Annotated in this window: 41 protein-coding genes; 24 read left to right on the top strand and 17 right to left on the bottom strand. The window is 71.0% G+C overall.

Annotation, left to right across the window (positions count from 1 at the left end; genetic code table 11):
• Window positions 1-757: 757 nt before the first annotated feature.
• The 5 genes from ISU10_RS19510 to ISU10_RS19490 all read right to left on the bottom strand — a co-directional run bounded on the left by ISU10_RS19510 (window position 758) and on the right by ISU10_RS19490 (window position 6,395).
• Window positions 758-2,818: a HelD family protein gene (locus tag ISU10_RS19510; protein ID WP_228501372.1), complete on the bottom strand. Its 2,061-nt coding sequence runs from the start codon at window positions 2,816-2,818 to the stop codon at window positions 758-760.
• Window positions 2,819-2,910: 92 nt separating this feature from the next.
• Window positions 2,911-3,594: a Pr6Pr family membrane protein gene (locus ISU10_RS19505; RefSeq protein WP_194698109.1), complete on the bottom strand. Its 684-nt coding sequence runs from the start codon at window positions 3,592-3,594 to the stop codon at window positions 2,911-2,913.
• Between the two features lie 10 nt (window positions 3,595-3,604).
• Window positions 3,605-4,555: a phosphotransferase enzyme family protein gene (locus tag ISU10_RS19500; RefSeq protein ID WP_194698108.1), complete on the bottom strand. Its 951-nt coding sequence runs from the start codon at window positions 4,553-4,555 to the stop codon at window positions 3,605-3,607.
• Window positions 4,556-4,644: 89 nt separating this feature from the next.
• Complete coding sequence (locus tag ISU10_RS19495) at window positions 4,645-4,968, bottom strand: hypothetical protein (protein WP_194698107.1); 324 nt, start codon at window positions 4,966-4,968, stop codon at window positions 4,645-4,647.
• Window positions 4,969-5,189: 221 nt separating this feature from the next.
• A complete protein-coding gene (locus tag ISU10_RS19490) occupies window positions 5,190-6,395 on the bottom strand; it encodes an MFS transporter (RefSeq protein ID WP_194698106.1) in 1,206 nt (401 codons plus the stop codon).
• A gap of 119 nt (window positions 6,396-6,514) precedes the next feature.
• Between ISU10_RS19490 and ISU10_RS19485 the strand changes: the two genes are divergently transcribed.
• Window positions 6,515-7,480, top strand: a complete 966-nt coding sequence (locus ISU10_RS19485) for an ArsR/SmtB family transcription factor (protein WP_228501385.1) — start codon at window positions 6,515-6,517, stop codon at window positions 7,478-7,480.
• Here the strand turns inward: ISU10_RS19485 and ISU10_RS19480 are convergent.
• From ISU10_RS19480 to ISU10_RS19465, 4 genes are all read right to left on the bottom strand, one after another.
• Window positions 7,432-8,328: an oxygenase MpaB family protein gene (locus ISU10_RS19480; RefSeq protein ID WP_194698104.1), complete on the bottom strand. Its 897-nt coding sequence runs from the start codon at window positions 8,326-8,328 to the stop codon at window positions 7,432-7,434. The two genes, ISU10_RS19485 and ISU10_RS19480, sit on opposite strands and share 49 nt — an antisense overlap.
• Before the next feature lie 36 nt (window positions 8,329-8,364).
• Complete coding sequence (locus tag ISU10_RS19475) at window positions 8,365-10,008, bottom strand: DNA repair helicase XPB (RefSeq protein ID WP_194698103.1); 1,644 nt, start codon at window positions 10,006-10,008, stop codon at window positions 8,365-8,367.
• Window positions 10,009-10,099: 91 nt separating this feature from the next.
• On the bottom strand, window positions 10,100-10,876 hold the full coding sequence (locus ISU10_RS19470) for an LLM class flavin-dependent oxidoreductase (RefSeq protein WP_194698102.1): 777 nt from the start codon (window positions 10,874-10,876) through the stop codon (window positions 10,100-10,102).
• A 74-nt stretch (window positions 10,877-10,950) separates the two neighbouring features.
• Window positions 10,951-13,266, bottom strand: coding sequence for a helicase C-terminal domain-containing protein (locus ISU10_RS19465; RefSeq protein ID WP_194698101.1), 2,316 nt, complete (start codon window positions 13,264-13,266; stop codon window positions 10,951-10,953).
• Window positions 13,267-13,299: 33 nt separating this feature from the next.
• Between ISU10_RS19465 and ISU10_RS19460 the strand changes: the two genes are divergently transcribed.
• From ISU10_RS19460 to ISU10_RS19445, 4 genes are all read left to right on the top strand, one after another.
• A complete protein-coding gene (locus tag ISU10_RS19460) occupies window positions 13,300-14,091 on the top strand; it encodes a PP2C family protein-serine/threonine phosphatase (protein WP_194698100.1) in 792 nt (263 codons plus the stop codon).
• Window positions 14,088-15,110: an FHA domain-containing protein gene (locus ISU10_RS19455; RefSeq protein WP_194698099.1), complete on the top strand. Its 1,023-nt coding sequence runs from the start codon at window positions 14,088-14,090 to the stop codon at window positions 15,108-15,110. Before ISU10_RS19460 ends, ISU10_RS19455 begins: the two co-directional genes overlap by 4 nt.
• Window positions 15,111-15,139: 29 nt before the next feature.
• Entirely contained in the window at window positions 15,140-16,759 is a 1,620-nt protein-coding gene (locus ISU10_RS19450; protein ID WP_194698098.1) for an AMP-binding protein, read from the top strand.
• Window positions 16,760-16,850: 91 nt separating this feature from the next.
• Window positions 16,851-17,720 carry a patatin-like phospholipase family protein gene (locus ISU10_RS19445; RefSeq protein WP_194698097.1) on the top strand — a complete coding sequence of 290 codons (870 nt, stop codon included), beginning with the start codon at window positions 16,851-16,853 and terminating at the stop codon, window positions 17,718-17,720.
• On the opposite strand, the gene ISU10_RS19440 is transcribed toward ISU10_RS19445, so the two are convergent.
• Window positions 17,707-19,905 carry a S8 family serine peptidase gene (locus tag ISU10_RS19440; RefSeq protein ID WP_194698096.1) on the bottom strand — a complete coding sequence of 733 codons (2,199 nt, stop codon included), beginning with the start codon at window positions 19,903-19,905 and terminating at the stop codon, window positions 17,707-17,709. The two genes, ISU10_RS19445 and ISU10_RS19440, sit on opposite strands and share 14 nt — an antisense overlap.
• 75 nt (window positions 19,906-19,980) lie before the next feature.
• On the opposite strand from ISU10_RS19440, the gene ISU10_RS19435 reads away from it, so the two are divergent.
• The gene (locus tag ISU10_RS19435; protein ID WP_194698095.1) at window positions 19,981-20,616 is read left to right on the top strand and encodes an HAD family hydrolase; all 636 of its coding nucleotides are present in this window, start codon (window positions 19,981-19,983) and stop codon (window positions 20,614-20,616) included.
• A gap of 61 nt (window positions 20,617-20,677) precedes the next feature.
• Complete coding sequence (locus ISU10_RS23910; RefSeq protein WP_194698113.1) at window positions 20,678-21,085, top strand: cold-shock protein; 408 nt, start codon at window positions 20,678-20,680, stop codon at window positions 21,083-21,085.
• Here ISU10_RS23910 and ISU10_RS19425 read toward each other — a convergent pair.
• Entirely contained in the window at window positions 21,082-22,587 is a 1,506-nt protein-coding gene (locus ISU10_RS19425) for an MFS transporter (protein ID WP_194698094.1), read from the bottom strand. The genes ISU10_RS23910 and ISU10_RS19425 overlap by 4 nt on opposite strands.
• A 94-nt stretch (window positions 22,588-22,681) precedes the next feature.
• On the opposite strand from ISU10_RS19425, the gene ISU10_RS19420 reads away from it, so the two are divergent.
• From ISU10_RS19420 to tuf, 8 genes are all read left to right on the top strand, one after another.
• Window positions 22,682-23,476 (top strand): DUF3027 domain-containing protein, encoded by a 795-nt coding sequence (locus ISU10_RS19420; RefSeq protein ID WP_194698093.1) that lies wholly within the window; start codon window positions 22,682-22,684, stop codon window positions 23,474-23,476.
• Window positions 23,477-23,481: 5 nt separating this feature from the next.
• On the top strand, window positions 23,482-23,769 hold the full coding sequence (locus ISU10_RS19415; protein ID WP_228501370.1) for a DUF2530 domain-containing protein: 288 nt from the start codon (window positions 23,482-23,484) through the stop codon (window positions 23,767-23,769).
• A gap of 180 nt (window positions 23,770-23,949) precedes the next feature.
• Window positions 23,950-24,399 (top strand): MarR family winged helix-turn-helix transcriptional regulator, encoded by a 450-nt coding sequence (locus tag ISU10_RS19410; RefSeq protein WP_228501369.1) that lies wholly within the window; start codon window positions 23,950-23,952, stop codon window positions 24,397-24,399.
• A gap of 27 nt (window positions 24,400-24,426) precedes the next feature.
• Entirely contained in the window at window positions 24,427-25,659 is a 1,233-nt protein-coding gene (locus tag ISU10_RS19405; protein ID WP_194698111.1) for an MFS transporter, read from the top strand.
• 184 nt (window positions 25,660-25,843) lie between these two features.
• Window positions 25,844-26,218: a 30S ribosomal protein S12 gene (gene rpsL / locus ISU10_RS19400; protein WP_194698091.1), complete on the top strand. Its 375-nt coding sequence runs from the start codon at window positions 25,844-25,846 to the stop codon at window positions 26,216-26,218.
• A gap of 1 nt (window position 26,219) precedes the next feature.
• Window positions 26,220-26,690 carry a 30S ribosomal protein S7 gene (gene rpsG / locus ISU10_RS19395; protein WP_194698090.1) on the top strand — a complete coding sequence of 157 codons (471 nt, stop codon included), beginning with the start codon at window positions 26,220-26,222 and terminating at the stop codon, window positions 26,688-26,690.
• Window positions 26,691-26,786: 96 nt separating this feature from the next.
• A complete protein-coding gene (fusA, locus tag ISU10_RS19390) occupies window positions 26,787-28,898 on the top strand; it encodes an elongation factor G (protein ID WP_194698089.1) in 2,112 nt (703 codons plus the stop codon).
• Window positions 28,899-28,999: 101 nt separating this feature from the next.
• A complete protein-coding gene (gene tuf / locus ISU10_RS19385) occupies window positions 29,000-30,193 on the top strand; it encodes an elongation factor Tu (RefSeq protein WP_194698088.1) in 1,194 nt (397 codons plus the stop codon).
• Between the two features lie 88 nt (window positions 30,194-30,281).
• Here the strand turns inward: tuf and ISU10_RS19380 are convergent, their stop codons facing one another.
• A complete protein-coding gene (locus ISU10_RS19380) occupies window positions 30,282-30,707 on the bottom strand; it encodes a hypothetical protein (RefSeq protein WP_194698087.1) in 426 nt (141 codons plus the stop codon).
• Between the two features lie 48 nt (window positions 30,708-30,755).
• Here ISU10_RS19380 and ISU10_RS19375 point away from each other — a divergent pair, with 48 nt between their 5' ends.
• A complete protein-coding gene (locus ISU10_RS19375; protein ID WP_194698086.1) occupies window positions 30,756-31,322 on the top strand; it encodes a mismatch-specific DNA-glycosylase in 567 nt (188 codons plus the stop codon).
• Here ISU10_RS19375 and ISU10_RS19370 read toward each other — a convergent pair.
• Window positions 31,315-32,070, bottom strand: coding sequence for a VOC family protein (locus tag ISU10_RS19370; RefSeq protein WP_370865725.1), 756 nt, complete (start codon window positions 32,068-32,070; stop codon window positions 31,315-31,317). The genes ISU10_RS19375 and ISU10_RS19370 overlap by 8 nt on opposite strands.
• 39 nt (window positions 32,071-32,109) lie before the next feature.
• Here ISU10_RS19370 and ISU10_RS19365 point away from each other — a divergent pair, with 39 nt between their 5' ends.
• From ISU10_RS19365 to ISU10_RS19345, 5 genes are all read left to right on the top strand, one after another.
• On the top strand, window positions 32,110-32,511 hold the full coding sequence (locus ISU10_RS19365; protein ID WP_194698084.1) for a DUF3224 domain-containing protein: 402 nt from the start codon (window positions 32,110-32,112) through the stop codon (window positions 32,509-32,511).
• Window positions 32,504-33,229, top strand: a complete 726-nt coding sequence (trmB, locus tag ISU10_RS19360; RefSeq protein ID WP_194698083.1) for a tRNA (guanosine(46)-N7)-methyltransferase TrmB — start codon at window positions 32,504-32,506, stop codon at window positions 33,227-33,229. The genes ISU10_RS19365 and trmB overlap by 8 nt, the downstream gene beginning before the upstream one ends.
• Before the next feature lie 77 nt (window positions 33,230-33,306).
• Window positions 33,307-34,614, top strand: coding sequence for an MFS transporter (locus tag ISU10_RS19355; protein ID WP_194698082.1), 1,308 nt, complete (start codon window positions 33,307-33,309; stop codon window positions 34,612-34,614).
• A gap of 37 nt (window positions 34,615-34,651) precedes the next feature.
• Window positions 34,652-35,155: a SigE family RNA polymerase sigma factor gene (locus tag ISU10_RS19350; RefSeq protein WP_194698081.1), complete on the top strand. Its 504-nt coding sequence runs from the start codon at window positions 34,652-34,654 to the stop codon at window positions 35,153-35,155.
• The gene (locus ISU10_RS19345; RefSeq protein WP_194698080.1) at window positions 35,152-36,258 is read left to right on the top strand and encodes a hypothetical protein; all 1,107 of its coding nucleotides are present in this window, start codon (window positions 35,152-35,154) and stop codon (window positions 36,256-36,258) included. The genes ISU10_RS19350 and ISU10_RS19345 overlap by 4 nt, the downstream gene beginning before the upstream one ends.
• Window positions 36,259-36,262: 4 nt before the next feature.
• On the opposite strand, the gene ISU10_RS19340 is transcribed toward ISU10_RS19345, so the two are convergent.
• Window positions 36,263-37,075 carry an RDD family protein gene (locus ISU10_RS19340; RefSeq protein ID WP_194698079.1) on the bottom strand — a complete coding sequence of 271 codons (813 nt, stop codon included), beginning with the start codon at window positions 37,073-37,075 and terminating at the stop codon, window positions 36,263-36,265.
• A gap of 25 nt (window positions 37,076-37,100) precedes the next feature.
• On the opposite strand from ISU10_RS19340, the gene ISU10_RS19335 reads away from it, so the two are divergent.
• The 3 genes from ISU10_RS19335 to ISU10_RS19325 all read left to right on the top strand — a co-directional run bounded on the left by ISU10_RS19335 (window position 37,101) and on the right by ISU10_RS19325 (window position 43,194).
• A complete protein-coding gene (locus ISU10_RS19335; RefSeq protein WP_194698078.1) occupies window positions 37,101-38,096 on the top strand; it encodes a stage II sporulation protein M in 996 nt (331 codons plus the stop codon).
• Window positions 38,097-38,195: 99 nt separating this feature from the next.
• Window positions 38,196-41,102 (top strand): ATP-binding protein, encoded by a 2,907-nt coding sequence (locus ISU10_RS19330; protein ID WP_194698077.1) that lies wholly within the window; start codon window positions 38,196-38,198, stop codon window positions 41,100-41,102.
• 100 nt (window positions 41,103-41,202) lie between these two features.
• Window positions 41,203-43,194: a fibronectin type III domain-containing protein gene (locus ISU10_RS19325; RefSeq protein WP_194698076.1), complete on the top strand. Its 1,992-nt coding sequence runs from the start codon at window positions 41,203-41,205 to the stop codon at window positions 43,192-43,194.
• 71 nt (window positions 43,195-43,265) lie between these two features.
• Here the strand turns inward: ISU10_RS19325 and ISU10_RS19320 are convergent, their stop codons facing one another.
• The 3 genes from ISU10_RS19320 to ISU10_RS23310 form a co-directional block, all read right to left on the bottom strand.
• On the bottom strand, window positions 43,266-44,558 hold the full coding sequence (locus tag ISU10_RS19320; RefSeq protein WP_194698075.1) for a DUF58 domain-containing protein: 1,293 nt from the start codon (window positions 44,556-44,558) through the stop codon (window positions 43,266-43,268).
• Between the two features lie 13 nt (window positions 44,559-44,571).
• Window positions 44,572-45,501, bottom strand: coding sequence for an AAA family ATPase (locus tag ISU10_RS19315; RefSeq protein ID WP_194698110.1), 930 nt, complete (start codon window positions 45,499-45,501; stop codon window positions 44,572-44,574).
• Window positions 45,502-45,514: 13 nt separating this feature from the next.
• Window positions 45,515-45,698: hypothetical protein (locus tag ISU10_RS23310; protein ID WP_228501387.1), on the bottom strand; the 184-nt coding region annotated here is incomplete at its 5' end.

Genomic DNA, 45,698 nt, shown 5'->3' with positions numbered 1-45,698 from the left:
CGGCAAACTCCTCTGCCCCTTCCACCACCACCGAGCCCACCACCCCAACTGGGACACCCACCACCACCCCGACGGCACCACCACCTACACCAGACGCCAATAGGAACGCCGCCTACCGGACGCACGACGGGGGACAACCGTGTGCGTTCGTGAAGAGTCATAGTGCTGCCAGCCAAGGACGCGGGGTCAAGGAGCATGCTGGTGGCGATCAGCAGGAGAACCGAACTGCTGATGGTCGGCGCGGTCACCGGACTCTTGCTGTGCGCCTGTGCCACGGGCTCGACCCGCTCGAGCTTGAACGAGGGCGACAGACAGGCAACCCGAACGCCTGATGCTGCGGTTGTGGAGACGCATGCAGGCGAGCCCGACCAGCCGATGTTGGTGCAGGACCCTACTTGGACCCCTCGCCAGCGCCGTCGTCAATCATGCCTCGCTTGTCTACTCAGCGGAGTACGGCGAGGTGGTGTGCGCGCCTTCGAGGACCGGCCCGCTCCCCACCGGACGCGTCGTTGTCATCCGGCCGACACAGGAGTGGCGCACGTGCGCCACCGACTTCGCGCTGGTGCTCGCCGCGGACAATCGAGGCAGACTCCAAGAGATCGACCTGACGCTTTCCGAACCCTGAACGACGGCGTCGGCTGGCTCGCTCATGGCACCCGGCGCGGGGACCTCGACACCGAGTCGGTCCTGGCGAGTCCTCGCAGATGTGAGTTCACCATCGAGAGCAGTGCCGCTGGCCCCACCACCGGGGTCGAGGTCACGACAGCTCGGCAGGCAACGGCTGCGCGTGCGCGATCACGAGCGAGGTGACAGCACGGGTGAGGCAGACGTAGAGCCGGCGTAGTCCGGTGATCCGGTCGGGCTCGGCCGCCACGAGGGCGGCCGGTTCGAGGAGCACGACGTGGTCGAACTCCAGGCCCTTGGCCAGTGAGGCGGGGACCAGGTCGAGGTGCTGGTCGAACTCGGTCTCGACGTCGTCGGGATCGGCATCCTCGGCGGGGTCCTGGCCGACGATGCCGAAACGTACGCCGGCCGCCGTGAGGTCGCGCCCGACGTCGCTGATCATCGAGTCGGGTGCGATCAGGCCGATCGAACCCTCGCGTCCCAGCACCCCGGCGACCACGGCGGAGACCGAGTCGAGGGGCACGATCTCCAACTCGCCTCGCGATCGGCGCACGGACGTCGGGGGTTCGAGGCCTGGGGCGATCTGGGGCAGCAGGCGCGCGGCGTACTCGATGACCTCGCCGGGGACCCGGAACCCGCGGGTCAGCTGCTCGACGTGGGCGTCGGGTTTGCCCAGGTGGGCAAGGGCTTCTGCCCACGAACGGGTGGCCCACGGTGTCGTGGCCTGGGCCAGGTCTCCGAGCACGGTCAGCGACCCCGTCGACGAACGACGAGCGAGCGCGCGCAGCATCATCGGGGAGAGGTCCTGTGCTTCGTCGGCCACGATGTGGCCGACCGAACCGGTGCGCTCGACGAGGTCGGCCGCCTCGTCCACCAGGACCGCCTCGGCGAGGGTCCACGGAGTCGAGGCGGGGCTCTTGGGCGGCTTCGACCAGAGCAGCAGCGCCTGCTCGTCCTCGGTGAGCAACCCGGATGCGGCTGAGGCGAGGAGCTCGGGGTCCGAGAGCACGCGCCACACCAGTCGCGCCGGGTCGACCGCCGGCCACATCGCACCGGCATAGTCCTTGACCGGCTTGCTGCGCGCGACGGCGTCCTGCACCCGGTCGTCGGGGGAGTCGCCGGCGAGCTCCATCCGCACCAGGATCCGGTGGGCCAAGGCTTGCGGAACCATCGCGCGGGCGGCGCCGTAGCGCACTCCTCGGTTGCGCAGCGAGGTGACGACCTCCTCGGCCTCGTAGACGCCCACCCGCCACCGTCGCGCACCGCGAGGTACGACGAGGGCATCGGTCGGCAGCGTGACGTGGGACCACAGTGCTCGGGAGAGCACCTCGGCCAGGCGGGCATCGCCCTTCAACGTGGCCACGTGGGCCGGTTCCTCACCGCGAACCGACCACTTCGGGTTGACCGCCCGCAACGCCTTCTCGGCGAGCTCGGCGATCGTGGACTGCGTCGCCTCGACCTCGCCGAGCGCCGGCAGCACGTCGCGGATGTAGCGCAGGAAGCTGGCGTTGGGCCCGACCACGAGCACGCCCTGCCGGGTCAGCTGCTCGCGGTGGGCGAACAGCAGGTACGCCGCGCGGTGCAGGCCGACCGCCGTCTTGCCCGTACCCGGCGCACCCTGCACGCAGATCGACTGCGAGAGGTCTGAGCGCACGATGACGTCCTGCTCGGGCTGGATGGTGGCGACGATGTCGCGCATCGGCCCCACACGTGGCCGCTCGATCTCCTGCTCGAGGATCGCCGAGTAGTCCTCGCCGGAGGGAGCAGCAGAGGTGAGGTCCTCGTCCTCGTACGACGTCAGGGAGCCGTGCTGGAACCCGAACCGTCGCCGCCGCTCGACGCCCATCGGGTCGGCTCGCGTGGCTCGGTAGAACGGCAGCGAGACCGGTGCCCGCCAGTCGATGACGAGCGGGTCGCCCTCGACGTCGCTGACGTGGCGGCGGCCGATGTGAAACTCGCCCTCGACGTGGGACTGGCCGCCGGCGTAGTCGAGGCGACCGAAGAACAGCGGCACGTTCGGGTCGTCGGCGAGCTGCTTCATGCGCAGGGCGAAGGTGGACTGGAGGTACTCGCGGCTGACCCAGTCGCCGCCAGCGGATGCGTCCATCGACGCGGTGCGGGCTCGCATGCGTGCCAGCTGTTCGCGGGACTCGGCCAGATGTCGTTGTTCGGCAGTGAGGTCGTCGGTGGGCAAGGGCGTACCTCCGAGGAACGGTGGTCTCGAGGCTCAGGCCATGACAGCCTTCGCACCTCGACCTGCGATGGGCGGCGGCGGGCCGAGCGACGCTACGCCCGGGAGACCTCGCTGTCATCCGATTTGTGCTGGCCATCTCTCGGGGGCAGGCGCCGCTCGAGCCAGACCAGGCCGTAGGCGATCGCGAGGAACAGCACGGTGATGCCGAGCGAGTTCACCAGCACGATGCCGAGTCCGTGTTCCGCTACGTCGATGAAGGGGTAGGGGTACCAGTCGTCGAACAGTGGCCCGGTGGTCAGGATCAGCAGCAGCCACAGGATCGGCCAGACCAGTGAGGGCGGCACATCTCGGTTCGCGAGCAGATGGCGCGGCCCGTGCACCAGCCAACCCGCGACGGCCAGCGCCGGGACCACCATGTGGAGCAGCTTGTCGGCCCAGAAGTCCGCGCCGTCGAGATCGAGCAACGGCCGCAGCAGCACGAAGTGCACCAGTCCCGTGACGGCGATACCGAGGACCGCGTCGAGACGGAGCACCCGGAAGAAGCGGGTGTCGCTCTCGCGGCCGCGCGCGAGCAGGTAGGTCACCCACGCGACCGCGATATTGCTCTGGATCGTGAAGTAGAAGAAGTAGCGCCGCACCCGCTCGTCCGTGGGCGGAGGCTCCACCTCGTCGAGCACGTGGCCCCCGCGGTAGACCAGCACGAGCTGGAAGACCAGGGCGAAGGCCGCGACGAGAAACGTCAGCAGGTGCCAGGCCCGGGCAGCACGAGGGCTCACAGCTCGCACTCTAGGGGCTGAGCCAGCCCAGGATGCGCTCCACGTCCTCGGGCAGGAAGGGGTCATCGACGAACTCCGCGACGCCGGCGTGGGCGCGTGCCCTCGCTTCGGGGTCGCGGGCCGCCAGCCAGCCGAGCACCTGGTAGCGCAGGATGTGGTGCAGCTGGGCGATCGTCAGCCCGAAGTCCTGGGCACGCGTGACACGACCAGGGCCGCCCGCGTCGACGTACGCCGAGACCAGCCGCTCCGCCCGGTCGCGGGAGGTACGGGCGAACTCGAAGAGCACCATCGCCAGCTCGCGGGTGGGGTCGCCGGCCCCTGCGTTGTCGAAGTCGACGACGCAGGCCTGCCCGTCCGGCCCGAGGCGCAGGTTGTCGGCCCACAGGTCGAGGTGGCACCACTGCACGCCCACCATCGGGGTGAGCAGCTCCTCCATGGCCAGCAGGGCCGGAGTCAGTGCGTCGAGGCGAGCCGCGAACGGCGCACCCGCGCCCTTCGCAGCCTTCACCAGCGCCCGCCACTCGGTGCGGCCGACAGGTTCGGTGCCCCACCCGTGAGGGGGCGCGGCGGCGGGTACGACGACCCGGTGCAGCGTCGCCAGCACGTTGCCCACCGCCACCGGGTCGATCGAGTTGTCGGCGTCGGTCACCTCCACCCAGGTCTGCACCCGGATCGGCACACCCTCGATGACCGCCAGGAACCGCCCGTCACGATCCGGGAGCGGCCGCGGGCACGCGACCCCGGCGTCGTGGCACGCGACCTGGAACTGCGCGCTCAGCTGCGCCTCGTCGGGATCGACCGAGTCAGCAGAGCCGAAGGACTCCTTGACGGCGTAGGTCCCGCGGGCGGTGATGAGACGGCGTACCTGGCCCTGCTCACCCCGCACCGCTTCGACCTCAGGCCGGGCGTCGGGGCCGAGGTCGAAGCGGTCCGCAACCTGGGCGGCCAGCTGACGGTTCATTGGCCCATGGTGACGGTGGTTGGCGCCTTGCGACCGGCGAGGAGGACTCCTCGCCGGCCGCGCGGCCCTGGGGATACTTCAGGGGGAGATCAGAGCGGCTCGCCGAGGTAGGCCTCGTAGTGCACGAAGCGCGCGTCCTGGGCGACCGGATACAGCGCCAGCACCATCGACAGGTCGTCGTGCACGAGCTCGTAGCGACCCGGCACCATCGGGTGGTCGACGGGACCGGTGATGCGCACGCTGTAGGTCACTGCACCGCCCCACGCGACGGGCGTGGAGAGGAACTCGAAGGTCAAGGCCACCGCGCCGTATCCATCGAGCGGACTCGCCGTCGCGGTCACCTCGCACCCCAGCAGGTCACGCAGAACGGCGTACGTCGGTTCGATACGGCGGCCGATCGGCGTCATCGTCATCGCGGGACCTCCTGGGGGCTTACTGAGGCGGCTGGACTAGGAAACTTGGGGAGTTTCGAGGGGTGGTGCCGGTGCTGCTTGTGACTCCGAGTCTGGTGACCGGGCACGCCGCTGTCGCGGCAACACGCTCCACATGGCCCGTTCGGGCTACTAGTGCTGCCCTATGGGCCGACGAACTCGGTCTGGACCGGTCTAGGTCACGGAGGCGATCTCGCGCCCTGTCAGCCCAGCGCGTGCACCTCGACGCTCGTGCCCTCACGGCTTCGGCGCAGCCCGCTGACCAGCGACAACGTGACCAGCAAGGAGGCGCTCGACATCACGCCGATCGCCAGTGCCGCCGCGGACGAGTCACCGCCCAGCACCGTCGCCAGGCCACCGGCCAGGAGGGCGCCGACCCCCTGCATCGACATCATCCCGAGGCTGTGCAGCCCGAGCACCTGGCCGCGGATGTCGGGGGCGGTGCGGCTCACCAGGCGCTCTTGGAGCGGCAGGCTCGCGCAGTACCCGACGGACGCGACGGCGGCCAGTGCACAGGCGAACGGCAGCGACGGCTCCAGCAGGAAGAACAGCCACGGCACGGCCAGCAGCATGCGTGCCGGCTCGACCAGCCGGTCCCTCCAGTGCGGGGCGATGACGCGCCCCATCAGCACGTCGCCGGCGAGCATCCCGACGGCGGTCGCGGCGAAGAGGAACCCCGCGCGGTCCCCGGCGAACGGCAAGATCAGGGCCTCGCAGCCGACCACGAGCCCGTTGGGCACCCAGAGCGAGAGGTAGACCGGCCGGAGGACGGGGGAGCCCAGGAGCAGTCGGTTGACGGCGCGGCTGCGCTCTACCGCCTTCCCGGTCGCACGCGGCGGGTGGTCGCGGAGCCCGAAGCGCACCAGCAGCAGAGCAAGCAACGAGCAGGCGGCCGCGCCGAGGAACAGTTGGCTGGTGGTCAGGGCCAACAGGAGTAGGCCGCCGAGTCCGTAGCCGACGATCTGCATGACACCGACCGCGATGTTGATCGTGGCGCGGGCGAAGACGAACGAGCCATCGGGGACCACGTCGGAGACCAGCGCGATCATGCTGCCGCCCATCGCCGAGAGCAGGATCCAGGGCACGACGAGTACGACGAGACGCGCGGCCATCGGCAGGTCGGGGAGGGCCTGGGCGAGGTCCGCCACGACCCCGATCCCGGCGGCCAGCACCATCGCGGTGCGAGGGCGCCACAGGTCGGAGAGGCTGAGCAGGAACCACGAGGTCGCCAGTCGCACCAGCGGCCCGCCGAACATCACGAACGCCGCCAGCAGAGGCGAACCGGTCTCGGTGTAGGTCAGCGTCCCGAGGGCCAGGCTGGCCACCGAGCTTGCCGCCACGTTGAGCGAGGTCGTGGTGAACAGCACCCGGAACTCGGTGATCGCGAACAGCTCGCGGTAGGTGCGCACGAGGACAAGGCTCTCGGCCTGGCACGGGGTTCGCTAATGTTTCGTGGACAGGCGAAACATGACATTTGGCTCGACCGCTCGACCGCTCGACCGCCGGGAAAGGGGACTGTGGGGTGGGGATGTGGAAGGTGCCCGCGGACGTGCTGGCGCAGAGCCGGTTCGCGGTGTCGCCGCTGGCCGAGGTCGTCGGCGCACTCGGTGCCTTGATTCGACCTCGGTCACCCGAGCAGCGATCCTTCGGCGCGGCCCATGGCGCGGCGTTCACCGCGTGGGCGGCCAGCCGGGAGGGGGTCGCCGACCTGGTCGCGGCCAGCTTCCGCGATTCCCGACGCGACCGTGCGGGTTGGTTGGCCGACTACCTCAGCATGCCGCCGGAGAAGGACGAACAGACCTTCGAGGACGACCTGGCCCAGCTGGGGCGGCTCACCGACGAGGATGTCCGAGCCGACCTCCGCGAGACGACACAGGTACCTTTGGCGGCCAGTCTGATGGCACCTGGCGTGCGCGACCTCGTGCGCGACCTCGTCGTGTGGCTGTGGACCCACACCGTCGAGACCGACTGGGCCCGGCGCGAGCGCGTCCTGCGCGCCGACATCGTCGGTCGCACCGCGCAGCTGGCCAAGCACGGCTGGGGCGGGGTGCTGCGCGACCTCGGTCGCGACCGCGAGTGGGTCGGTGACGGGGAGCTGCGAATCAACCGCTACGCACTGCCGACCCGTACTCTCGCCCCCGGGAGCCGACTGCTGTTCGTGCCCACGCACACCGACGGGAGCTGGGTGGGGTGGCACGACACGCGCTACGCGATCTACTACCCGGTGGCCGGCCGGCTGGCCAGCGTCGATGCCGGCAGTAGCGCGGGCCTGGCGCCGTTGGTGGGGTCGAACCGTGCGGAGGTGCTGACCCTGCTCGATGTGCCGCGCAGCACCTCACAGCTCTCCGTGCTCACCGGCCAGGCCATCGGCTCGGTCGGTGGCCACCTCAAAGTGCTCCTCGAGGCCGGAGTCGTGCTGCGCAGACGGTCGGGTCGGGAGGTGCTCTACTGGCGCACGCCGCTCGGCGACGCGCTGGTGGCCGCGGGACGTTGAGGCGGAGGCTTGAGGGCCCAGCGGATGGTTCCGGTCGCAGCGGTGCCGAGGGCGCGTACGACGGTGCGCTCGCTGACCGGAAGCAGCGGCAGTCGCAGAGGACGCCGGGTCCAGACCGGCATCAGGCCGATCGCGGCGGCCACCAGCACGCCGTACGCCGGCCGCGCCGACCACGGCAGCGGCGGGTGCCACACCAGGAAGGAGACGGCGTCGCGGGCGTGGTCGGTCGCCTCGAGCTCGGGACGGAAGGCCTCGACGGCCTGTCGGAGCTCATCCTCGGTGGTGGGTGGGTCCACGACTCCGAGCTTGCGGGCCACGACCGCGGTCTGCGCGACGTAGGTGTCGCGGCCCGCCTGGTCGAGCGGCCGTTTGCCGTAGACCTGGTGAGCCATCAAGAAGCTCTCCACCTCCGCCACGTGCACCCAGCTCAGCAGGTGGGGGTCGGAGGCGGAGTACGTCGTCCCGTCGGGCAGCGTGCCGCTGACCCGGCCGTGGATGGCGCGGACCGCGTCGACCGCCTGCTGTGCGTGCTGCTCGGCGCCGAAGGTGGTGGTGGCGATGAACCGGCTGGTGCGCGCGAGGCGGCCCCACATGTCGCCGCGGTAGCCGGAGTGCTCGGCGACGGCTGTCATGGCCGCGGGGTGCAGCGTCTGCAGGAGCACGGCGCGGATCCCACCGACGAACATCGAGGCGTCACCGTGGACGCGGGTGATGGGACTGCCCTCGTCGAACCACCGGGGTCCGGGTGTGAGGTGGATGCGCTCGCGGTGGCGTTCGCCGTCGGGCCCGGCCACGCGACGGAACAGCTCGGCCCCGAGTCGGTCGCGCATCCTGGTCACCGGCGTCATGGCATCGAGCCTACGGGCGTGGTCGCGAACCGAGGGTCAGCCCAAGAACAGGTCCTCGGCGTCGGTGATGCGGTAGGCGTAGCCCTGCTCGGCCAAGAAGCGCTGGCGGTTCTGGGCGAACTCTGCGTCGACCGAGTCGCGCGCCACCACGGCGTAGAAGCGGGCGGTGCGGCCGTCGGCCTTGGGGCGCAGCAGGCGCCCCAGCCGTTGGGCCTCCTCCTGTCGCGACCCGAACGAGCCGGAGACCTGGATGGCGACGGCGGCCTCGGGCAGGTCGATGGAGAAGTTGGCGACCTTCGAGACGACCAGCAGGCTGATCTCACCGGTGCGGAAGGCCTCGAAGAGCCGCTGGCGCTCCTTGACGGGGGTCTCGCCCTTGATCACCGGCGCGTCGAGGTCGGCCGCGAGCTCGTCGAGCTGGTCGAGGTACTGGCCGATCACGAGCGTGGGCTCACCGGCGTGCATCTCGACCAGCTGCTCGGCGACCCGGGTCTTGGCCGGGGTGCACGAGGCCAGGCGGTAGCGCTCCTCGGGCTCGGCGGTGGCGTAGGCGAGGCGCTCGGACTGGCTCATCGTCACGCGTACCTCGACGCAGTCTGCTGGCGCGATCCAGCCCTGCGCCTCGATGTCCTTCCACGGGGCGTCGTAGCGCTTGGGTCCGATCAGCGAGAACACGTCGCCCTCGCGGCCGTCCTCGCGCACCAGCGTCGCGGTCAGCCCGAGTCGGCGGCGGGCCTGCAGGTTGGCGGTCATCCGGAAGATCGGTGCCGGCAGCAGGTGCACCTCGTCGTAGACGATCAGCCCCCAGTCGCGGGCGTCGAGCAGCTCCAGGTGGGAGTAGACGCCCTTCCGCTTGGTCGTCATCACCTGGTAGGTCGCGATGGTGACGGGCCGGATCTCCTTGACCGAGCCGCTGTACTCGCCGATCTCCTCGGGTGTCAGCGAGGTGCGCCGGACCAGCTCGTCCTTCCACTGCCGGGCGCTGACCGTGTTGGTCACCAGGATCAACGTGGTGGCCTGCGCCTCGGCCATCGCCGCAGCGCCGACCAGGGTCTTGCCGGCACCGCACGGGAGGACGACGACGCCGGAGCCGCCGTGCCAGAAGGAGTCGACGGCCTCGCGCTGGTAGGCACGCAGCGCCCAGCCCTCCTCGTGCAGGTCGATCGCGTGCGCCTCGCCGTCGACGTAGCCGGCGAAGTCCTCGGCCGGCCAGCCGAGCTTGAGCAGGGCCTGCTTGAGGTTGCCGCGCTCGGAGGCGTGCACGACCACCGTGTCGTCATCGAGGCGAGCGCCGAGCATCCCCTGCACGCGCTTGGCCCGGAGTACCTCCTCGAGCACCGGCCGATCGTTGGAGACCAGGACCAGGCCGTGGGAGGGGTGCTTCTCCAGCCGGAGGCGGCCGTAGCGCGCCATCGTCTCGGCGACGTCGACGAGCAGGGAGTGGGGAACCGCATAGCGGCTGTAGGTCAGCAAGGTGTCGACGACCTGCTCGGCGTCGTGACCGGCCGCACGGGCGTTCCACAGGCCGAGGGGCGTGAGCCGGTAGGTGTGGATGTGCTCGGGGCTGCGCTCGAGCTCGGCGAAGGGCGCGATCGCCTTGCGGCACTCGACCGCCTGCTCGTGGTCGACCTCGAGCAACAAGGTCTTGTCGCTCTGCACGATCAGGGGGCCGTCGTTCACCGGACGAGTCTAGAGATCCGCTGGTTGTCGCCGTCCGTGACGCTCGTGCGGTTTCGGAGCGACGTTTGCAGCCAGAACGTCACTGACGACGTCAGTGGCCCGGGGGGTTGCCGGCGAGCTCGCGCAGCTCCTCGACCCAGCCCTCGTCCTTGGGCCAGGTCGACTGGACGAGCCAGGTGACGCCGGCTTCGGCGTACGCGTCGGCGGGCACCCCCTCGGCCCAGGGCACCACGACGTCCCAACCATCGCGCGGCGGCGGGCCGATCAGCTCGGCGAGGGCGGCTGGTTCGAGACCGCCACCGATCGGCACGTAGCCGTCCCAGCGTCGCGCGCGCTCGAGCGGACGCTTGTTGGGCGCGACCCCCGCGACCCAGATCGGGACCCGGGGTCGCCGCAGCGACGGCGGTCGCATCGAGGCGTGCACCTGGAAGTGCTCACCGTCGTGGTCCACCGAGCGCCCGGAGACCAGCCCGTCGATCACCTCGAGGGCCTCGTCGAGCATCGCCGCACGAACCCGCGGGTCCGCCTCGTCGCCGAGCTCGGCGAAGTCGTGGCCTGGCGGCTCGCCGAGGCCCACGCCCAACACGGCGCGGCCCCCCGAGAGGTGGTCGAGGGTGACGAGGTGCTTGGCCACGACCCACGGCCGGCGCCGCGAGAGCGGGGTGACCATGGTGCCGAGCAGCATCCGCTCGGTCGCCTGGGCGATCGCACCGAGCAGCACCCACGGGTCGTGGATCTCCTGGATGTCGTCCCAGCGCAGGTGGTCCCACAAGAAGAAGCCGTCCCAGCCGGACGCCTCGGCGGTCGTGGCGAGGTCGACGACGGTCGCCGGATCGGTGAAGGGCGGCACGCTGAGGAGGTAACGCACGTCGAGACGCTAACGCCGATTCGTCGGAATCCACGCCGCGGCACCCACCCGCACGACCGCTGACGAATCGCGGATCAGGTGTTGTCGACAGGGGTCACCGAGGTGATCCGGTGGACCGCGAAGGTACGGATCTCCTCGCTGCGGTGGTCCAGAGCGGTCAGGTGGCCGCCCTCGAGGCCGAGCGGGTCGACGATCCGCTCGGTGCTGGAGCCGTGGTTGTCGACGTAGGCGATCAGCACCGAGGCCCGTGACGCCACCGCCTGACGCAGCGCCGTCATGGCATCGGTGGGCGTCAGTGCCGGCCGGTCCAGCGGTCGCTCGGCGACGGCGCGGTCGCCGGCCCGCACGGCCGCCACGACCCTGGCGACGGTCGCCGACTCACGGGTGGCGCGTTCGGGGCCGCTGCGCTCCCGGGGGGTTCGCGCCCGCAGTACGTCGGGGCGCGCGACGTGCAGCGAGCCGTCAGGTGCCTCGACCGCGGGCGCGACGCCGAGCTCACGCAGCCGGGGGAGCAGGACGTCGATCGGGGTGCTGCTGACCAGCACGGTCGGTGCAAGACGGCGGAGTCCGAGCGTGGCGGCCTGCGGGTGGGCCAGCAGCTCGGAGAGGGCCGCTTCGTCGTCGGCCCGCACGAACGCCTCCGCGTGGCCGACGCGGATCGTGCCGTAGGTGCGGACCGTGTCGTCGATCAGGTAGCTCAAGGGCTGCGGGACCGGGGTGCGGGAGATGCCGGCGACGAAGGCGTGCAGCTCGGCGGCAGTCCAACCGATGTCGAGCGCGCGGCGCAGGGATGCGGCGGTGAACCGGTAGACGGTGGCGCCACCCCGCGACTCCACCTCGGCCGCCACCTGCAGACGTCGCGCCAGGTCTGGTTCGAGAGGCCCGGGAGCGACCGCGGTCAGGTCGGCCTGCAGCAGCACGTGGTCGACGGGGTCGGGCAGCAACGGAGCCAACAGCTCGGCGCAGTCCTCTCCGGCCAGCCAGGCCCGTGCGTACGGCGGGACCCCACCGAGGGCGACCAGCCCCAGCATCGTCGCCTCGCGCAGCGCCCAGGCCACCTGGTCGGCACGCGTCCGCGGCCGGCGCGGCCGCAGCCAGACGAGCCGCGCGACCAAGGAGGCCGGACCGGTGCCGGCCGCCAACACCTGGCCAGGGGGGAGCTCCGCGAGCTGGTCGAGGGTCGCGCGCCGGGTCTCGGCTGCGAAGACGCTGGTGTTCTCGGGTGCCAACGCGCTGTGTGCCCGCCCGACGGGGTCGCGCTGGCCGACGAGCCCGGCCAGCCGGGGGCTGGCCAGCCAGGCGCGGGTCAGGCCCTCCCAGCGAACGGCCGTGGATCGCCGGGTCCAGGCGTCGAACTCCTCGGTGGGCGCGAACACCGGGTTGCCGTCGTCGTCGTAGCGCCCGGCGAGCAGCCTGGCCTCGGCGGCCACCTCGACGAGCAGTGCCGTGGTCGGCTCGTCGACCTGGAGCAGAGCGGCGGCCGCCTTCAGCTCGCGGACGCCGAGGCCGCCGGCTCGCAGCTCGGCGGGTGGATGCACACCCCAGTGCTCGAGCAGCAGCTCCACCCGACGGACGACCTCGAACGCCGCCCCGGCCGCCGTCCGCTCGACGACGGCCTCGTCGCGCTCGGAGGTCGCGAGCGTGGGCACCACGTCGACCCGCTCGCGCGTGGTGTGGCCGCCGCGCAACGCCACGCTCACCTCACCCGGCACCCAGACCTGGCCGCCAGGACGCGGCACGAGCAGCTTGCGGGCGAGCAGCTCCTCGGCCGGGGTGGCCGCCTCCTCGGGCAGCACCGTGTGTCGCGCCGCGCCCGCTGTCGCCTCCCCGCCGTTGTCGTCGACGTGCTCGAGGAGTGCTCGAGCGGGCTCGCCGAGCTCGGCCAGCCGGGCCTGGACGTCGGCGTGGTCGGGATGCTCGGTCGAGAACGGGCGGATGCCTCCCAGGCCACCTTGGGGAACGCGGGTGAGGTCGGTGAGGCCGCCGACGGCGCGCAGGCCGCCGGTGGACTCCCACGCGAGCGCGAGGTCGACGAGCCGCTCGACGGCGTCTGCCACCGCTTCGGGAGCGGCGTTGACCACCGCGACCAGATCGGCTTGGGTGGTCTGGCCCGCGGCGACGAGGGCATCCAACACCGTCAGCTCAGCGGTGGTGAGCAGGTCGAGCGCACGAGGTACCGACGACCTGGCCGCCGCTCGCGACGCGAGCTGACCGGAGTCCTGGGGGGCAGGAGTGGCAAGATCGGTTCGCTCGCGCAGCAGCCGGGAAAGCCGGTCGTCCGGCCAGGCCCTGAGCTGGTCGGCAAGCGTGCGGAACTGCGCTGGGGCAGCGGACGCCCCGGAGGCCCCGCCCTGGGGGCCTTTGGCGCTGCGCGGGGTCGACCTGGCCATCGTTCCCACGCTACCGGCGCGACGGTGCGTGCCATGAGTCCGGGAGCCAGCACGGTCGAGCTGCGTTCCGGTGCCGCGACCGACGTCGGGCGCGTACGCGAGGTCAACGAGGACGCCTACCTGGCCGCGCCCCCGCTGTTCGTGGTGGCCGACGGGATGGGCGGCCATGACGGCGGCGACGTCGCGAGCCGCATCGTCGTCGAGGAGTTCGCCCGCCTGGCCGAGGAGGGCTACGACCCCCGTCACGGCGTCGAGGTCGTCGCCGGCACCTTCGCCGCGAGCCACCAGCGCATCACCGAGTACGCCGAGGAGCAGTCGCGTCGTACCGGTCGCGACTTCACCGCCGGCACGACCGCGGTGGTCGCGTTGCTGGTCGAGCACGACGAGGGACCGCGGTGGCTGCTGGCCAACCTCGGCGACTCCCGCGTCTACCGCTTCTCGGGCGCAGAGCTGACCCAGGTCAGCGTCGACCACAGCCTGGTGCAGGAGCTCGTCGACGAGGGCTCGATCGCACGTGAGCAGATGGGCTCGCACCCGGCCAGGCACGTGGTGACCCGGGCCCTGGGCGGACCGAGCCCTGACGAGGCCGACTACTTCGAGCTCTCCCTCGCCGAGGCAGGGCGGTTGCTGCTGTGCTCCGACGGCGTCACCGAGATGCTCGACGACCCGACCCTGGCCCGGATCCTGGGTGCGGCCACCGATCCTCGCGAGGCAGCCGAGGAGGTCGTCGCCGCAGCGGTGCGGGCCGGCGGTCGCGACAATGCCACGGCGATCGTGGTCGATGTGGTCGGATTGGTCGACGGGGTGTCAGGAGGCGTGGCGTGAGCGAGTCGTCGGTGTCGGCCTCCTATCGGCCGGGCGACTGGTTCGGGGTCTTCGGCGAGCACGCGACGGTCGTGCTGCCCCCGTCCGAGAAGGGCCGGGTCGCCCGGATCTGGGCGATGGTCGACGAGGGCGCGGGCTTCGACGAGGTGCTCGACGCTCTCATCGCCGACGGCTTGCGGGACCTGCCCGGCTTCGTCCTGGTCAGCGAGCTCGACGGCGAGACCAAGGTCGTCATCCGCGGACCGGCCCGCGCCGAGTTCGCCCTGGCCGAGGACACCGAGACCGTCGAAGGGTCCTCCGTCACGACCTGGGCCGAGCGTTCGCTGCGCGGAGTCCGGTCGATGCGGATCGAGGTCGCCGAGGCCGACGAGGCCGACGACCTGGTGATCCGCGACGGCCTGGTCCGGGTCGCGCGCATCGACCGTCCGGCGTACCGAGCGGATGCCGGGCCCGAGTCCGTCATCGAGCCGGAGCCTGTCGAGCCCGAGCCAGTCGTCGAGCCCGAGCCAGTCGTCGAGCCCGAGCCTGTCGTCGAGCCCGAGCCTGTCGTCGATCCTGAGCCTGTCGAGCCCGAGCTGGCCGACGTCGACGAGACGGCGTACTTCGCAGAGCCGGCCGGCAACTGGCACGTCGCCGACGCCGCGCCCGTCGTCGACCTGCCGCCGTCGCCCGTCGCCCGGCTCACGTTCTCCAGCGGCGAGGTGGTCGAGGTCGACCGGCGCGTGCTCGTCGGGCGCGCGCCCGAGGACCGGCAGCCAGACGCCGGTGACCAGCCGCGGCTGGTTCCCGTCTACAGCCCCCACCAGGAGATCTCCTCGACCCACCTGGAGATCCGCCCCGGTACCGACTCCGACGTGGGCTTCGCGGTCGTCACCGACCTACGGTCGACCAACGGGACCGCCCTGGAGAGACCCGGTCTGCCGCCCGAGGACCTCTACCCCGGCATCGCCGTACGCCTGGTCCCCGGCGCCGTGATCGACCTGGGCGACGGGGTGCGGATCCACGTCGAGCCTGCCTGACGCGAGGCAGGCGGCGTAGCGTCGAGGACATGGAGTCCTACGCCATGGGGGAGACCGACCGCGCCCTTCTCGAGGAGACCATCGGCGCCAATCTCGAGCGCACCGTCGCTGCCCATCCCGACCGCGAGGCGCTGGTCGAGGTGGCCACCGGACGGCGGTGGACCTGGGCCGAGCTCGACGCCGCGGTCGACGACCTGGCGATCGGCCTGCTTCGTGCGGGGATCACCAAGGGGGACAGGGTCGGCATCTGGTCGCCGAACTGCGCCGAGTGGACGATCACGCAGTTCGCGACGGCCAAGATCGGCGCGATCCTGGTCAACATCAACCCGGCCTACCGCACCCACGAGCTGGCCTACGCGTTGCGCCAGTCGGGCACCCGGCTGCTGGTCTCGGCCACCGAGTTCAAGACCAGCGACTACCGCGCCATGGTGGAGGAGGTGCGTGGCGAGGTCGACCTCGAGATGGTCTGGTTCCTGGGCTCGCCCGAGTGGACCGACCACAACGTCCATGACCCTGGTGTCACCCTCGTGCAGCTGCTGGCCGAGCTCGGCGAGGACCTGCTCAGGCCCGATGACCCCATCAACATCCAGTACACGTCCGGCACCACGGGCTACCCCAAGGGCGCGACGCTGTCGCACCGCAACATCCTCAACAACGGGTACTTCGTGACCGAGACGATCAACTTCACCCATGAGGACAGGCTCTGCATCCCGGTGCCCTTCTACCACTGCTTCGGGATGGTGATGGGCAACCTCGGCTGCTCCACCCATGGCGCGACGATGGTGATCCCCGGCCCCGGGTTCGACCCGGAGACCACGCTGCGCACCATCGCCCAGGAGCGTTGCACCGGTGTGTACGGCGTGCCGACGATGTTCATCGCGATGCAGAACGACCCGACGTTCGCAGAGCACGACCTCTCCTCCCTGCGGACCGGCATCATGGCCGGCTCGATCTGCCCGGTGGAGGTGATGAAGCACTGCATCGCCGACATGCACATGGAGGAGGTCTCCATCGCCTACGGCATGACCGAGACCTCACCGGTCTCCTGCCAGACGCGCGCCGACGACGACCTCGACCGCCGCACGGCCACCATCGGCCGCGCCCATCCCCACGTCGAGATCAAGATCGTCGACCCCCAGACGGGAGCGACTGTCGAGCGAGGGCAGACCGGGGAGTTCTGCACCCGTGGCTACTCCGTGATGCTCGGGTACTGGAAGGAGCCCGACAAGACGGGGGAGGCGATCGACGCCGAGGGGTGGATGCACACCGGCGACCTGGCCGAGATGCGTGAGGACGGCTACTGCAACATCGTCGGCCGCATCAAGGACATGGTCATCCGCGGTGGCGAGAACGTCTACCCGCGCGAGATCGAGGAGTTCCTCTACACCCATCCCGACATCGAGGACGTGCAGGTGATCGGGGTGCCGGACCAGAAGTACGGCGAGGAGCTCGCGGCGTGGGTCAAGCTGCGGGCCGGAGCCGAGCCGCTCGACGCCGACGCAGTGCGTGCCTTCGCCACCGGCAAGCTGGCCCACTACAAGATCCCGCGCTACGTGCTGCTGGTCGACGAGTTCCCGATGACGGTCACCGGCAAGATCCGCAAAGTGCAGATGCGTGAGGAGACAGCCGCTCAGCTCGGCCTCGCTTGACCGGTGCTCGAGGTGTGCCGCTCACGGTCGAGCCGCGAAACCACCACCGACGAAGGGCAGTCCGTCGTCACCGTCTGGCACTCTCGGAGCCGTGACCAGGACAGGACTCGTGCTGGGTGGTGGCGGGGTCACCGGCATCGCGTGGGAGGTCGGGCTGCTGGCGGGTCTGCGCGAGGGAGGTGCAGACGTCAGCGATGCCGACCTCGTGATCGGCACGTCGGCAGGGTCGGCGGTGGGGGCCGTCGTCGCGATCGGGGAGCACCTCGACGACCTCTACGCCGAGCAGACCTCGCCGCCGGGCGAGGCCGACAAGGGGGCCGTGTTCGGGACCCGCGAGGTCGTCACCCTCTTCGGGCTGATGCTGCTGCCGGGCAACGGCCGCACCAAGCGGCGACGCATCGGGCAGGCCGCACGCAAGGCGCATCCCGGCTCGGCCGACGATCAGGTGGAGGTCTTCGCCTCGCGGCTGCGACTGCCTGACGGGTCGCTGCCCGACTGGCCAGAGCGCGACCTCAAGATCACCGCGGTGGAGACCGAGACCGGGTCCTTCACGGTGTTCGACCGCGACAGCGGTGTCGACCTCGTGTACGCGATCGCCGCGAGCTGCGCGGTGCCGCTGGTGTGGCCGGCCGTCGAGATCGCTGGCCGTCACTACGTCGACGGCGGCATGCGGTCGGCGGCCAACGCCGACCTGGCGACCGGTTGCGACGTCGTACTGGCCATCGTGCCCCTGTGGCGGTCCTTCGGCCGTTACCACTCGCTGCCCGAGCAGCTGCGCCGCACCGGTGCACGCCGTACGGCGTGGATCGCGCCCGACCAGGCGTCCCTGGCGGCCATCGGACGCAACCTGCTCGACCCGGCCATGCGGATGGGCGCGGCTCGTGCCGGACGCGAGCAGGGGCTGCGGATGGCGGCCGAGGTCGGCGAGGGCTGGTCCGCCGGATCTGTCAGCGGGCGATGACGACCGGCATCCGGACGCGGTTGCCGTTGGCCCCACGCCACACGACCCAGCCCTCGTCGAGCGGCGCAGGCCCGCTCGGCCCCGAGACGGTGACGGTGAACGTCGTCGACTCGCCCGGGTCGAGATAGACCGCCGCCGGCCTCACCCTCACCCGGTGAGGGCCGAACCCGGTCGCGGACGAGGAGTAGTACATCGGCCGCCTGCCCGCGTTGGTGACCGTGCGCGTGAACGCGCCGTTGCCGTGCAGCAGGGCTGAGGGCGTGTTGAGACCCTGGGCGTCGAGGCGGCCCTCGAGCCAGGCGCGGTAGTCACCGGGCTGCAGCGCGAACACCAGGCCCGGGTGGTCGGCCGCCTGGGCCCGCACGCGGCCTGAGCCGAGCCGGAGCAGGGACGGGCGGCCCGAGAAGTGGCCCGAGACGTTGCCCGAGACGTTGCCCGAGACGTTGCCCGAGACGTTGCCCGAGACGTTGCCCGAGACGTTGCCCGCCGTCGTGGCCAACGCCGAGCGGACGGTCGTGGCAGCCCAGTGGTGACGGCTGAGGAGGGCGGCGGCGATGCCGCTGACGCGCGCGGCGGCGACCGAGGTGCCGGAGCCGAGGTCCCAGGCCCTCCCGATCGAGCCGGGCGGTGATGCACCGAGGACTCCCTCGGCGGTCGCGACGAGGTCTGGGGCGATGAAGTCGCCGCTCGGGTCGCCCGAGCTCGTCCAGGACACCAGGCGCTGGGGCGCTCGCCGGATGCCGGCCGGACGGAGAGCGACCCGGGTGCCAGGATGCTCCCGCAACCACGACCTGAGGGTGCGCCCGGCGCTCGCAGTGAGGTGGAGCGTGGGCACGTGGTGGAAGTCGGCGGTGACCTGACCGCGGCTGGTGTTGACCAGGACCATCGCGAGGCCATCGGCGCGGCGCACCGCCTCGGACTTGTCCACGCGCCCGATCCGCCCGCGTTCGCAGACGACCACCCGGCCCGCGACCTGTGCGGCGTCGAGGGTGCCGGGCAGGCAGTACCGCGCGTCGGACGAGTCGGCTCCCTGAGCCGGAACCCTGGCGCCCAGCACCAGCCGGGCCTCGCGGGTCGGCGTGCGCGAGGCCATCGCCCCGGTGACCCGCAACCCGGGCGCGACGATGACGCCCTGCGGGGTCGCGCCGGTCGTGCCGCCGACCGACGTCACCCAGGGGACCGCGTGGGCGGCGTAGGCGCCGCCTCCGCGGTTGCCCGCTGCGGCGACCACGACCACGTCGGCCTCCGCTGCCCCGAGAAGGGCACGGTCGAGGGTGTCGACCGCTGAGCCATCGGACTCCTTGTTGTCATCGACCGACAGGTTCAGCACGTCGACGCCGTCGGCGACCGCCCGGTCCACGGCCGAGACCAGGTCGGCCGTCGAGCAGCCGTCGTCGTCCGGGTCGGGAGCCGACCAGCACGCCTTGTAGATCGCCAGCCGGGCTTGCGGTGCGGCGCCGGAGTAGAGGCCGTTGCCCCCGCCGACAGCCTGGCCCGGGACCTTGACCGTGACGCCGCTGTTGCCCGCGGCGACCGAGGCCACCAGCGTGCCGTGGCCGTCGTCGTCGAGCGGGGACAGGCTGCTGCTGGCCCGGAGCCGTCCGGCGCCGAAGCCCTCGACGAACCAGCGCGCCCCCACGACCTTGCGGTCGCAGACCTCGGCCGTCCAGCCCGGCCCTGCCGAGCACGCCCCCCGGAAGTCTCGCGGAGCCCGCCCGAGCCCGCGTACGTCGGCGAACACCGGGCTGTCCGGCCACAGCCCGGTGTCGACCACGCCGATCACCACGCCGGCGCCGCCTCTGGGCTGCGGGTCGGCGGCGGCGACCGGCGCCCCGGCTCCGACGGACGCCACGCGACGGATCGAGTCGCGCTCGACGTCGGCCACCCGGGGATCGGCGGCGAGTGCGTGGGCCTGCTCGGTGGTCAGTCGCACGGCGTAGCCGTCGAGGGCCGTGGTCCAGCGGTAGACCGGTGGCGGTGCGCCGACCGCGGCCAGGGTCGCGTCCGGAGCGTTCGGGGCTGGTGGCCCCACGAGCGTGACCAGGTAGAGCGCCGTGTCAGCGGAGTCGCCCGGGCCGCCCTCGACAGCGGCCGAGGCCGAGGTGGCGCCCACCGACACGGCCACCAGGGCGCACGCGAGCAGCGTGCCGGCCAGCACGCTGCGCGGGGAAGCGGTCGAGGTCAAGCGGCCATTGTGGCAAACAGCGCCTACTCCGACCGGCGATCGGCAGCCCTCGGGCCGCCTCCCTACGATCGCACCATGCTCGTCGTCGCCTTCGACCTGGACATGACCCTGATCGACTCCGCGCCCGGGGTGGCCGGCACCCTCAAGGCGCTGATGGCCGAGCTCGACGTCCAGATCCCCGTCGACGACGTCACCGCCCACATCGGCCCGCCGCTGCATCACCTGCTCGGGCCGTACGTGCCCGCGGCACAGATGGGCGGGGCCATCGACCGGTTCCGAGAGCTCTACGTCGACCACGCGATCGAGGCCGTCGGCGCCCTCGACGGGGCGGTCGAGTCGATCGCCGCCGTACGCCGTCATGGCGGTCGCGTGATCGTGGTCACCGGCAAGTACGAGCCCAACGCCGTGCGTCACGTGGAGCACCTCGCCCTCGACGTCGACCTCGTCACCGGCCTGGTGTTCGGCGCCGGCAAGGCGGACGTGCTGGTGCGCGAGGGCGCCTCGATCCTGGTCGGCGACCACGTCCACGACGTGGAGGGTGCCCGCGCTGCCGGCATCACGAGCGTGTCGGTCCTCACCGGCGGGTGTTCCGAGGAGGAGCTCGTCGCGGCCGGTACCGACGTGGTGCTCGCCGACCTCACCGTGTTCCCGGCCTGGCTCGACGCCCACCTCGACACCTCCGACTACCCGTTGGCGCCCGTCGGGGCGTGACGCATAGGCTTTGCGCGCCGCGATCAGCGGATCCCCCCGCACGCAGGAAGAGGACGTGACCGTGCCCACTGGCAAGGTGAAGTGGTTCGACGCCGAGAAGGGCTTCGGCTTCCTGTCCCAGGAGGACGGCCCCGACGTCTACGTCCGCACTGATGCGCTGCCCGAGGGCACCACGGCGCTCAAGCCCGGCACCCGTGTCGAGTTCGGCATCGCTCAGGGCCGTCGCGGCGACCAGGCCCTCCAGGTGCGCGTGCTCGACGCGCCGGTGTCGGTCTCGCGCAACCAGCGCGAGGCCAAGCGCAGCGCCTCACGCAAGCGTCCCGACGAGATGGTCCCGATCATCGAGGACCTGATCCGCACGCTCGACGACGTGGGTGAGGCCTACCGCCACGGCCGCCACCCCGACCGCAAGTACGCCGCCCCCGTGGCCAAGCTCCTCCGCGTCCTCGCTGACGAGCTCGATGCCTAGGGCCTCGTCGTCCGTGACGTTTCGGTGGTCTGCGCCGGCGTGTCGACAGCGTTTGCGTCACTGACGGCGTTCCGTCTGCGGTTCGGCACCGTCGTCAGCACGAACCCGGTCCATGCGGCGACCACGACGAAGGCCACCGACAGGCCCAGGCGGGGCGGGTCCAGGGGCAGGGCGATCCCGATGAAGCCTCCGAGCACCCACGCGAGCTGGCAGGTGGTGTCACTGCGCCCGAAGGCGCTGGCCTGGACCTGGGGCGGGATGTGCCGCTGGATCGTGGCGTCGAGGGAGAACTTGGCCAGTGCCTGGGCCAGCCCGGCGACCATGCCGAGCAGGGCCAGCGACCACACGCCGTAGAACAGCGCCGCCAGCAACGCGGCAGCGGCGTCCGCCAGCAGCGCCAGCACGACGGCGACCGCTGGCGTGACCCTGCGCAGGGTGGAGGCTGCCAGCGTGCCGAGGACCCTGCCCAGGCCGGCGGCGCCGACGACGATGCCGATCATCACGCCGGCCGAGAGCGAGCTGTCGGGGCGGACGTCGGGGTTGCGCAGCAGGAAGGCCACGAACATCAGCAGGAACCCGGACATGAACCACGGCCCGCAGTTGGCTCGTAGCGCGAACGCCACCTGCGCCGGGATCTGGGTGCGCAAGCGACCACGCCGCGAGGACGGCGAGCCGCCCTTGCGCAGCGTCATCTCGCCCTCGCCCTCGCTGGAGTCGACCTTGGCAGGCAGCCGGATGGCGCCGATGGTGGCGATCACGAACAGCACGAACGCGTAGCGCAGTGACCACTCCGATCCCGCCAAGGACGCCAGGCCGGCGATCGGGGCGGAGACCGTGGCGCCCACGATGCCCGACAGGGAGACGCGGCCGTTGGCCTTGACCAGGGTGAAGTCGCGCGGCAGCAGCCGGGGTACGGCGGCGGCTCGCGTGACGCCGTACGCCTTGGACGCCACCAGCACCCCGAGCGCGGCCGCGAAGACGGTGGCCGACCCACTGCTGACCGAGGAGGCCAGCACCCAGCACAAGAACGCGCGCAGGGCCATGGTCGCGCCGATCGCCCAGCGGCGCCCGTGGGCGAAGCGGTCCAGGAAGGGCCCGATCAAGGGCGCCACGATCGCGAACGGCAGCATCGTGAGCCCGAGGAAGAGCGCGACCTGGTCGCGGGCCTCGCCGGAGGGCACCTGGAAGAACAGGCTGCCGGCCAGCGAGATGGCGACCGCTGCATCGCCTGCGGTGTTGAAGGCGTGCATCTCGATCAGCCGCGATAACCCGGAGTGGTCGGCACCCTGGGCGTTGGCCGCGCGACGGGCCTGCCGGACGGTGAACCGGCTCAACCGCCCGGTCACGCGGGCGGTGGCAGCCACGCCGCGACCCGTGGCCCTGGCGCCGGTGCCGAGCGCCCGGCCGACCTTCTTGACCTGCTGGCGCTGCTGACCGCGGGGGATCCCGGAGAAGGGCTCGGTGGAGTCCTCCGGCACACCTCTCGGGCCGCGATCGGTCATGTGCCTATCCTGCCGCGTCCGTCCGGTTGGCCCAGGCGCCGCCAGCAAGCAGCGGCGTGTCGGGTGCGAGGCCGATCTGACGAGCGACGCCTCGATGGGTGATGATGTGCCGGTGACGACGACGGTGCGGTCCAAGACCGATTCGGTGGCGATGGCCGCTGTCGACGTCGCCCGCGCTGCTCTGCTCGAGGACGTCGACCTCGCCGACGTCGGCGAGCACCTGGGTGCGATCGCCGAGGGGGAGCGGGTCGTCACCCACCTGTTCGCCTGCACCAGGTCCGGCTACACCGGGTGGCGCTGGTCGGTCACCGTCGCCCGAGCCTCCCGCCAGAAGTCCGTCACCGTGTGTGAGGTGGCCCTCCTGCCCGGCGACGAGGCCATCGTGGCGCCCGCGTGGATTCCCTACCGCGAGCGCATCCAGCCCGGCGACCTCTCGCCGGGCGACCTGCTTCCCGTCGCCGACGACGACCCGCGGCTGGTCCCGACGTACTCCTACGGCGACGACCCCTTGGACGCCGACGACAAGGCGCAGGTGCGTGAGGTCGCCTCGGAGCTCGGCCTGGGTCGTGTCCGCACCCTCTCGGTCGAGGGTCGCGACCTGGCCGCCCAACGGTGGTACGACGGCTCCGGCGGCCCCGAGGCCCCGCTGGCCCAGGCGGCCCCCGACACCTGTCGCAGCTGCGGCTTCCTGGTGCGCATCGCGGGATCCCTCGCCGACTCCTTCGGCGTCTGCGCCAACGGCGATGCCAACGACGACGGCAAGGTGGTCTCCTTCGACCACGGCTGTGGCGCCCACTCCGAGGTCCGCCTGGCCCGCAAGCACGAGCCGCCGCCGCTGCCCGAGCCCGTGCACGACACGCTGACCGACGACGAGATCGAAGGGTTCTAGGGGTCATGGAGCTCCCACCCGAGCCCGCCCAGCACGCGATCGGCAACCGCACCTACATCGTCGCCGACGTCGAGCCCCTCGACGTCGACGGCATCCGCACCGTCCAGGTCGGCCTCGCCATCTGGTTCCTGGTCTTCCTCGGCCTGCTGCCCTTCTGGTCCGCACTGGCCGACGCCGACCGCACCTGGTGGCTGTGGAGCTGCCTGGCCGGCTGTGGTCTCGGACTGTTCGGCCTCGAGTACTGCCGCCGCCGCAAGGCCGCCCGCTCCGCTGGCCGCCCCCACCGCTCGTAGTACGTCCGCCCTCTCGGCACGCGACGCTGGCTCGGGTTGCCAGCCAAATCTCTGGGTTGGCACGGAATGCATTGGCCGACAACCCAGGGATTCACCGGCCAGCCGGGTAATCCCTGGCCGGGCCATCGAAGCTCCTCACCACCGGAATGCTTAGCGAAGGTAATGAGTTACGCTAACGACATGGCTACTGTCGAGAGGGTTGCCCGCACGGACTCCGGGCTCGCGAGCGAGCTGCGGGTCTCGGTGATGCGGCTGCGACGTCGGCTCGCGGTGGAGCGGCACCCCGACAACGAGCTGAGCCTGAGCCAGATGGCCGTGCTCGGTCAGCTGTTGCGCACCGGCGAGCAGAGCGTCGGTGACCTCGCGACCTACGAGGGCGTGCAGCCGCCGAGCATGACCCGCACCGTCAAGACGCTGGAGGCAGGCGGATACGTCACCCGCCGACCCCACGAGACCGATGGCCGCCAGGTGGTGATCAGCCTGAGCGAGCAGGGCGTGGCCACGCTGCGCGCCGACCGCGCCAAGCGCGACGCCTGGCTGGCCAAGCGGCTCGCCGAGCTCACGCCCGAGCAGCGCGCGGTGCTGCGGCAGGCGGCCCCGATCCTCGACTCCCTCTCACGCAAGGACTGATACCCCACGAGCCCCACCTTCAAGGCGCTGCGCAACCCGAACTACCGCAAGTACGCCGCCGGCAGCGTCGTGTCCAACACCGGCACATGGATGCAGCGGGTCGCCCAGGACTGGCTGGTGCTGCAGCTGACCCACGGCAGCGGGTCGGCGCTCGGCATCACCACCGGGCTGCAGTTCCTGCCCGTGCTGCTGCTCTCGCCGTACGCCGGCGTGGTCGCCGACCGCTTCTCCAAGCGCCGCCTGCTCCAGCTCACGCAGCTGGTGATGGCCACCGCCTCGCTCGTCCTCGGCGTGATCACCGTGACCGGCGTGGTGGAGGTCTGGCACGTCTACACGCTGGCGTTCCTGTTCGGCATCGGCTCGGCCTTCGACGCGCCGGCGCGGCAGTCGTTCGTCTCGGAGATGGTCGAGCGCGACGAGGTCACCAACGCGGTCGGCCTCAACTCCGCCGCGTTCAACCTCGCCCGCATCCTCGGCCCCGGCCTGGCCGGCCTGATGATCGGTGCCCTCGGCAGCGGGGCCGGGGCGACCGGCTGGGTGATCCTCATCAACGCGCTGTCCTACGCCGCTGTGATCGCCCAGCTGCAGCGGATGGACCCGGCACTGCTGCACACTCCGACACCGGTCGCCCGCACGCCCGGGATGCTGCTCGACGGTGTCCGCTACGTGCGCAGCCAGCCCAAGATGCTGATGGTGATGGTGCTGGTCTTCTTCGCCGGCACCTTCGGGATGAACTTCCAGATCACCTCGGCGCTGATGGCCACCGAGGTCTACGGCAAGGGGGCCAGCGAGTTCGGGCTGCTCGGGTCCTTCATGGCGATCGGCTCGCTGGCCGGCGCACTGATGGCTGCCCGTCGTACGACGATCCGCGTGCGGCTGCTGGTCGTGGCCGCGTTGGGCTTCGGCGCGGCCGAGATCGCGGCTGCGCTGATGCCGACCTACGTGCTGTTCGCGGTGACGTGCCCGGTCATCGGGTTCTGCACGCTGACGCTGCTCAACTCCGCCAACGCGACCTTGCAGCTCGAGGCCGACCCGGTCTACCGCGGCCGGGTGATGGCGCTCTACATGACCATCGTGATGGGCGGCACCCCGATCGGCTCACCGGTCATCGGCTGGGTGGGGGAGACCTTCGGCGCGCGCTGGACGCTCATCTTGGGCGGGCTGCTCGTCATCGCCGGAGCCGGGCTGGCCTCGTTGCTGCTGCTGCGCAGCAACCAGCACCCGGAGCAGGCGGACAGGGACCTTCATCCCGCGTTTTGACCGTGTTTGCGGCGCGAGAGTAATCTCAACCCTTGTGTCTGGGACGACCAGACCTTTGGGCTGTGCCCGAAACCGCCGTTCTGTGGCGTCGAGCACACCATCACAGGCACACCAGCAGTAGCAGCACGATCGTGCCCGGCAAGGCGCTGGGCACTGAGAGCAGAACAGAAAGGGAACCACCCAGGTGCCCACGATCAACCAGCTGGTCCGCAAGGGCCGCCAGGACAAGGCGACGAAGACCAAGACGCCTGCCCTGAAGGGTTCGCCCCAGCGCCGCGGTGTCTGCACCCGCGTCTACACGACCACCCCCAAGAAGCCGAACTCCGCCCTCCGCAAGGTCGCACGTGTGCGCCTCTCGAGCGGCGTCGAGGTCACCGCTTACATCCCGGGTGTCGGCCACAACCTCCAGGAGCACTCGATCGTGCTCGTCCGCGGCGGCCGGGTGAAGGACCTTCCCGGTGTCCGCTACAAGATCATCCGCGGCACGCTCGACACCCAGGGCGTGAAGAACCGCAAGCAGGCCCGCAGCCGTTACGGCGCGAAGAAGGAGAAGAGCTGATATGCCGCGCAAGGGACCCGCGCCTAAGCGGCCGATTGTCACCGACCCGGTCTACGGGTCGCAGCTGGTGAGCCAGCTCGTCTCCAAGGTGCTCGAGGACGGCAAGAAGCAGGTCGCCCAGCGCATCGTCTACACCGCGCTGGAGGGCTGCCGCGAGAAGACGGGCACCGACCCGGTCGTCACGCTCAAGCGCGCGCTCGACAACGTCAAGCCGGCCATCGAGGTCAAGTCCCGCCGTGTCGGCGGCGCGACCTACCAGGTCCCGATCGAGGTCAAGGGCACGCGCGGCACCACGCTCGCGCTGCGCTGGCTGGTCGGATACGCCCAGGCCCGTCGCGAGAAGACGATGCACGAGCGCCTGATGAACGAGATCCTCGATGCCTCCAACGGCCTTGGTGCCGCGGTGAAGAAGCGCGAGGACACCCACAAGATGGCCGAGTCCAACAAGGCCTTCGCCCACTACCGCTGGTGACCCGCAGCGGTGTGCTGGCCCGATCGGCCGGCGCACCCGCCCCGATCGGGCGCATGCCCCCAGCACCCACACTCCTACCTAAGGAACGCTGACACAGTGGCTGTCGACATCACCACGGACCTCAACAAGGTCCGCAACATCGGCATCATGGCGCACATCGACGCCGGCAAGACCACGACCACCGAGCGCATCCTGTTCTACACCGGCGTGTCCTACAAGATCGGTGAGGTCCACGACGGCGCCGCCGTCATGGACTGGATGGAGCAGGAGCAGGAGCGCGGCATCACCATCACGTCCGCCGCGACGACCTGCTGGTGGAAAGAGCACCAGATCAACATCATCGACACCCCTGGCCACGTCGACTTCACCGCCGAGGTCGAGCGCTCGCTGCGCGTCCTCGACGGCGCCGTCGCCGTCTTCGACGGTGTAGCCGGGGTCGAGCCGCAGACGATGACCGTATGGCGGCAGGCCAACAAGTACTCCGTGCCCCGGATGTGCTTCGTCAACAAGCTCGACCGCACCGGAGCCGACTTCTTCCGCTGCGTGCAGATGATGGTCGAGCGCCTCAACTCCACCCCGCTGGTGCTCCAGCTCCCGATCGGGGCCGAGCACGACTTCCTCGGGGTCGTCGACCTGGTCGGCATGCGCGCGCTCACCTGGCGCGGCGAGACCAAGATGGGCGAGGACTACGACGTCGAGGAGATCCCCGAGTCGCTGCGCGCCCAGGCGGACGAATACCGCGAGAAGCTGCTCGAGACGCTGGCCGAGGCCGACGACGACATCATGGAGAAGTACCTCGAGGGCGAGGAGCTCTCCGTCCAGGAGATCGAGGACGCCATCCGTCGCGCGACACTGGCCGACAAGCTCAACCCGGTGCTGTGCGGCACGGCCTTCAAGAACAAGGGCGTGCAGCCCCTCCTCGACGCCGTCGTCAAGTACCTCCCCTCGCCGCTCGACATCGACGCGATCGTCGGCCACAAGGTCAACGACGAGGAGACCAAGATCGAGCGCAAGCCTTCCGACGACCAGCCGTTCTCGGGCCTGGCCTACAAGATCGCCAGCGACCCCCACCTCGGCAAGCTGATCTACGTGCGCGTCTACTCCGGGAAGCTGGAGGCCGGCGCGACGGTGCTCAACTCGGTCACCGGCCGCAAGGAGCGGATCGGCAAGGTCTACCAGATGCACGCCAACAAGCGTGAGGAGATCGCGTCGGTCGGCGCCGGGCAGATCGTGGCCGTCATGGGTCTGAAGGACACCAAGACCGGTCACACCCTGTGCGACACCAACAACCCGGTCGTGCTCGAGTCGATGAGCTTCCCCGCCCCGGTCATCGAGGTGGCGATCGAGCCCAAGACCAAGAGCGACCAGGAGAAGCTCGGCACCGCCATCCAGCGGCTCTCCGACGAGGACCCGACCTTCACGGTCAAGGCCGACGAGGAGACCGGGCAGACCATCATCGCCGGCATGGGCGAGCTCCACCTGGAGATCCTGGTCGACCGGATGAAGCGCGAGTTCCGCGTCGAGGCGACCGTCGGCAAGCCGCAGGTGGCCTACCGCGAGACGATCCGTCAGAAGGTCGAGAAGCACAGCTACACCCACAAGAAGCAGACCGGTGGGTCTGGCCAGTTCGCCAAGGTCATCATCTCGATCGAGCCGAGCATCGACCCCGAGACCGGGGCCGGCGCGGGCTATGAGTTCGTGAACAACGTGACCGGCGGCCGCGTGCCCCGCGAGTACATCCCCTCGGTGGACCAGGGTGCCCAAGACGCCATGGAGTTCGGCGTGCTCGCCGGCTACCCGATGGTCGATGTGAAGGTCTCGCTCGAGGACGGCGCCTACCACGACGTCGACTCCTCCGAGCTGGCCTTCAAGATCGCTGGCAACCAGGCCTTCAAGGAGGCCGCGCGCAAGGCGCGGCCGGTCCTGCTCGAGCCGATGTTCGCGGTCGAGGTGACCACGCCCGAGACCTTCTTGGGCACCGTCATCGGCGACATCAACAGCCGGCGCGGCCAGATCCAGGCACAGGAGGAGCGTCACGGTGACATGGTCATCAACGCCCTCGTGCCGCTTTCAGAGATGTTCGGGTACGTTGGCGACCTGAGGTCCAAGACTTCGGGCCAGGCGTCGTACTCGATGGAGTTCGACTCGTACGCCGAGGTCCCCCAGGGCATCGCCGACGAGATCATCAAGAAGGTTCGCGGCGAGTAACTTCCGACCTCGACCAAGCGTCATCGTCGGGTTGCCCAAACCGAATCCTCGGCAGCACAGTTCAACTACGAGTCAAGAAACACACAACAGGAGGAGCCCCAGTGGCTAAGGCGAAGTTCGAGCGGACCAAGCCGCACGTGAACATCGGCACGATCGGGCACATCGACCACGGTAAGACGACCCTGACCGCGGCGATCACCAAGGTGCTGCACGACGCGCACCCGGAGCTGAACCCGTTCACGCCTTTCGACGAGATCGACAAGGCTCCCGAGGAGCGGCAGCGCGGCATCACGATCTCGATCGCACACGTCGAGTACCAGACCGATGCGCGGCACTACGCCCACGTCGACTGCCCCGGTCACGCCGACTACATCAAGAACATGATCACCGGCGCGGCGCAGATGGACGGCGCGATCCTCGTGGTCGCCGCCACCGACGGCCCGATGCCGCAGACCCGCGAGCACGTGCTGCTCGCCCGCCAGGTCGGCGTGCCGGCCCTGGTCGTGGCGCTCAACAAGTGCGACATGGTCGACGACGAGGAGCTCATCGAGCTCGTCGAGATGGAGGTGCGCGAGCTCCTCTCCGAGTACGAGTTCCCCGGCGATGACATCCCCGTGGTGCGCGTGGCCGCCTTCCCGGCGCTCAACGGCGACGAGAAGTGGGGCCAGTCGATCCTCGAGCTGATGAACGCCGTCGACGAGTCCATCCCGACTCCCGAGCGTGAGACCGACAAGCCGTTCCTGATGCCGGTCGAGGACGTCTTCACGATCACCGGTCGTGGCACCGTCATCACCGGCCGCATCGAGCGCGGCATCGTCAAGGTCGGCGAGACCGTCGACATCATCGGCATCCGCGAGGAGAAGCAGACCACGACGGTCACCGGTGTGGAGATGTTCCGCAAGCTGCTCGACGAGGGCCAGGCCGGCGAGAACGTCGGTCTGCTGCTCCGCGGCACCAAGCGCGAGGACGTCGAGCGCGGCATGGTCGTGATCAAGCCCGGCACGACGACCCCGCACACCAACTTCGACGCCAACGTCTACATCCTGTCGAAGGAGGAGGGCGGCCGTCACACGCCGTTCTTCAACAACTACCGTCCGCAGTTCTACTTCCGGACCACCGACGTGACCGGCGTGGTGACCCTCCCCGAGGGCACCGAGATGGTCATGCCCGGTGACAACACCGAGATGGCCGTTGAGCTGATCCAGCCCATCGCCATGGACGAGGGCCTGCGGTTCGCGATCCGTGAGGGTGGCCGCACCGTCGGTGCCGGCCGCGTCACCAAGATCACCAAGTAGTCCTTGGCCTGACCAGACCCCCGCTCCCTCGGAGCGGGGGTCTTGCCATGTCACCGGGTCTCGACACGCGAGCTCGGGCCTTCCAGCATCAGGCGGCGCGGCGCATGACCAGGCCGGCGTTCGCCAGCAGGTGCTCGACGCGCAGCCGCTCGGTGTCATGGCCGCTGCCGAGCTCGACGTCCGTGAGGTCGGTGGTGATGCCCAGCGCCTGGCAGCCCTCGACCAGGGCCTGCTCGTAGGCGCGCCGGAACGCCTCGGTCTTGACCCACGAGCGTCCGGGGTGTCCGCCGTAGTAGGCGGCGCCGAGGCGGCGGATGCTGCTGGCGATCTCCTCGATCGGACGGCCCAGTGGCTGCTCCACCTGGCGACGCAGGCGTCGGCGCACTCCGGGTGTGAAGTCGTCGAGCAACCAGTTGATCGCTGCCGGTGACCTGAGCAGCAGCCGCAGCGTCACGGCGCCGGTGAGGCTGAGCGCGACCAGACCCGCGATGCCGCGCAGGAGGTCGCCGTCCACCTGTCGACGGTATGCCCGCCCACCGATGGCCACAACCAGAATGCACGCATGAGGTTCACCCGAGCAGAGCTGCAGTCCTTCCGCGGCGTCGAGGTCCCCGACCTGCTCGGCCCCCGGACGCGGTTGCTCTTCGTCGGCATCAACCCCGGCCTCCGTACGGCGGCTACCCAGACGCACTTCGGCAACCCGGCCAACCGCTTCTGGCCCGCGCTGCTCAAGGCCGGGATCATCGAGGCGCCGGTCGATGTGCGCGACCCGATGACCGACGCCGTCAGGGCCGGGCTCCTCGAGCGCGGCATCGGCATCGCCAGCCTCGTGCGCGGGGCCACCGCGCGAGCCGACGAGCTGACGGCCGGTGAGCTGCGCGAAGGTGGTGAGCGCCTGGTGGCCTTGGTTGAGCAGGTGCGTCCGAGGGTGGTCGCCATGCTCGGCATCACGGCCTATCGCACGGCGTTCGGCAGGCCCCGGGCGGTGCCCGGGCACCAGCCCGAGCCGATCGGGCCGGCGCAGCTGTGGGTGGTCCCGAACCCGAGTGGGCTCAACGCGCACGAGACGGTCGACTCCCTGGCGGCGGCGTACTGCGAACCGGCGCGGGCAGCCGGACTGATCACCTGAGCTGTCCGGTCGCGGGGTCTCGGTCGGTGATGCAGTACGCCATGCCGGTGGGGTCGCGCAGCACGGTCCAGAACTCCTCGACGGTGAGGACCGAGGCGCCCAGGGCGAGGTGTCGCTCGGTCTCGGCGACGCGATCGGGTGACCCGACGTCGAAGTGGGCGCTCACCGGTCCGTCGCGGCGGTCGAGTCGCTGCACCAGCACGGCCAGGGGCACGTCGGGGCCGGGCTGTCGCAGCCAGCTGAACTCCGGGCGACGCACCGAGGGCTCGGGTCGGCCCTGGAGGAGCCCGACCCAGAAGGCGAGCTCGGTGTCGTAGCCGTCGCCCGGCAGGTCCAGGCTGACCTGGTAGACGCGGCTGCGCCGCACCCCGGGCCAGGTGGCCGGGGGCGGCACTCGGGAGGCGGAGCGGGAGACGAGGCAGAAGACGAAGCCGCCCGGCGAGGCCAGCACGACGTACCCCTCCGGCCCGTCGGGCCGTGCCAGCTCGCGAGCACCGAGCGCCAGGGCCTCGACGGTGGCGGCGCTCGGGTCCTCGACGTGGAGGTCGAGGTGCAGCCGGGCCGACCCCTCGCCGAGGCGTTGTACCCGGAGGTAGTCGTCGCCGTCGGTAGGTACGAGGGTGGCGAACTCGCCGTGGTCGCCGCGGGCCGGGGACACGGAGTAGCCGGTCAGGGCACTCCAGAACGTCGTCCCGCGCTGGAAGTCGCCGGCAGGCAGGTCGAGGAACGCGCTGATCCAGGAGACCACGGGCCGAACGCTAGTCGCGACGCTGGCAGGATCGTGCCCATGTCCGAGCCTGCATCCCGTCACGCCCGCGGGACCTTCGCCGTGACCGTCACCCCCGAGGAGAGCGGGATCCCGCAGATCGGTCGCTTCGTGCTCGAGAAGGTGTACGCCGGAGACGCCGAGGGGGTGGGTGTCGGCATCATGCTCTCGGCCGGCGACCCCTCGATCGGCGAGGCGGGGTACGTCGCGCAGGAGATCGCCTCCGTCACCTTGCAGGGCCGACGAGGGACCTTCGCCCTCCAGCAGCTCGGCACCATGTCCGGCGGCGACCAGCAGCTCACCTACGTCATCACCCCCGGCTCGGGCACGGGTGAGCTGGCCGGCATCGCCGGTCGGCTGGACCTCGAGATCCTCGATGGCGAGCACCGCTACGACCTCGTCTACGAGCTGCCGGATGCCTGAGGAGGGAGTGCGCCCGGCGCGCCCCCACCACCGTCTGACCGAGGACGGGCGGCCGATGCGCGAGGTGCTGACCTACGCCCGGAGGGGCTCCCGCTTCACGCCGCGACAGCGTGCGGCGTGGGAGGCCCACCACGAGAGCTGGGTGGTGCCCGACCAGGCCGTGGACCAGCCGGGATTCGCCTGGCGCACCTGGTTCGGACGGGACGCACCGATCATCGTGGAGATCGGCTCGGGCATCGGCGAGACGACGGCTGCGCTGGCGCTGGCCCGGCCGGCCTACGACGTGGTGGCGTTCGAGGTCTGGAGGCCCGGCGTCGCCGACGCCCTGCAGCGGGTGGCCGAGAGCGGCGCGACGAACGTCCGGTTCTGCTCGGTCGACGCCGTGTGGTCGATGGAGCACCTGTTCGGGCCTGGCGAGCTCGCCGAGCTGTGGACGTTCTTCCCCGACCCGTGGCACAAGAAGAAGCACCACAAGCGGCGGCTGGTGACGCCGGCGTTCGCGGGCCTGGTCACCTCGCGGCTGGCTCCCGGGGCGACCTGGCGGCTGGCCACCGACTGGGCCGACTACGCCGAGCAGATGCTCGAGGTGCTCGACGACGAGCCCGGCCTGTCGGGCGGTGTCGTGCCTCGCTGGGACGAGCGGCCGGTGACCAAGTTCGAGCGCAAGGGTCTGGCGGCCGGCCGCACCATCACCGACCTGGCCTACGAGCGGATCTAGGACACTAGGCCGGGAGTCGATGGCCGTTGGCGGGATCTCGGCGGTCGCGGCGCTGGAGCGGAAATAGAATCTGGTCGGTGACCGCCACCATCGAGCCGCGCACCCGGCCGCGCCTGCACCGCGCCTGGTGGGTGGCGGGCGTGACGCTGCTGGGACTGATCAGCGCGGCGGCGTTCAGGTCGACGACCGGTGTGATGCTGGAGCCGCTCGAGGCCGACTTCGGGTGGTCGCGTGCGACGACCAGCTTCGCGGTGACCTTGAACCTGATGGTCTACGGCCTCACCGCACCGTTCGCGGCGGCGCTGATGGAGCGGTTCGGGGTGCGGCGGGTGGCCACCATCGCGCTGGCCCTGGTCAGCGTGGCGATGACGGCCACCTTGTTCATGCAGACCGCCTGGCAGCTGTGGCTGCTGTGGGGCTTCGGCGTCGGGATCGGCACGGGCGCGCTGGCCCTGGTCTTCGGTGCGGTGGTCGCCAACCGCTGGTTCGAGGCGCGCCGGGGCCTGGTGACCGGTGTGTTCTCCGCGGCCAGCTCGACCGGCCAGCTCGTCTTCCTGCCCGCCGTCGCCTACCTTGCCAACGGGCCCGGCTGGCAGTGGGCGGCTGGCCTGGTGGGGGCGTTCGCGCTCGTGCTGGCGCCCCTGACCTGGTGGCTGCTGCGCGACCATCCCGCTGATGTCGGGCTGCTGCCCTACGGCGCCGATCCCGCGACGTACGTCGAGCCGGCGCCGACCCGAGGTGGTGAGAGTGCCGCTGGGTTCGCCGTACGCGTGCTCCGCGAGAGTGCGCGCAGCCGGGTGTTCTGGATCCTGATGGTCACCTTCTGGATCTGCGGTTGGTCGACCAACGGCCTGATCGGCACCCACTTCGTGCCGGCAGCCCACGACCACGGGATGCCCGCGACCACGAGCGCCGGCCTGCTGGCGCTGGTCGGCATCTTCGACATCCTCGGCACCGTGGCGAGCGGCTGGCTGACCGACCGGGTCGACAGCCGCTACCTGCTCTTCGCCTACTACGGCCTGCGCGGGCTCTCGCTGTTGGTCGTCCCCTGGGTGCTGGCTGCGACCGTCAAGCCGAGCCTGTTCGTGTTCATCGTGTTCTACGGCCTCGACTGGGTGGCGACCGTGCCTCCGACGGTGGCGCTGTGCCGCCAGCACTTCGGGCTGCAGCGCAGCTCGGTGGTCTTCGGCTGGGTCTATGCCAGCCACATGATCGGCGCCGGGGTCGCGGCGAGCTTCGCGGGGTTCGTGCGGCAGCAGGCCGGCGACTACTTCGCCGCCTGGATGACCGCCGGTGGGCTGTGCCTGGGGGCGGCTGCCCTGTGCCTGCTCATGCCGCGCCATCGGGTCGAGAACGTGGACACGACCACGACAGCGCAGATGTGACCTCAACCTTTCGCTCGTGCGCGAGGTCTTTCTCGTCGTGAGTGACTCGGAACCTCGGTTCGCGGACTTCATGGCCGCCAGCTGGGCGCGGCTGTACCGGACCGCCTACCTGCTGACCGGCGACCCGCACGAGGCCGAGGACCTGCTGCAGACCGTCCTGGCCAAGACGTGCGTGCGCTGGGGCTCCATCCGCGACAAGCGCGCGGCCGAGGCCTACGTACGCCGAGGGCTGGCGCGCGAGGTGCAACGTACGTGGCGGCGCCGCGGCCGCGAGGTCGTCACCGACTCGCTCCCCGACCCGGGCCACGCCGGGGCGCTGGCCACCCGCGCCGACCACCTCGCGCTGTGGCAGGAGATCCGCAACCTCCCGCCGCGGATGCGCGCGACCTTGGTGCTGCGCTACTTCGAGGACCTGACCGAGGCCCAGACCGCTGATGCGCTCGGCTGCTCGATCGGCTCGGTGAAGAGCCAGACCCACCACGCGCTGGTGCGACTGCGCGCCGCGCTTCCCGATCTCGAGCTCGCCAAGGAGCTGCCATGACCACCGACATCCGCGAGACGCTGCACGACATCGGCGCGGCCGTAGCGCCGCCGGTCATCGACCTGGTCGCCTTCGACGGACGCCTACGACGCGCGCGCCGCGCCCGCCGGCTCGGACAGACCGCGGTCGCCGCCGCTGCCGTGGCTGTCGTGGGCATCGGCGCCTGGCTGGTCGCGCCCGGGGGTTCAGGTCGGCCGGACGTCGCAGGAGACGGGCAGCGCAGCGAGGTGCCCACGCGGAGTCGCAACGTGCTCGCCTACGTCGAGCAGCACAAGCTCTTCCTCAGCCCGCCTGATGACCCGTCGTTCGAGGTCGACACCGGCATCGAGGTCGAGGAGATCGTGGCCCGAGTGCCGGACGGTGTGGTCTACGTCGACCTCGACAGCCACCTCAAGCGGGTCGACGTACGCATCGACGGCACCGTGGGAGAGCCCGTCGACGTGGTCGGCTCTGAGCCGATCCAGTGGGCGGCGGTGGACGCCACCGCGACGCAGCTGTGGTTCGTCGACCTCGACAACACGCTGCACCGCCGCGCGCTCGGCCAGCAGACCGACCTCGAGACCATCGAGCTGACCCCTGGACAGCAGGTACTCGCCGTCGGCCAGGACAGCTGGGCGGCCGACGGCGTCAACTCCGTCGAGCTCCACGTGGGGAAGGCGTTCTACGACGTGAGGCCCGCGTCGTCGCCGCTGCGTGCCGCGCTCGCGGGCCAGGTGCTGGCGGTGACCACGCAGGAGGGCACGGAGATCTGGTCGACCGTGGGGAAGCGGCGTTACGACGCCCTCGGCTTAGGGACCGCGGCGCTCTCACCGGACGGGCGGTGGCTGGCGTCCGGCGCCGACGACGCCGACCGCGACGCGCGGTTGAAAGGCGGCCTGTACCTCACCGACCTCGGGAGCGGAAGCACGGCGAGGGTGACCTTCGACCGGCTCGACGGTCCTGTCATCGACATCTGGTGGGAGGACGCCGAGCGCTACTTCGTCGTCGCGGACGCCTTCGGCGACGGCGGGGTGCGGCGCCAGCTCTCCGAGTGCACTGCCGACGCCGGCTGCCTGCTTCGCTTCGAGGACACGTCAGGCACGCTCCAGCTCCCGAGGGACTGACGGGTCAGGGCCGTCGAGAGGTCAGCCGTTCGCGGAACGCCCGCTCGCGGCCGAGTCGGGCCTGGTCGCGCTCGCGCCGCGTGGCGATGACGGCGGCGAGGTAGGCCTCGGGGGCAGTGCCGGGCGGCGGTGGGGGAGCGACGTACGGCGCGACCTGCTGCGCCAGCGTGGCTGCGACGCCGGCGCGGGCCGACGGCTCGAGGTCGGGCAGACGCGAGAGGAGCTGGCGGATCGCCAGGGCCAGGCCCGTGGGCAGCGAGGTTACGTCGGCAGCGCGCGCCCAGCCGGCCAGCTCGCGCGGCATCAGGGGCGGCGGCTGCAGGCGGAGCTTGATCCGCTCGCGCACGACGTAGGTCCCGGCTGCGTAGTCCCCCAGGCGCTTGCCGCGCGAGCTCAGCATCGCCGAGAAGAACGCCGCGCCCCCTCCGGTCGCGTAGATCTCGACGAACCCGACCAGGGCGCGCACGAAGGCGTGCTGGAAGGTGATCGGTCCGGCGTCGTCGCGCACGACCCGCAGCCCGCAGGCCGCCTTGCCGAGTGACTTGCCTCGCGTGAGCGCCTCGACCGTGGTCGGGATGACGAGGAAGACCACGATCATGGTGCCGACGAACGCGACGTGCACCACCGCATCGTCGGCTTGCAACGCGGCGAGCACGAAGGTGAAGATCACTGCCAGCAGCAGCGCCGCGGTGACCACCACGTCGATCAGGCCCGAGGCGAGCCGGATGCCGAGGCTTGCCGGCGGCAGGTCGAGGGCCACCGCCTCGCCGGTCACGAGGTCGTCGGTGGTCAGAGTCGCGAACTCGGGTGCCGCCACGCCTCCAGAGCCTAGGCTCCATCACGTGGACCTGGACGCGTACGTGCTTGCGCACCATGCGGACTGGACCAGGCTCGAGTCACTCCTGCGGCGCCGACACCTCAGCGGCGAGGAGGCCGACGAGCTGGTGGAGCGGTACCAGCAGGTCGCCACGCACCTCTCGGTCCTGCGCTCGGCCGCCCCCGACCCGACCCTGGTCGCGCACCTGTCGTCGCTGTTGGCCAGGGCGCGCAACCGGTCGGTCGGTACCCGGGTCAGCACCTGGCGCGGCGCCGCGTTGTTCTTCACCGAGCGCTTCCCGGCCGCGCTGTACCGCCTGCGGTGGTGGTGGCTGGGCTGCCTGACGGCCAACGTGCTCGTCACGGCCGTGATGATGTGGTGGCTGCTCGACCACCCCAACGTCGAGCAGAGCCTGCTGTCGCCCGGCGAGGTCGACCAGCTGGTCAACAACGACTTCGAGGGCTACTACAGCGAGTACGCCGCCAGCCACTTCGCCGCGCAGGTGTGGGTCAACAACGCGTGGGTCGCGGCGCTGTGCCTGGGCCTGGGCATCTTGGGGCTGCCGCTGGTCAAGGTGCTCTTCGACAACGTGGTCAACCTCGCGGTGATCGGTTCGATCATGACGCGCCACGACCGGGGAGAGCTGTTCTGGGGGCTGATCCTGCCTCACGGCCTGCTGGAGCTGACGGCGGTCTTCGTCGCGGGCGGGGTGGGCTTTCGGCTGTTCTGGTCCTGGGTCGAGCCAGGGGATCTGTCGCGTTCGCAGGCCCTGGCCCGCGAGGGTCGGACGGCTGGCACGGTCGCGCTCGGCCTGGTCGCCGTCCTGCTCGTGTCGGGGGTGATCGAGGCGTTCGTGACGCCGTCGGGCCTGCCGACGTGGGCGCGCGTGGGCATCGGCGTGCTGGCCGAGGTGGTGTTCTTCACCTACGTCTTCACCCTCGGACGCTCTGCCTACCTGCGCGGCGCGACCGGCGACATCGACGCATCGCTCCTCGAGGACCGGGTGGCCTCCCAGGGCTGACTTCCGGCGTACTCCCGTGCGGTTGACGGGTAGATCCGCCGTTTTGACCCGTCAACCGCACGGGACTACCCCCGCCGCGGAGCCCTACGCTGTGCGATTGTGCGAGTCGGACTTCTCGGCACGGTGCACGTCGAGGTGGACGGCACCGACCGGACCCCAGCGGGCAAGCGTGATCGTGCGCTCCTGGCCCTGCTCGCACTGCGGCCGGGTGAGGTCGTGGCGGCCGACGAGGTCGCGGCTGGCCTGTGGGGCTCGCTCGTACCTCCCACCGGTGCCCTGGATGCCCTGGTCGAGCGGGTGCGCCACGACTGTGCCGGCGACGCACTGACCTCGGGTGCCGAGGGGCTCACGCTCGTCATCGAGCCCACCGACGTGGACGCGCTGGAGGCCGAGCGGCTGGGTGCTCTCGCGCGGGACCAGGTAGGCGACGAGCAGCCCTGGGAGGCGCTCGACTCACTCGACGGCGCGCTCTCCTTGTGGCGCGGGCCCGTGCTGTCGGGCGTCGAGGACGTGCCCTTCGCCCGGCCGGCCATCGGACGGTACGACGAGCTGCGCCACACCCTGACCGAGGAGAGGTTCGAGCTGCTGTTCCGGCTCAACCGAGCCGAGCAGGCCATCGAGGAGCTGCGCGTCGCCACCCGTGAGCACCCGACCCGCGAGCGGTACTGGGGCCAGCTGATGACCGCGCTGCACCGCGAGCACCGCACCCAGGAGGCGCTGGAGGTGTACGCCGCCGCGCGCGCGGTGATGGCCGACGAGCTCGGCATCGAACCGGGCGAGGCGCTCCAGCGCATCGAGGCCGCCATCTTGCTGGAGGACCCGGCCCGCGACCCCGACCTCGGTGCCCACCCGATGCCGCGCGAGGCCGCAAGGCTCCCGGCGCCCCGGACCCCGACGTACGGCCGTGACGAGCTGGTCGCCAGTGTGGTGCGCAGCCTCCAAGATCGCGAGATCCACCTGGTGACGCTGACCGGCCTCGGCGGCAGCGGCAAGACCCGGGTCGCGACCGTGGCAGCGATCCAGCTGCGCGACGAGGCGGGACAGGCGGTGCACTACCACGAGGTCACCGAGCGCGAGACCGTCGATGACGTCGTCACCGCCGTCACCGCGATCGTCGGAGAGGCCCACGTCGACGGGCTGGCCGAGGAGCGGGCCCTGGTCGTCCTCGACAACGTCGATGCCTGCCCCGACGGGTCCGAGGCCGTCTCGCGGCTGCTCGAGGAGCTGCCGTCGGTCGTCCTCCTGGCGACGTGCCGGGTGCCGCTGAGACGGCGCTCGGAGCACACCATCGCGGTGCCGCCGCTGGCGGTGCCCGAGCCGGGTGCCTCGATCGGCGAGATCGAGGACAGCCCGGCCGTCCAGATGTTCTTGAGGGTGGCCGCCCAGGCCGATGCCGGGTTCGACGGTGACGGCCAGGAGCAGGTGCTGGCGGAGGTGTGCCGCCTGCTCGACGGCTCGCCGCTCGCCATCGAGCTGGCGGCCGCGCGCGTGCGGCTGATGGGCCTGACGGGACTGCGCGAGAGCCTCGGGTCGGGCCTGGAGCTGCTGCGGACCACGGCCGCAGACGTACCCGAGCGCCAGCGCGCGGTCGCGACCACGATCGCCTGGAGCCATGACCGGCTGGGCGAGGCCGCCCAGCGACTGTGCCGGCGCCTGGTGATCTTCGAGCAGGCCTTCACCCTGGAGGCCGTCGAGGCGGCCGCGGCCGACGTGGGCGAGGTCATCGAGCTGCTCACCCAGGTGATGGAGGCGGGGCTGATCCGCCCGCTCATCGGTCGGATCCGGATCGGCTTCGTGATGCCGGTGACCGTGCGTTCCTTCGTACGCCGGATGGTCACTGACCCGCGCGAGAACGACGCCGCGCGACTGGCCCTCGCCGAGTACCTCATCGACCAGGTCGAGCGCTGGCGAGCCGACCTCGACCGGGCCGAGGGGCCGCTCGCCCTCGCCCGCTTCCTGGACGTGGGAGCCGACGTGCACGCCTCGATCGAGGCGACCCTCCGGCTGGGTCGCATCCAGGAAGGGGTGGCACTGACCTTGGCGTCCGGCCCGTTCTGGGCCTCGGCCGGCGAGCTGCGCCCTGGGCTTGCTCGGACCCGTGAGGTGCTCAAGCACGTCGCCGGCACGTCGCGGGAGGCCGGGCGCCTGCACGAGCTGGCAGCGAGGCTGGCCTACCACCTCAACGACTACGAGGACGCGCTGACCGAGTTCGAGCGCGCACTGGCGATCGCGGAGCCGTTGGGTGACGAGGCGACCGTCGCGTCGAGCCGCATCTTCAGCGGGGGCATCCTGGTCGTGACCGGCGAGCTGCAACGAGGGACCGAGATGGTCACGGTCGGCGCCGATGCGGCCACGCGCCTGGACCTGTACCCGCTCGTCGCAGAGGCCCTCAGCGGCCTTGCGATCGCACACGCGGTGGCGGGCGAGTTCGACAGCGAGCGCGAGACCCATGTCGAGCGACTCGCCGTCGCACGAGCCCACGGCGACGTCGCCCGCACGGCCGATGCCCTCGAAGTACTGGCCGAGATCGCTCTCGACGAGGCTGATGCGTCGGCGGCACGCACCTACGCCGAGGAAGCGCTGGCGATCGCCCTGCCCGGACTGCCGGTCGAGGCCCGCGAGGCACGCATCGCGTTGGCCCGCGCCGCCGTGGCCGAAGGTGACCTGGCGGGCGCCGCCGCCACGCTCGGGCAGGCCTTCGAGGCGGCCGAGAAGATCGGCCAGAAGCTGGCCATCGCGCAGTGCTATCGCGTGGCCGGCTGCCTGGCCGCCGCCCGCAACGAAGCCGCGACGGCCGTGCGGCTCTTTGCCGCTGCCCACCGGTTGAGGCCGTCCGAGAGCGGCACGGACGTCCCGATGGAAGCAGACCTTGCCGCTGGGCTCGAGACCGCACGCGAGGCTCTGGGGGCCGACGCGTCGGCGCGCGAGTGGACCGTCGGGGAGTCCACGCCCGCCGCCCGCACGCGCGAGCTGCTCCTCGAGGTGGTCACGGCCGTCCCGGTGTGAGCTGCCCTGAGTCGACCTGGTCCGAATTAGCCAGTCGTCAGCGCGGCCGGAAGCGCCTAGGCTTCGGCAAGGGAGAACCGCATGGACCTGGGGGGGCATGATGCGGAAGACGCATCGAGCGACGCTGCAGGCAGCCGTCGGAGTGCTGGTGGCAGCGGGCATCGTGGTGGTCGCAACACCGCAGCACGCCTCGGCGGCACTGCCTGCCGTGTGCTCCTCCGGGGTCGCCAACGTGCACAACTGGACGGGTGGGGCCGGCAGCTTCGACTGGGACGCCGCCGGCAACTGGGACAACGGCGTCGTGCCCAACGGCCCCAACGAGGTCGCCTGCATCGAGAACTCCGGACCTGACGTGTTCCAGGACACCACCGGGTTCGAGCACGTGCAGGTGGGTGAGCTGCACCTGGTCAACTCCGGCGTCTGGATCCAGGCCGGGTCGGGCATCTTCGTCAACGGGTCGGCGACCTCGGTCTGGGACGAGAACTCCAGACTCTGGGTCGACGACGCGCACTTCGGCGGCACCGCCCGCATCGACAGCTACGGGAGCATCGACATCACCGGATCGTCGGTCATCGACTCCGTCAACGGCACTGCGGGGATGGTCAACCCAGCGAGCCGGGCCGGGTTCCTCAACATCGCCAAGACGGCCACCAGCACCGGCAGCCTCACCGTCGAGGGAGTTCTCCAGCTCTTCACCGACTACCACCTCGACGTCTCCGGAGTCGTAAACGTCGGGGACAACGCGCTGATCTCGGCCGATTGGGGGACCTCGCTCACCATCAACCCGCAGGGTCAGCTTGGCTTCTACGGCAACGGCGGCTGGTACCAGGGCGCCTCAGTGCCCGGCCGGACCAAGGCGGTCGTCACCAACCGCGGCGAGATCGGCAAGTTCGTCGGGGGTACCACCTCGGTCGTCGACGCCGACTACCGGCAGCTCGATGCCGGCCGGGTGCAGGTGGCGTGCTGCTCCACCCTGGCCATCGCCGGGACGAACATCATCGGCGGTGCGGTCGCACCCCATCACGGCCTCGCCACCGGCGCGTGCGGACTCAACCAGGTGACCATCTGCGCGGGCAGCGCCGACCCTGCCGTCGACCCGATGAGCCTGAAGATCTTCATGCCCGAAAACCAAGGCGGAGTCGCTGAGGTGCAGGAGCTGGGCAACCCCGCTCCCACGGTCGACTCCAGGGCCGTCGGCAACGAGGTGCTCGCCAACATCGACAACTTCGTCGGCGACCCCAGCGATCCCGCCATCCTGACCCTGCGCTACTCACAGGCCGACGTGATGGCCGCGCCCCTCGACGAGCTGTACGTCGCCCACGTCGACGACGTGACGGGCGCGATGACCAAGGTGCCCGACTGTGATGCGGGTGCCATCCCCACCGGCGAGGCCTACTGCCTCGACCGTTCACTGCTGGGCCGCAACAGCAGCAACACCAGCTTCCGGGTGCTCACCACCCGGACCTCCCGCTGGCACATCCGCCGGGTGCAGGCGGGGGAGACGTTCGACCAGACCGCGCCCAGCGTCCCGACTGGCCTGAAGGCCTCGCTCGCCGCGCCCGGCGACGGCTCCGGCGTGAAGCTGATCTGGACCGGACCGGCCGACGACGGCGGCGCGGCGCCCAGTTCCTACAAGATCTTCCGTGACGGGGTGCTGGCCAAGACGACGAGCACCGGCGCCACGTCGACGGTGGTCAAGAACAACGGTCCCGGCAAGCACACCTTCAAGGTCCAAGCCGTCAACATCGTCGGTCCCAGCCCCAGGTCCACGGCGGCGGCGGTCACGATCAGCAAGACCTTCTCTGCCCCGCGCAAGGTTGTCTCGCTCCGAGGCGCTGCCGGCGGCGCGCTGACCGCCGGCGCGAAGTGGACGCCTCCGGCGTCATCCGGCGGCTACGCCATCACCCGCTACAAGGTCGCGGCCTTCACCACGAGTGGCCGGATGGTCGCTTCGATCACCGTCAAGGGCGGAGCGCGCAAGGCCTTCTTGACCCTCAAGAAGGGCCGCTACGTGTTCAAGGTCCGGGCGCTGAACTTCGCCAAGAAGTGGAGTCCCTGGAGCAGGCCCAGCACGGCGGTGAGCCCCCGCTGACCCCGATTCGTCAGCGGTCCTACGGGTGCTCGCCGCGAGGGAGTCTGTGACGAATCGCGGTTTGAGGGGCCTCAGAGCAGGCCGCGTGCCTTGAGGTCGAGGTAGTGGTCGGCGAGTGCGGGTGGCAGGCGCTCGGCTGGGGCGTCCACGACGTCCACCCCCAGGGCACCGAGCAGCTCGGCGGTGCCGCGGCGGCGTTCGAGCACCCGGGCAGCTGCCGCGGCGTCGTACACCTCCTCGATGTCTCCGCGCGCCGCGGCGAGGCGGTCCAGGGCCGGGTCCTTCACCGAGGCGAGGACGACGCGATGGTGCTTGGTCAGCGTCGGCAGGACCGGCAGGAGTCCCTCCTCCACGGCCGAGGACTCCAGGGGGGTCAGGAGGACGACGAGGGCGCGCTGGCGGCCCAACGAGGTCACGGCGCCGGCCAGCACCGCCCAGTCGGCCTCGGCGATGACGGGCTCGAGGTCGGCCATCGTGTCCTGGAGTGTGGCTGCCGCGTCGCGCGCGCCCGTCGCGCGCAGCCGCGCCCGTACGCGTCGATCACCGGCGAGGAAGTCGACGCGGTCACCCGCGCGGGCGGCGAGAGCGGACAGGAGCAGCGCGGCGTCCATCGCCGAGTCGAGGCGTGGGATGTCGTCGACGCGCCCGGCCGACGTGCGCGAGGTGTCGAGCACGATCACCACGCGCCGGTCGCGCTCGGGCTGCCAGGTGCGGACCACGACGTTGCGGTTGCGAGCCGTGGCGCGCCAGTCGATCGAGCGGACGTCGTCGCCGCGGACGTACTCGCGCAGCGAGTCGAACTCGGTGCCCTGCCCGCGCACTCGCACGGCCGAGCGCCCGTCGAGGTCGCGCAGCCTGGCCAGCCTCGACGGCAGGTGCTTGCGCGACTCGAACGGCGGCAGGGATCGCACCACGCCCGGGACCGACGTGGTCAGCTGGCGTGAGGCCAGGCCGAGCGGTCCGCGGGCGCGGACGGTGACGCCCCGAGCGCGCAGGTCGCCTCGGCGTACGGGCTGCAACGGGGTGCGCAGCAGCACCCTGTCGCCCGGGGCCAGCGCTATCCGGAACCGGTTGTCGCTGGCCCGCGCCGTCGGCTGCCATGCGTCGCGCAGCACCCCGCGGATGCGCCGCCGCGACGGGTTGGCGACCACCAGCGTGGTCTCGGTCGGGTAGCCCAGTCGCACCGGCGCCGTGTCCGTGCGTCGGATCTGCAGGGCACTGGGCCGGGGTGCCAGCAGCGCGTCGAGGCAGACCACGAACGCGACGACCAGCAGCCACAGCCACATCGTGCCGAACGAGGGGCGCAGTACGACGGGCAGCAGGCCCAGCAGCACCAACAGGGGTACGCGACCGGAGATGGCCATCAGGGCGCCGACCTCATCGGGGTACGGGCACGGACCCGAGAGCCGATTCCAGGACGTGGCCCACCTGGACGCCCTCGAGCTCGGCCTCGGGGCGCAGGCCGAGCCGGTGGGCCAACGTGGCGTGGGCGAGCGCCTTCACGTCGTCGGGGGTCACGAAGTCCCGGCCGGTCAGCCAGGCCCACGCTCGGGCCGAGCGCATCAGGGCAGTGGCGCCGCGCGGGCTCACCCCGAGGCTGAGCGAGGGCGACTCGCGCGTGGCCCGGGCGATGTCGACGATGTAGGACGCGACCTCGGGCGCGACCTGCACCTGCCGGACCGCGACCTGACCGGCGGCGATGTCGTCGGGGCCGCAGACCGCACGAACGCCGGCGCCCGCCACGTCTCGTGGGTCGAAGCCCTCGGCGTGCCGGCGCAGGATCTCCAGCTCGGCGTCCCTCGGCGGGATGGGCAGCACGACCTTGAGCAGGAACCTGTCGAGCTGGGCCTCCGGCAGGGGATAGGTGCCTTCGTACTCGACCGGGTTCTGCGTGGCGGCGACCAGGAAGGGCCGGGGCAGCGGCCTCGAGACCCCGTCGACCGAGACCTGGCCCTCCTCCATCGCCTCCAGCAGTGCGGACTGGGTCTTGGGCGGCGTGCGGTTGATCTCGTCGGCCAGCAGCAGGTTGGTGAACAGCGGCCCCTCGCGGAAGCTCAGCTCGCCCTGCTTGCTGTCGATGACCATCGAGCCGGTGATGTCGCCGGGCATCAGGTCGGGGGTGAACTGCACGCGTCGGGTGCGGACGTCGAGCGCGCCCGCCAGGGTGCGCACCAGCAGGGTCTTGGCGACACCGGGCACCCCCTCCATCAGCACGTGCCCGCCGCACAGCAGCGCGACCAGCAGACCGGACACAGCTGCGTCCTGTCCCACCACTGCCTTGGCCACCTCGCCGCGGACGGCAGCCAGGCGCTCGCGGACCTCACCGTCCGCTGGTTGAGGAGGTCGCCCGCCCTCCGCTGGTTGAGGAGGTCGCCCGTCCTCCGCTGGTTGAGGAGGTCGCCCGCCCTCCGCTGGTTGAGGAGGTCGCCCGCCCTCCGCTGGTTGAGGAGGTCGCCCGCCCTCCGCTGGTTGAGGAGGTCGCCCGCCCTCCGCTGGTTGAGGAG

It is taken from the genome of Nocardioides agariphilus (assembly GCF_015352445.1).
Lineage (GTDB): Bacteria > Actinomycetota > Actinomycetes > Propionibacteriales > Nocardioidaceae > Nocardioides > Nocardioides agariphilus.
The sequence above is the reverse complement of the archived record's forward strand: the minus strand, read 5'-3'. Positions and strand labels throughout refer to the sequence as shown.

Bases quoted from the DNA above. Each gene is read 5' to 3' on its own strand.
- ISU10_RS19500 (WP_194698108.1), bottom strand. From the start codon at position 4,555: ATGAACCGTCAGCTGGCCGCCCAGGTTGCGGACCGCTTCGACCTCGGC.
- ISU10_RS19495 (WP_194698107.1), bottom strand. From the start codon at position 4,968: ATGACGATGACGCCGATCGGCCGCCGTATCGAACCGACGTACGCCGTT.
- ISU10_RS19485 (WP_228501385.1), top strand. From the start codon at position 6,515: ATGTGGAAGGTGCCCGCGGACGTGCTGGCGCAGAGCCGGTTCGCGGTG.
- ISU10_RS19480 (WP_194698104.1), bottom strand. From the start codon at position 8,328: ATGACGCCGGTGACCAGGATGCGCGACCGACTCGGGGCCGAGCTGTTC.
- ISU10_RS19465 (WP_194698101.1), bottom strand. From the start codon at position 13,266: ATGGCCAGGTCGACCCCGCGCAGCGCCAAAGGCCCCCAGGGCGGGGCC.
- ISU10_RS19460 (WP_194698100.1), top strand. From the start codon at position 13,300: ATGAGTCCGGGAGCCAGCACGGTCGAGCTGCGTTCCGGTGCCGCGACC.
- ISU10_RS19450 (WP_194698098.1), top strand. From the start codon at position 15,140: ATGGAGTCCTACGCCATGGGGGAGACCGACCGCGCCCTTCTCGAGGAG.
- ISU10_RS19435 (WP_194698095.1), top strand. From the start codon at position 19,981: ATGCTCGTCGTCGCCTTCGACCTGGACATGACCCTGATCGACTCCGCG.
- ISU10_RS19425 (WP_194698094.1), bottom strand. From the start codon at position 22,587: ATGACCGATCGCGGCCCGAGAGGTGTGCCGGAGGACTCCACCGAGCCC.
- ISU10_RS19420 (WP_194698093.1), top strand. From the start codon at position 22,682: ATGGGTGATGATGTGCCGGTGACGACGACGGTGCGGTCCAAGACCGAT.
- ISU10_RS19415 (WP_228501370.1), top strand. From the start codon at position 23,482: ATGGAGCTCCCACCCGAGCCCGCCCAGCACGCGATCGGCAACCGCACC.
- ISU10_RS19410 (WP_228501369.1), top strand. From the start codon at position 23,950: ATGGCTACTGTCGAGAGGGTTGCCCGCACGGACTCCGGGCTCGCGAGC.
- rpsG (WP_194698090.1), top strand. From the start codon at position 26,220: ATGCCGCGCAAGGGACCCGCGCCTAAGCGGCCGATTGTCACCGACCCG.
- ISU10_RS19375 (WP_194698086.1), top strand. From the start codon at position 30,756: ATGAGGTTCACCCGAGCAGAGCTGCAGTCCTTCCGCGGCGTCGAGGTC.
- ISU10_RS19365 (WP_194698084.1), top strand. From the start codon at position 32,110: ATGTCCGAGCCTGCATCCCGTCACGCCCGCGGGACCTTCGCCGTGACC.
- trmB (WP_194698083.1), top strand. From the start codon at position 32,504: ATGCCTGAGGAGGGAGTGCGCCCGGCGCGCCCCCACCACCGTCTGACC.
- ISU10_RS19345 (WP_194698080.1), top strand. From the start codon at position 35,152: ATGACCACCGACATCCGCGAGACGCTGCACGACATCGGCGCGGCCGTA.
- ISU10_RS19325 (WP_194698076.1), top strand. From the start codon at position 41,203: ATGCGGAAGACGCATCGAGCGACGCTGCAGGCAGCCGTCGGAGTGCTG.
- ISU10_RS19320 (WP_194698075.1), bottom strand. From the start codon at position 44,558: ATGGCCATCTCCGGTCGCGTACCCCTGTTGGTGCTGCTGGGCCTGCTG.